The sequence below is a fragment of the Variovorax sp. YR752 genome, from assembly GCF_943372545.1.
Genome location: NZ_CALRZC010000037.1, coordinates 1 through 48,504 on the forward strand (window position 1 = coordinate 1; position 48,504 = coordinate 48,504).

At 70.3% G+C, this 48,504-nt stretch carries 60 protein-coding genes; 38 read left to right on the plus strand and 22 right to left on the minus strand.

Annotated features, from left to right (window positions below):
* From AAG801_RS11470 to AAG801_RS11495, 6 genes are all read right to left on the minus strand, one after another.
* Positions 1-1,237: ABC transporter substrate-binding protein (locus AAG801_RS11470; RefSeq protein WP_341888476.1), on the minus strand; the 1,237-nt coding region annotated here is incomplete at its 3' end.
* 139 nt (positions 1,238-1,376) lie between these two features.
* Positions 1,377-1,709, minus strand: a complete 333-nt coding sequence (gene fdxA / locus AAG801_RS11475; RefSeq protein WP_341888477.1) for a ferredoxin FdxA — start codon at positions 1,707-1,709, stop codon at positions 1,377-1,379.
* Positions 1,706-2,671: a HEAT repeat domain-containing protein gene (locus AAG801_RS11480; RefSeq protein WP_341888478.1), complete on the minus strand. Its 966-nt coding sequence runs from the start codon at positions 2,669-2,671 to the stop codon at positions 1,706-1,708. Before AAG801_RS11480 ends, fdxA begins: the two co-directional genes overlap by 4 nt.
* Positions 2,672-2,684: 13 nt before the next feature.
* Complete coding sequence (locus AAG801_RS11485) at positions 2,685-2,918, minus strand: ferredoxin family protein (RefSeq protein ID WP_341888479.1); 234 nt, start codon at positions 2,916-2,918, stop codon at positions 2,685-2,687.
* Positions 2,919-2,934: 16 nt separating this feature from the next.
* Positions 2,935-4,665 carry a fumarate reductase/succinate dehydrogenase flavoprotein subunit gene (locus AAG801_RS11490; protein ID WP_341888480.1) on the minus strand — a complete coding sequence of 577 codons (1,731 nt, stop codon included), beginning with the start codon at positions 4,663-4,665 and terminating at the stop codon, positions 2,935-2,937.
* Between the two features lie 10 nt (positions 4,666-4,675).
* Positions 4,676-5,461 carry a GntR family transcriptional regulator gene (locus tag AAG801_RS11495; protein WP_341888481.1) on the minus strand — a complete coding sequence of 262 codons (786 nt, stop codon included), beginning with the start codon at positions 5,459-5,461 and terminating at the stop codon, positions 4,676-4,678.
* Positions 5,462-5,863: 402 nt separating this feature from the next.
* On the opposite strand from AAG801_RS11495, the gene AAG801_RS11500 reads away from it, so the two are divergent.
* The 11 genes from AAG801_RS11500 (at position 5,864) to AAG801_RS11550 (ending at position 15,602) form a co-directional block, all read left to right on the plus strand.
* Entirely contained in the window at positions 5,864-6,706 is an 843-nt protein-coding gene (locus AAG801_RS11500; protein ID WP_341888482.1) for a class I SAM-dependent methyltransferase, read from the plus strand.
* Positions 6,707-6,730: 24 nt separating this feature from the next.
* On the plus strand, positions 6,731-7,849 hold the full coding sequence (locus AAG801_RS11505) for a polyprenyl synthetase family protein (RefSeq protein WP_341888483.1): 1,119 nt from the start codon (positions 6,731-6,733) through the stop codon (positions 7,847-7,849).
* Positions 7,850-7,869: 20 nt separating this feature from the next.
* Complete coding sequence (locus AAG801_RS11510) at positions 7,870-8,895, plus strand: hypothetical protein (protein ID WP_341888484.1); 1,026 nt, start codon at positions 7,870-7,872, stop codon at positions 8,893-8,895.
* Positions 8,896-8,915: 20 nt separating this feature from the next.
* The gene (locus tag AAG801_RS11515; protein WP_341888485.1) at positions 8,916-9,950 is read left to right on the plus strand and encodes a hypothetical protein; all 1,035 of its coding nucleotides are present in this window, start codon (positions 8,916-8,918) and stop codon (positions 9,948-9,950) included.
* Entirely contained in the window at positions 9,947-10,522 is a 576-nt protein-coding gene (locus AAG801_RS11520; protein ID WP_341888486.1) for a hypothetical protein, read from the plus strand. The genes AAG801_RS11515 and AAG801_RS11520 overlap by 4 nt, the downstream gene beginning before the upstream one ends.
* A gap of 62 nt (positions 10,523-10,584) precedes the next feature.
* Positions 10,585-11,910: a 4-hydroxy-3-methylbut-2-enyl diphosphate reductase gene (gene ispH, locus AAG801_RS11525; RefSeq protein WP_341888487.1), complete on the plus strand. Its 1,326-nt coding sequence runs from the start codon at positions 10,585-10,587 to the stop codon at positions 11,908-11,910.
* On the plus strand, positions 11,877-12,263 hold the full coding sequence (locus AAG801_RS11530; protein WP_341888488.1) for a hypothetical protein: 387 nt from the start codon (positions 11,877-11,879) through the stop codon (positions 12,261-12,263). Before ispH ends, AAG801_RS11530 begins: the two co-directional genes overlap by 34 nt.
* 11 nt (positions 12,264-12,274) lie before the next feature.
* On the plus strand, positions 12,275-13,090 hold the full coding sequence (locus tag AAG801_RS11535; protein WP_341888489.1) for a hypothetical protein: 816 nt from the start codon (positions 12,275-12,277) through the stop codon (positions 13,088-13,090).
* Positions 13,091-13,112: 22 nt separating this feature from the next.
* A complete protein-coding gene (locus AAG801_RS11540) occupies positions 13,113-13,910 on the plus strand; it encodes a hypothetical protein (protein WP_341888490.1) in 798 nt (265 codons plus the stop codon).
* A 3-nt stretch (positions 13,911-13,913) separates the two neighbouring features.
* Complete coding sequence (locus AAG801_RS11545; RefSeq protein ID WP_341888491.1) at positions 13,914-14,528, plus strand: hypothetical protein; 615 nt, start codon at positions 13,914-13,916, stop codon at positions 14,526-14,528.
* 96 nt (positions 14,529-14,624) lie between these two features.
* A complete protein-coding gene (locus AAG801_RS11550; protein ID WP_341888492.1) occupies positions 14,625-15,602 on the plus strand; it encodes a cobalamin B12-binding domain-containing protein in 978 nt (325 codons plus the stop codon).
* Between the two features lie 15 nt (positions 15,603-15,617).
* Here the strand turns inward: AAG801_RS11550 and creD are convergent, their stop codons facing one another.
* The gene (gene creD / locus AAG801_RS11555; RefSeq protein WP_341888493.1) at positions 15,618-17,048 is read right to left on the minus strand and encodes a cell envelope integrity protein CreD; all 1,431 of its coding nucleotides are present in this window, start codon (positions 17,046-17,048) and stop codon (positions 15,618-15,620) included.
* A 251-nt stretch (positions 17,049-17,299) separates the two neighbouring features.
* Here creD and AAG801_RS11560 point away from each other — a divergent pair, with 251 nt between their 5' ends.
* Positions 17,300-17,968 (plus strand): methyltransferase domain-containing protein, encoded by a 669-nt coding sequence (locus AAG801_RS11560; RefSeq protein WP_341888494.1) that lies wholly within the window; start codon positions 17,300-17,302, stop codon positions 17,966-17,968.
* Between the two features lies 1 nt (position 17,969).
* On the opposite strand, the gene AAG801_RS11565 is transcribed toward AAG801_RS11560, so the two are convergent.
* Positions 17,970-18,761 carry an ADP-ribosylglycohydrolase family protein gene (locus AAG801_RS11565; protein WP_341888495.1) on the minus strand — a complete coding sequence of 264 codons (792 nt, stop codon included), beginning with the start codon at positions 18,759-18,761 and terminating at the stop codon, positions 17,970-17,972.
* Positions 18,762-18,922: 161 nt separating this feature from the next.
* On the opposite strand from AAG801_RS11565, the gene nifB reads away from it, so the two are divergent.
* Genes nifB through AAG801_RS11635 form a run of 14 tightly spaced genes read left to right on the plus strand, consistent with a single transcriptional unit; the run spans position 18,923 to position 27,366 of the window.
* Positions 18,923-20,503, plus strand: a complete 1,581-nt coding sequence (nifB, locus tag AAG801_RS11570) for a nitrogenase cofactor biosynthesis protein NifB (protein WP_341888496.1) — start codon at positions 18,923-18,925, stop codon at positions 20,501-20,503.
* 25 nt (positions 20,504-20,528) lie between these two features.
* Positions 20,529-20,723 carry a 4Fe-4S binding protein gene (locus tag AAG801_RS11575; protein WP_341888497.1) on the plus strand — a complete coding sequence of 65 codons (195 nt, stop codon included), beginning with the start codon at positions 20,529-20,531 and terminating at the stop codon, positions 20,721-20,723.
* A gap of 8 nt (positions 20,724-20,731) precedes the next feature.
* On the plus strand, positions 20,732-21,112 hold the full coding sequence (locus AAG801_RS11580; RefSeq protein ID WP_341888498.1) for an iron-sulfur cluster assembly accessory protein: 381 nt from the start codon (positions 20,732-20,734) through the stop codon (positions 21,110-21,112).
* Positions 21,113-21,126: 14 nt separating this feature from the next.
* Positions 21,127-21,696: a hypothetical protein gene (locus tag AAG801_RS11585; RefSeq protein WP_341888499.1), complete on the plus strand. Its 570-nt coding sequence runs from the start codon at positions 21,127-21,129 to the stop codon at positions 21,694-21,696.
* Positions 21,697-21,707: 11 nt separating this feature from the next.
* Positions 21,708-22,481 carry a 4Fe4S-binding leucine-rich repeat protein gene (locus tag AAG801_RS11590; RefSeq protein WP_341888500.1) on the plus strand — a complete coding sequence of 258 codons (774 nt, stop codon included), beginning with the start codon at positions 21,708-21,710 and terminating at the stop codon, positions 22,479-22,481.
* On the plus strand, positions 22,474-22,809 hold the full coding sequence (locus tag AAG801_RS11595; RefSeq protein WP_341888501.1) for a nitrogen fixation protein NifZ: 336 nt from the start codon (positions 22,474-22,476) through the stop codon (positions 22,807-22,809). The genes AAG801_RS11590 and AAG801_RS11595 overlap by 8 nt, the downstream gene beginning before the upstream one ends.
* A gap of 12 nt (positions 22,810-22,821) precedes the next feature.
* Positions 22,822-23,076, plus strand: coding sequence for a nitrogen fixation protein NifZ (locus tag AAG801_RS11600; protein ID WP_341888502.1), 255 nt, complete (start codon positions 22,822-22,824; stop codon positions 23,074-23,076).
* Between the two features lie 5 nt (positions 23,077-23,081).
* On the plus strand, positions 23,082-23,411 hold the full coding sequence (locus tag AAG801_RS11605; protein ID WP_341888503.1) for a hypothetical protein: 330 nt from the start codon (positions 23,082-23,084) through the stop codon (positions 23,409-23,411).
* Entirely contained in the window at positions 23,408-24,559 is a 1,152-nt protein-coding gene (locus AAG801_RS11610; RefSeq protein WP_341888504.1) for a cysteine desulfurase family protein, read from the plus strand. Before AAG801_RS11605 ends, AAG801_RS11610 begins: the two co-directional genes overlap by 4 nt.
* A 16-nt stretch (positions 24,560-24,575) precedes the next feature.
* Positions 24,576-24,788, plus strand: coding sequence for a putative nitrogen fixation protein NifT (gene nifT / locus AAG801_RS11615; RefSeq protein ID WP_341888505.1), 213 nt, complete (start codon positions 24,576-24,578; stop codon positions 24,786-24,788).
* 1 nt (position 24,789) lies between these two features.
* Positions 24,790-25,047 carry a hypothetical protein gene (locus AAG801_RS11620; protein WP_341888506.1) on the plus strand — a complete coding sequence of 86 codons (258 nt, stop codon included), beginning with the start codon at positions 24,790-24,792 and terminating at the stop codon, positions 25,045-25,047.
* 3 nt (positions 25,048-25,050) lie between these two features.
* Positions 25,051-26,211 (plus strand): DegT/DnrJ/EryC1/StrS family aminotransferase, encoded by a 1,161-nt coding sequence (locus tag AAG801_RS11625; protein ID WP_341888507.1) that lies wholly within the window; start codon positions 25,051-25,053, stop codon positions 26,209-26,211.
* 10 nt (positions 26,212-26,221) lie between these two features.
* Positions 26,222-27,040, plus strand: a complete 819-nt coding sequence (locus AAG801_RS11630; RefSeq protein ID WP_341888508.1) for an SIR2 family protein — start codon at positions 26,222-26,224, stop codon at positions 27,038-27,040.
* 20 nt (positions 27,041-27,060) lie between these two features.
* Positions 27,061-27,366, plus strand: coding sequence for a 2Fe-2S iron-sulfur cluster-binding protein (locus AAG801_RS11635; protein ID WP_341888509.1), 306 nt, complete (start codon positions 27,061-27,063; stop codon positions 27,364-27,366).
* A 20-nt stretch (positions 27,367-27,386) separates the two neighbouring features.
* Here AAG801_RS11635 and AAG801_RS11640 read toward each other — a convergent pair whose 3' ends face one another.
* The 5 genes from AAG801_RS11640 to AAG801_RS11660 are packed head-to-tail and all read right to left on the minus strand — an operon-like array spanning position 27,387 to position 30,457.
* Positions 27,387-27,620 carry a zinc ribbon domain-containing protein gene (locus AAG801_RS11640; protein WP_341888510.1) on the minus strand — a complete coding sequence of 78 codons (234 nt, stop codon included), beginning with the start codon at positions 27,618-27,620 and terminating at the stop codon, positions 27,387-27,389.
* Between the two features lie 10 nt (positions 27,621-27,630).
* Entirely contained in the window at positions 27,631-28,593 is a 963-nt protein-coding gene (gene draG, locus AAG801_RS11645) for an ADP-ribosyl-[dinitrogen reductase] hydrolase (RefSeq protein ID WP_341888511.1), read from the minus strand.
* Positions 28,586-29,416: an NAD(+)--dinitrogen-reductase ADP-D-ribosyltransferase gene (locus AAG801_RS11650; protein ID WP_341888512.1), complete on the minus strand. Its 831-nt coding sequence runs from the start codon at positions 29,414-29,416 to the stop codon at positions 28,586-28,588. Before AAG801_RS11650 ends, draG begins: the two co-directional genes overlap by 8 nt.
* A 7-nt stretch (positions 29,417-29,423) precedes the next feature.
* The gene (locus AAG801_RS11655; protein WP_341888513.1) at positions 29,424-30,032 is read right to left on the minus strand and encodes a hypothetical protein; all 609 of its coding nucleotides are present in this window, start codon (positions 30,030-30,032) and stop codon (positions 29,424-29,426) included.
* A complete protein-coding gene (locus AAG801_RS11660) occupies positions 30,032-30,457 on the minus strand; it encodes a group II truncated hemoglobin (protein WP_341888514.1) in 426 nt (141 codons plus the stop codon). Before AAG801_RS11660 ends, AAG801_RS11655 begins: the two co-directional genes overlap by 1 nt.
* A gap of 356 nt (positions 30,458-30,813) precedes the next feature.
* Here AAG801_RS11660 and nifH point away from each other — a divergent pair, with 356 nt between their 5' ends.
* Genes nifH through AAG801_RS11680 form a run of 4 tightly spaced genes read left to right on the plus strand, consistent with a single transcriptional unit; the run spans position 30,814 to position 35,137 of the window.
* A complete protein-coding gene (gene nifH, locus AAG801_RS11665) occupies positions 30,814-31,710 on the plus strand; it encodes a nitrogenase iron protein (RefSeq protein WP_341888515.1) in 897 nt (298 codons plus the stop codon).
* Between the two features lie 20 nt (positions 31,711-31,730).
* Positions 31,731-33,194, plus strand: coding sequence for a nitrogenase molybdenum-iron protein alpha chain (gene nifD, locus AAG801_RS11670; RefSeq protein ID WP_341888516.1), 1,464 nt, complete (start codon positions 31,731-31,733; stop codon positions 33,192-33,194).
* A gap of 27 nt (positions 33,195-33,221) precedes the next feature.
* A complete protein-coding gene (gene nifK / locus AAG801_RS11675; RefSeq protein WP_341888517.1) occupies positions 33,222-34,781 on the plus strand; it encodes a nitrogenase molybdenum-iron protein subunit beta in 1,560 nt (519 codons plus the stop codon).
* Positions 34,782-34,789: 8 nt separating this feature from the next.
* Entirely contained in the window at positions 34,790-35,137 is a 348-nt protein-coding gene (locus AAG801_RS11680; RefSeq protein ID WP_341888518.1) for a 2Fe-2S iron-sulfur cluster-binding protein, read from the plus strand.
* Between the two features lie 32 nt (positions 35,138-35,169).
* Here the strand turns inward: AAG801_RS11680 and AAG801_RS11685 are convergent, their stop codons facing one another.
* On the minus strand, positions 35,170-36,483 hold the full coding sequence (locus tag AAG801_RS11685; RefSeq protein WP_341888519.1) for a hypothetical protein: 1,314 nt from the start codon (positions 36,481-36,483) through the stop codon (positions 35,170-35,172).
* A gap of 242 nt (positions 36,484-36,725) precedes the next feature.
* On the opposite strand from AAG801_RS11685, the gene zwf reads away from it, so the two are divergent.
* The 3 genes from zwf to AAG801_RS11700 all read left to right on the plus strand — a co-directional run bounded on the left by zwf (position 36,726) and on the right by AAG801_RS11700 (position 38,893).
* Positions 36,726-38,189, plus strand: coding sequence for a glucose-6-phosphate dehydrogenase (gene zwf, locus AAG801_RS11690; protein ID WP_341888520.1), 1,464 nt, complete (start codon positions 36,726-36,728; stop codon positions 38,187-38,189).
* A gap of 107 nt (positions 38,190-38,296) precedes the next feature.
* Entirely contained in the window at positions 38,297-38,620 is a 324-nt protein-coding gene (locus AAG801_RS11695; RefSeq protein ID WP_341888521.1) for a hypothetical protein, read from the plus strand.
* Positions 38,621-38,626: 6 nt separating this feature from the next.
* Positions 38,627-38,893, plus strand: a complete 267-nt coding sequence (locus AAG801_RS11700; RefSeq protein WP_341888522.1) for a hypothetical protein — start codon at positions 38,627-38,629, stop codon at positions 38,891-38,893.
* A 116-nt stretch (positions 38,894-39,009) separates the two neighbouring features.
* Here AAG801_RS11700 and AAG801_RS11705 read toward each other — a convergent pair whose 3' ends face one another.
* On the minus strand, positions 39,010-39,384 hold the full coding sequence (locus AAG801_RS11705) for a hypothetical protein (RefSeq protein WP_341888523.1): 375 nt from the start codon (positions 39,382-39,384) through the stop codon (positions 39,010-39,012).
* 37 nt (positions 39,385-39,421) lie between these two features.
* Entirely contained in the window at positions 39,422-40,108 is a 687-nt protein-coding gene (locus tag AAG801_RS11710; protein ID WP_341888524.1) for a hypothetical protein, read from the minus strand.
* A gap of 259 nt (positions 40,109-40,367) precedes the next feature.
* Here AAG801_RS11710 and AAG801_RS11715 point away from each other — a divergent pair, with 259 nt between their 5' ends.
* Positions 40,368-41,063, plus strand: a complete 696-nt coding sequence (locus AAG801_RS11715; protein ID WP_341888525.1) for a dienelactone hydrolase family protein — start codon at positions 40,368-40,370, stop codon at positions 41,061-41,063.
* Here AAG801_RS11715 and AAG801_RS11720 read toward each other — a convergent pair whose 3' ends face one another.
* Positions 41,064-41,264 (minus strand): hypothetical protein, encoded by a 201-nt coding sequence (locus tag AAG801_RS11720; RefSeq protein WP_341888526.1) that lies wholly within the window; start codon positions 41,262-41,264, stop codon positions 41,064-41,066.
* Between AAG801_RS11720 and AAG801_RS11725 the strand changes: the two genes are divergently transcribed.
* From AAG801_RS11725 to AAG801_RS11740, 4 genes are all read left to right on the plus strand, one after another.
* Positions 41,263-41,484 (plus strand): hypothetical protein, encoded by a 222-nt coding sequence (locus tag AAG801_RS11725; protein ID WP_341888527.1) that lies wholly within the window; start codon positions 41,263-41,265, stop codon positions 41,482-41,484. The genes AAG801_RS11720 and AAG801_RS11725 overlap by 2 nt on opposite strands.
* Before the next feature lie 72 nt (positions 41,485-41,556).
* Positions 41,557-42,780: a helix-turn-helix domain-containing protein gene (locus AAG801_RS11730; RefSeq protein ID WP_341888528.1), complete on the plus strand. Its 1,224-nt coding sequence runs from the start codon at positions 41,557-41,559 to the stop codon at positions 42,778-42,780.
* 57 nt (positions 42,781-42,837) lie between these two features.
* Positions 42,838-43,302: an SRPBCC domain-containing protein gene (locus AAG801_RS11735; RefSeq protein WP_341888529.1), complete on the plus strand. Its 465-nt coding sequence runs from the start codon at positions 42,838-42,840 to the stop codon at positions 43,300-43,302.
* An 8-nt stretch (positions 43,303-43,310) separates the two neighbouring features.
* Positions 43,311-43,976 carry a hypothetical protein gene (locus tag AAG801_RS11740; RefSeq protein WP_341888530.1) on the plus strand — a complete coding sequence of 222 codons (666 nt, stop codon included), beginning with the start codon at positions 43,311-43,313 and terminating at the stop codon, positions 43,974-43,976.
* Between the two features lie 18 nt (positions 43,977-43,994).
* Here the strand turns inward: AAG801_RS11740 and AAG801_RS11745 are convergent, their stop codons facing one another.
* The 5 genes from AAG801_RS11745 to AAG801_RS11765 all read right to left on the minus strand — a co-directional run.
* Complete coding sequence (locus AAG801_RS11745) at positions 43,995-45,317, minus strand: DEAD/DEAH box helicase (RefSeq protein WP_341888531.1); 1,323 nt, start codon at positions 45,315-45,317, stop codon at positions 43,995-43,997.
* Complete coding sequence (gene dbpA, locus AAG801_RS11750; protein WP_341888532.1) at positions 45,314-46,744, minus strand: ATP-dependent RNA helicase DbpA; 1,431 nt, start codon at positions 46,742-46,744, stop codon at positions 45,314-45,316. Before dbpA ends, AAG801_RS11745 begins: the two co-directional genes overlap by 4 nt.
* Positions 46,745-46,769: 25 nt before the next feature.
* Positions 46,770-47,069 carry a hypothetical protein gene (locus tag AAG801_RS11755; protein WP_341888533.1) on the minus strand — a complete coding sequence of 100 codons (300 nt, stop codon included), beginning with the start codon at positions 47,067-47,069 and terminating at the stop codon, positions 46,770-46,772.
* A gap of 10 nt (positions 47,070-47,079) precedes the next feature.
* Positions 47,080-47,601 carry a hypothetical protein gene (locus AAG801_RS11760; RefSeq protein WP_341888534.1) on the minus strand — a complete coding sequence of 174 codons (522 nt, stop codon included), beginning with the start codon at positions 47,599-47,601 and terminating at the stop codon, positions 47,080-47,082.
* Positions 47,602-48,227: 626 nt separating this feature from the next.
* Positions 48,228-48,504, minus strand: a 277-nt coding sequence (locus tag AAG801_RS11765) for a transposase (protein WP_341888535.1), incomplete at its 5' end; no start/stop codon positions are given.

Consider the following 48,504-nt stretch of genomic DNA (forward strand, 5'->3'; position numbering starts at 1 on the left):
TGTCGTAGACGTAGGCGACGCGCACCTTCCTGCCGGCGTCCTGCGCCTTGCGCACCGCGGCCAGCGTGCACAGCGGCGAGGCGTGCGCTGCGATCGGGCTGCCGTCGACCCACACCTCGCCGGCCTCGCGGGGCCGCGTGATGGGCTGCTTGCACAGCGCGTCGGTGCCGCCGATGTCGTAGTTGGCGAGCGTCTGCTTCTGCGCGTCGTAGTCGAGCTTGAGCTCGGCGAAGGCCTGACGCACGTAGGTCTCGTCGACCCAGGCGTTGATGTCCAGCGGCTTGACGCGGTTCAGGCGCGTGAGCACCTCGTGCCCGGTCTTGATGGTGTCGAGCCAGCGCGGCTTGATGGTCGGGTCCAGCGTGTGGATGCCGCCGGGGCCGAGGTAGAGGTAGGCGACCTCCTTCTCGATCTTGGTCCACTCCTCGATCCGGGCGGCGGCCGCCGTCGGGTTGGCGCGCACCCAGGCGTTGGCTTCCATCAGCGCCTTGATGTAGGCGACCACGACCTCGGGGTACTCCTTGGCGAAGTCCTTGCGCACCACCACGCCGTGGAAGGTGGGCACCTTGGTCTCGGCGCCGTCGAAGATCTTGCGTGCGAAGCCGCGGTAGGGCAGCAGGTCGGCGAAGGGCACGAAGTTGGCGTGCCCGTCGATCTTCTTCTCCTGCAGGTTGGTGGTGCCGACCTCGGGGCTCTGGCTCGAGAGGTTCCAGAAGTTCTCGCCCCAGCCGCGCGTCTGCATCGCCTGCAGCAGCATGCCGTGCGCCGCCGAGCCGAAGGGCACCGAGACGCTCTTGCCCTTCAGGTCGGACAGCTCGTAGTACGGCGAGTCCTTGTGCACCACCAGGCCGTTGCCGGAGCCGTGCGCGTTGTAGGCAATGATGGCCACCAGCGCCGTCTCGTTGCCGCTCTGCGACTGGCCGATCGCGCCGTTCACCAGCAGCGGGTAGTCGCCCATCATGCCGATGTGCAGCTTCTTGGCCATCATGCCGTTGGTGACCGGCGGGCCCGAGGTGAAGTTCTGCCAGTCGAGCTTGAAGCTGATGTCCTTGTACTTGCCGGTCTTCGGCAGGTGCTTCTCGAGCAGCTTCAGCTCCTTGAGCACCACGCCGCCGGTCACCGTGTTGGTGGTGGTGTTCTGGGTGCCGATGCCGATGACCACTTCCTGTGCGGCCGGCGCAGTGCCCGCCCAGCCCAGCAGCAGCGCCGCGGCGCCGTACAAGACGACATGCTTCATGTGCGAATCTCCAGGTTGAGGATGGATTGCAGGACGGATGGCATGTCTCCCCCCTTCAGCAAGACAGGTGCCACCTGGGGTGGTCTGGGCCCGCGCGAAGCGGGGGTGTCGGGCTGGGGTCTCTTCATGGCGGCGGGCTTCAGGCCGCGTCGTGCTGCAGGTGCGGCAGCTTCTCGGGCACGCCGGCCCAGTGCTCGGCGTCGGGCAGCGGCTCGCGCGCCTGCGCGATCACCGGCCACTGCCTGGCCAGCCGCGCGTTGAGTGCGACGAAGTGCTGCTGCGCCGGCGGCACATCGGCATCGGCGGCGATCGCCGAGACCGGGCACTCGGGCACGCAGACGGCGCAGTCGATGCACTCGGCCGGGTCGATGACCAGGAAATTGGGCCCCTCGTGGAAGCAGTCCACCGGACACACGCTGACGCAGTCGGTGTACTTGCAGCGGATGCAGGCTTCGGTGACGACGAAGGTCATGCGCCTTCTCCCGCACGCGCCTTCTGCGCCAGGCCGATGGCGGTGAGCGCCAGGCGCGCGAGCTTGCGCACGTCGGGGTCGGGGTCGGCCAGCGCGCCTTCCAGCGGAGCGATGGCGCGCGTGTCGCCGATCTCGCCGAGCGCGATCGCGGCTTCCTTGCGCAGGTTGCTGATCGGGTGGGCCAGCGAGGCGACGAGCGCCGGCAGCCCGGCCTCGGCCTTGAGCAGGCCGAGGCTGCGCGCCGCCTTCACGCGCACCTGCCAGTAGTCGTCCTGCATCGCGCGCACCAGGTCGGGAATGGCCAGCGCCAGGCGCAGCTTGCCCAGCGTCTGCGCGGACTCGTCGCGCACCATCCACTGCGCGTCGGCCAGCCCGCGCGTCAGCGCGGGCAGCACGCTGACGCTGCTGGCATAACCGAGCGCACCGATGGCGATGCGGCGCACCTCGGCGTCGGGGTCGTTGGCGGCGACCTCGGCCAGCTCGCCGATCGCCGCCTCGTCCTTCAGGTAGCCGAGCACGCCGACGGCCTCGCGCCGCACCGCGGCATCCGGGTCGCGCAGCGATTGCATCGCCGGCGCGAAGGCGCCCGGCGAGCGCAGCGCACGCACCGCGCGGAAGGCCAGCGCACGCGCCTCGGCAGGCACATCGGCCGTCAGCAGCGGCAGCAGCGGCGCGGCCGACTCGCTCTCCTTCAGCTCGCCGAGCACCTCGCCGGCAGCCTTGCGCACCGCGGCGTCGGGGTCGAGCAGCATGGCGGCGAGCGCCTGCACCGCGTCGGCGGACTCCTGGCCCTCCAGCGCGCGCACGGCCTCGCTGCGCACGCTCGCGTCGCCGTCGTTCAGGCAGGGCAGCAGCAGCGGGACGATGTCGTCCTCGTCGCTGTAGGGCAGGTCGATGACGGCCAGGCGCCGCACGGCGGCGTCGGCGTCCTGCAGTCGTTCGGCAATCGTGGCGGTGCTCATGGTGGGCAGGCGCTCAGCGCAGCAGGTAGGGGATGTCGACGGTGACGGCGCCGGTCGGGCAGTCCTGCTCGCAGGGCAGGCAGTACCAGCACTCGTCGAACTTCATGAAGGCCTTGCCCTTGCTCAGGTCGATGGCCAGCACGTCGAGCGGGCAGACGTCGACGCAGACGGTGCAGCCCTTCTCGGCGATGCACTTGCTCTCGTCCACGCGCACGGGCACCTGGGTGGCGGTGAGGGCGATGGTCATGGCGGCTCCTTGCGATTCAGGCGGCTTGCGCGGTGGGGGCGACGCGCAGGCGCTGGTAGGCGCTGCGTTCCTCGTCGTCGACCGGCACGATGTAGGGCTCGATGGCCTTCTTGCGCAGCGTCATCGCGCCGTCGGCCCCCTTGCTCAGCAGCGAGTGGCAGAACCAGTTCGCGTCGTCGCGTTCGGGGTGGTCGACGTAGTGGTGGTACAGGCCCCAGCGGCTCTCGGTGCGGAACATCGAGGCGCGCGCGGCCATCTCGGCGCAGTCGAGGATGGAGTGCGCCTCCATCGCGCGCATCAGCTCGTGCGCATCGCCCGCCGACATGTGCTGCATGTCCTCGCGGATCTCGGCGAAGCGCGCCAGTCCGATCTCGTACTTGCGCGTGATCTTGGGCGGCTGCAGGTAGTCGTTGACGAGGCGGCGCGTCTTGTACTCGACCTGGTTCGGCTTCAGGCCCTCGCTGCGCGCCAGCGGCGCCAGGATGCGCTGCGCTTCGCGGGCCTGCGCGTCGGCGTCGTGCGCGGCCTGCGAGGTGTTCGCGCAATAGACGGCCGCGTTCTCGCCGCACAGCTTGCCGTAGACGAAGGCGCCGAGCATGTAGTTGTGCGGCACGCTGGCGCAGTCGCCGGCGGCGTACAGGCCCTTCACCGAGGTCTCGCCGCGCGCGTTGACGTGGATGCCCGAGGCGCTGTGGCCGCTGCAGAAGCCGATCTCCGAGATGTGCATCTCGATCATCTGGCTGCGGTAGTCGGTGCCGCGCTGGTCGTGGAAGCGGCCGCGGCTCGGCCGCTCGTTGCTGTGCAGGATGGTCTCGATCTCCTGGATCGTCTCTTCGGCCAGGTGGTCGAGCTTGAGGAACACCGGGCCGTTGCCGCTCATCAGCTCGTTGTGGAACTCCTGCATCATCTGGCCGCTCCAGTAGTCGCACTCGATGAAGCGCTGGCCCTTGGCGTTGGCGGTGTAGCCGCCGAGCGGGCCGGTCACGTAGGCGCAGGCCGGGCCGTTGTAGTCCTTGATCAGCGGGTTGATCTGGAAGCACTCGAGGTTGGCCAGGTCCGCACCCGCGTGGTAGGCCATCGCATGGCCGTCGCCGCTGTTGGTCGGGTTCTCGTAGGTGCCCATCAGGTAACCGGAGGCCGGCAGGCCCAGGCGCCCGGCCGCGCCGGTGCAGATCACCGCCGCCCTGGTGCGGATCAGGTACAGCTCGGCGGTGCGGCAGTCGAAGCCCATCACCGCGGCGACCTGGCCGTCGGGGCCGGTGAGGATGCGCGTGACCACGACGCGGTTGGTGATCTCCACGCGCGCACGCTTGAGCTGGCGGTAGAGGATGCGCTTCATGTGGTGCCCCTCGGGCATCGGCAGCACGTAGGCGCCCAGGTGATGCACCTTGCGCACGCTGTAGTCGCCGGTCTCGTCCTTCTCGAACTTGACGCCCCAGCGGTCGAGCTCCTGGATCATCTCGAAGCTGCCGGCGGCGTAGGCCATCACCGCTTCCTGGTCGACGATGCCGTCATTGGCGACGGTGATCTCCTTGACGTACTGCTCCGGCGTGGCGTGGCCGGGCACGACGGCGTTGTTCAGCCCGTCCATGCCCATGCTGATGGCGCCGCTGCGCTTCACGTTGGCCTTGTCGATGAGCAGCACGCGCAGCGCTTTGTTGGCCTCCTTGGCCTTCACGGCAGCCATCGGGCCGCCGGTGCCGCCGCCGATGACGACGAGGTCGAACTCGAGATCGATGGTCTTCATGGTGCGTGTCCTAGGTTCGGTCGATGCGCAGGCGGTACTGGAAGGCGTCGCCGCGGTAGTAGAGGAACTCGAAGTCCACCGGCTGCTCGTCGGCGTGCGTGAGCCGTTCGATGCGCAGCAGCGGCGAGGCTTCGGCGGTGCGCAGGTGGCGCGCGAGCGTTTCGTCGGCGGAGATCGCCTCGATCTGCAGCTCGGCATGGGTCAGGTGCATGCCGTAGTCGTTCTCGAGGATCACGAAGATGTCGCGCGCCGGCAGGTCTTCGCGGGCGAGCCGTTCGCCCAGAGGCAGCCTGAAGTAGCTCACGTCCACCGAGATCGGCTCGCGGTTGAGGTGGCGCAGGCGCTGGATCTCGAACACCGTGCTGCCGGGCTTGAGCTGCAGCCGCCGCGCGACCACCTCGCTGGCCTTCACGCGCCGGGCGCTGAGCACCTGCGAGAAGGTCTCGTAGCCGGCCGAGGACATCGCCTCGCCGAAGCCCTGCAGCCGCGACAGGCTCTGGAAAGCCTTGGGCTTGGCGACGAAGCTGCCCTTGCCCGCCACCTTGAAGATGAGGCCCTCGCGCTGCAGGTCGGCCAGCGCCTGCCGCACGGTGATGCGGCTGACGCCGAAGGCCTCCATCATCTGGCTCTCGGAGGGCACCTGCGAGTGCGGCGCGTAGGTGCCGTCGAGCACCTGGCGCCGGATGATCTCGCGGATCTGCGAGTACATCGGCACCGAGGACAAGGGCGTCACGTTGCTCGACGTGTCGACGGGTGCACGCGCCTGCTGCGCCGTGCTGGACCGGGATCGCTTCATGCTCGCTCGGCTCAACCTGTTATGACAGGTCAATATGAGCAAGCGCCATGCCAATTGCAGTCGGCTGCGCCGGCGCTGCGGGCCGGCACGCAGCAAGCACCTTGCTGCACGAGGGCAGCAGGGTTCGTGGCGGGGGCCGGCGCGTCCGCGCGCGGCGAGCCGCGGCGGCGCGGGTGCCGCCGCCGTTTGGTGCGGCGCGGCTCAAATACGTGCGATCGGGATCGCAAGGGGTGCGCCAGATCAAGGTCGGTTCAGATTGACCATCGACCCACCCCTGGATCGCGCACGCCGCGGCCGTCGACGAACCGGCGCATGCGCGCGCTGCCTTTCGCAGGCTGTTTGCCGCTGGCCGGCGGTTTCCCTATGATGGCCCGCCCGCATCGCTCCCCGTGGAGGTCGAGAATGACGGAACGCTTCGATGTGCAGCGGCACGTGCTCGGCCCGCTGCTGACTTACGGGCTGTGGTCCTGGAGCGCCAACGTGTTCAAGCCGGCGCTGGTGATGAAGAGCCTCGGGCTGTACCGGCCGAACACGCTCGGCCAGCCGCCCGCGCCGCGCAAGCTCGACGGCGGCGGGCCCTCGCTGTCGAAGACGCTCGCCGAACCGCTGCTGCTCGAGCAGCAGCCCGGCCACTACGACTCGGTGGTCGAGTTCGACCATTGCTCCGACGACTACGAGGCCGCCGTCAAGCCTTTCTCGCAGCCGGTGTTCGACGAGCTGCTCGGCCTGATGCTGAACCATCTGGTGCCGACCGCCCGCATCCTCGATCCGAGTTGCGGCCCGGGCATCGAGGCCATCGCCCTGGCACGGCTGGTGCCCGACGGCGAGGTCGTCGCCGCCGACCTGTCGCGCGGCATGGTCGAGACCGCCTGGCGCAACGCGCGCGAGGCCGGCCTCGCCAACATGGCCTTCGTGCAGTCGGACGTCGGCAATCCGCCGGCCATCTTCGACGGCTACTTCGACGCCATCTCCTGCTGCCTGGCCTTCCACCACTACCCCGACGGGCTGGCCGCGGTGCGTGCGTTCCGCCGCGTGCTGCGCCCGGGCGGCATGGCCTTCATCGCCGACCCGGGGCCGAAGTGGTTCAACGACATGAGCCAGCCATGGGCCAAGCTGGCCGACCCGGGCTTCGTGCAGCACCGCACCGGGGCCGACTTCCAGACCCTGTTCCGCCAGGCCGGCTTCGCCGACGTGTACTGGGTCGAGGCGCTGCCGGGCATCGGCATCACGGTCGCGTCGAGCTGACATCCGCACCGAGGTGTCGAGCCGATGACCGCCGACCCCGCGGAATCGCCGCACTACGACCGCGCGGTCGTCAACGATGCGCTGTCCTGCGTGCGTGCCGCCATCGCCGGCAAGATCGGCCACTACCTCGACGCGCGCGCGGCCGAGCCCGGCGCCTACGCGGGGCTGTACCGGCTGCTGCGCGACTACCCGTTCCGCCAGGGCAAGATGCTGCGCCCGGCGATGTGCATCGCCACCGCGCGTGCGCTGGGTGCGCCCGGGCATGCGGCGTTGACGGTGGCCACGGCGCTCGAGCTCTATCACAACGCCTTCCTGATCCACGACGACATCGAGGACGGCTCCGAGTCGCGGCGCGGCGCGGCCACGCTGCACCGGCAGGTCGGCGTCGCGCGGGCGATCAACGCCGGCGACGCCACCAACGTGATGTCGGTCGGGCTGCTGCTGGAGAACCTGTCGGTGGTCGGCGTGGCCAAGGCGCTGCAGCTGCTGCACGAGATCGAGCTGATGGCACGCCAGAGTGCCGAGGGCCAGGCGATGGAGCTCGACTGGGTGAACGACAACGTGGCCTCGCTGTCCGACGCCGACTATGTGGCGATGTGCACGAAGAAGACCTGCTGGTACTCCTTCATCACGCCGCTGCGTGCCGGGCTGATCGTCGGTTGGCAGGTCGGCGCGCGCGAGGAGATCGGCCCGGCCATCGAGGCGATCACGCGCTTCGGCCTGGCCATCGGCATCGCCTTCCAGGTGCAGGACGACCTGCTCAACCTGAAGGGCGAGGCGCAGGCCTACGGCAAGGAGATCGGCGGCGACCTCTACGAGGGCAAGCGAACGCTGATGCTCAACCATGTGCTGCGCGAGAGCCCGCGCCGCGACGAACTGCTGGCGGTGCTGGCCACGCCGCGCGAGCGCAAGACGCCGGAGCAGATCGGCGCGCTGCTGGCCGAGATGGAGCGCTGCGGCAGCATTGCGCACGGCTGGCAGGTGGCACGCGCGCATGCCGACCTGGCGGCGCAACTGCTGGCGCGGCTCGACTTCCTCGCGCCGCGCACGCCGCTGGCCGCCGACGAGGCCTGGCCCTGCGAGGTGGTCGACGCCCGCTTTCTTCGCGAGTTGGTCAATTACGTGATCTACCGTAATCTCTGAGCCCCGCCGCCCCTCGTGCCATGGCCAACGCCCCCCGCGCCGATCTCGAAGCCCGCCCCGGCATGGTGGTCGCGCTGCGCCTGGCGCTGCGCAACCGCATGATGGCCGCCGCGCTGGTGCGGCCGACGGTGGACGACTGGGTCGCCAGCGACGGCGACATCCTGCCCGCGTCGGCGCGTGTCGAGCCGGCCTATGCCTACCTGCTGCAGGGCGCCGAGGTGCGCCAGACGGTCACGCTGCGCGTGCCGGCGCACTTGCCCGCAGGCACGCTGCTGACCACCGCGCTGCGCTTCCCGGGCATCGGCGAGGCGGCGGTGCCGATCGCGGTGACGCTGCTGCCGGCTGCCGAAGCCGGCGTGCCGGTGCCGGCGCTCGAGGTGACGCTGGAGCTGGCGCTGCCGATCGGCGACGACCCGGTGGCCGACGGCGGCGACGAGTTCGGCTCGGTGGCGCAGGCGAGTTACAGCCTGGTCGCCGGCCTCGCCGGCCTGGACATGCTGCCGGCGCGCTGGCTGGTGGCCGAGGTGCTGACGGCGGTGTGCCGCATCGGCGAAGACCAGCTCGCCACCGAGGCCGGCGCCGCGCGGCTGGAGCGGCTCGGCCGCACGCGCTTCTTCAAGAACGGCGTGGTCTCGTTCGCGTCGGCGCAGCTGCCGCGCTGGGTGATGTCGGGGCTGTCGGCCACCTCGGGGCTGTCGGCGGCGCTCGGTGGCTCGCAGGGCCAGGGCCAGCTGCTGACGATCTGGGAACGCTGGCTGCTCGGCCTGGCCGATGCCGACATCGAGATCGGCGGCCCGCGCACCGAGGTGCGGCTGCCCGACGCGCAGCTGCAGGCCTTCGCCGCCACCCTGGGCACGCATGCCGACCGCTGGTTCGCCACCCTGCTGCTCGGCCTGGCCGCGCTGGCGCCGCGCATCGACGCAGCGCTGGCGCAGATCGAGGCACGCGCGCCCGAGCCGCCGCCGAAGGAGGACGGCGGTGGCGGCGGCGCAGGGGCGGCCGGCGGCGACGACGTGCTCGGCGAGGGCGGCTCGCTCGGCCGCTGACACATCCAGCGGGAACGGCGATGGCGCTGTCGGAAGCCGATCTGGTCGAGCGCATCGAGGCGCTTCGGGTGCCGGCGCAACCGTCGGCCGCGGCGCACGACTGGAAGGACTGGGCCCATCTGGTGCTGCTGCATCCGCAGCGTGGCTGGCGCGCCATCGCCAACGTCAACCTCGCCGGCGGCGGCATCGACGCCGAGCTGCAGTGGACGCTGGTCGTGCACCTGCCCGATGGTCGGATGGCCGGCGCGAGCCGCTCTCAGCCATGGCGCGACGGCATGGTGCGCCAGCGCCCGCTGGCGGTGGAGGGTGACGAGGCCCGTTTCGGGTTCGACGGCCGCTCGCTCACGCTGCGCATCGCCCCGCGCGACCTGGATCTGCGGCTGGATCTCAGTGCCACGCCGGCGGCCACGCCGCTGCTCGTCACCGAGGGCGCGCCGTTCGGCAGCGGCTTCATCGGCTGGGGGCTGCTGCCGGGCCTTCGTGCGGCCGGCACGCTGGCCGCCTGCGGCACGGAGACGCCGGTGGACGACGGCTGGTTCGTCTACCACGACCGCAACTTCGGCCGCTTCCGCTGGGGCGACGACGTCGGCTGGGAGTGGATGGTCGCGCACACCCGAGACGCCGAAGGCGCCGCGCTGACGGTGGTGGTCGACTGGCGCACCGACCGGCGCCACGCGGCGGGCGGGCTGCCCTACCTGTTCGTGCTCGTCGGCGGGCGGCTGCGCAAGCTGTTCCTCGGCCCGGCGATGCGGCTGCGCTGGCACTGGCACGACGCGCCGACGCTGCCCACCCGCCTGCCCGGCGCGATGGCCACGCTGCTCGCCGACCGACCCGCGCGCCGCCCGCGCGCGGTGACGCTGGAGGCCGCCGACGAGCAAGACCGCATCGCGCTGACCCTCGACGTCGATGCGCACCTCGAGATCGTCGCCCCCGACAACCGCTCGAGCGCCATGGCGCGCATCGGCGAGGCCAGCGGGCCGGTGGCCATCGAGTTGCGCCTGGGCGAGGAGCGTCTCGCCGGCCGCGGTCTCGCCTACGCGGAGTACACGCAATGAGGCCGCTCTCGCCCGCCGAGCGCCAGCTGGCCGGCTGGCTCGACCGGCTGGTCGCGCTGCTGCTGGGCAGCAGCGGCGCGGTGGCGCGGCGGCTGGTGGCCACCGTGGCCGGGCGCGGCGCGCTGCTGGTGCTCGACGACGCGCGGCTGCAGGTCGAGGCCGAGCTCGATGCAGCGGTGGGCCTGCAGCTTCGCCTGACGGCGGGCGGGGACGACGCCGCAGCCCGCGTGCTGACCACGGCAGCTGCGCTGCGTGCGGTGATCGACGGCCGCCGCCTGCTCGACGCCGCCGTGGCCGACGGCTCGATCGATCTGCGCGCGCCGCTGCCCGAGCTGCTGGCCTTCGACGAGCTGGTGCGCATGGCGCTCGCACTCGGCCCGCGCCACGCCGGCCTGCGCGCGCTGTGGGCCGAGTTCGAGGCGCAATGGCCGCGCGGCGAACTGCACTGCCCGACGCTGGGGGAGCAGGCGGCGCGCCACGGCGCCCTGTGCGAGTTCGTTCCGCCGGTGGTGCGCCACGCCCTCAGCCCGCTGCTGGACGGCGACAACGCCTGGACACGCTCGCCGGCTTGACGCTCATGGCCACCCCGCCCAGAATCGATCGCGTCACGCTGCCCCCTGGCCGGGAGGAACGTATGGGCTCGTTCCGCCGTACCTCGTTCGGACTGAAGCAAGCCGTGCGACCGGAGATCGAAAAGGTCTTCGCCAGCCGACTCGTCGATCACATCCGCGAGCACGACTTCGGGCTCGATCTGGGCCCGGTGCAGTTGCGCCTGCCGCGCAGCTTCGGCCTGTGCCATGGCGTCGAGCGGGCGATCCAGCTCGCCCACGAGACGCGTCTGCGCTGGCCCGAGGCCCGCCTGTTCCTCACCGACGAGATCGTGCACAACCCGGCGGTGAACCGCCGCCTGCAGGCGCTCGGCTACCGCTACCTGGGCGGCCGCTACGCCGACGGCGCCACGCTCGATCAGCTCGGCCCGGCCGACGTCGTCGTGCTGCCAGCCTTCGGCGTCGAGACGACGCTGCTCGAGGCGCTGCGCGAGCGCGGCGTGCAGCTCGTCGACACCACCTGCGGCGAGGTGATGGCGGTGTGGAAGCGTGTGCGCGAATATGCCCGCGAGGGCTGCACCACGGTCATCCACGGCGCGCCGCGCCACCAGGAAACCCGCGCCACGGTCAGCCGCGCCGACCACGACGACCCGTTCCTGCCGCAGCCGCTCGGGCGCGCCGGTGCCTGGATGGTCGTGCGCGACCTCGACGACGCCAAGGCGCTGGCCCGCTTCGTGGCCGGCCGCTTCGATGACGATGGATTCCGCGCCTACTTCGACGGCTGCCTGTCGCCCGGCTTCGACCCGGCGGTGGACCTGCAGCGCATCGGCATCGCCAACCAGACGACCATGCTCGCGCGCGAGACGCTGCAGGTGCAGGAGATCCTGCGCCTGGCCTATGTGGCGCGCTATGGCGAGCTCGAGGCCGCCGCGCGCGTGCGCCTGGCCGACACGGTGTGCTCGGCCACGCAGGACCGCCAGGATGCGCTGCGCGAACTGCTCGACGAGCCGCTCGACCTGCTGCTCGTCGTCGGCGGCTACAACAGCGCCAACACCACGCACCTGGTCGAACTCGCGCACGCGCAGGGCCTGGCGGCCTTCCACATCGAGGGCGTCGAATGCCTGGGCGATCGCCGCACGCTGCGCCACTGGGACGCGCAGGCGCGCGGCGAGGTGCCGGCGCAGGACTGGTGGCCGGCGCGCTCGCCGGCGCGCATCGGCATCGCCGCCGGCGCCTCGACGCCGGACGCGCGCATCGGCGAGGTCGTGCTGCGGCTGGCCGAGCTGGCCGGCATCGTTGTGCAGGATCTGCCTTCCGCCACAGCGCGGACGGCAGCGTCTCACGAGGCCTTGCGCCTCACCATCCGCGAGGAGCATTCATGGGCAAGGGCATCCCGGACAAGTTCACGCTGACGCTGGCCGGCGCGGCCGACCTCGACCTCGACGAGATCCGCATCAAGGAGATCCCGCAGATCAACGCGGCGATCAAGGAGGTGCCGCAGATCAACAGCGCCATCAAGGAGATCGCGCCGATCAGCATGGCGATCACGCAGCTGCCGACCATCAAGCTCGATCTGGCGGTCAAGGAGCTGCCGAAGATCGACATGGACATCGGACTGAAACCGACGCGCGTGTCGATGCCGATGAACACGCATGTGTGCCTGAAGGTGCTCGGCCTGAAGCTGCTCGACCTCTCGCTGTGCGGCGAGAACATGGTCATCCTCGAGCCCTACGTGCCGCGCCGGGCCGAGCTCGGCTGCCGCTGACGGAGGCGACCATGGCACTCGCCCAAGTCACTCCCTTGCCGCGCCTGGCGGTCGGCGCCGCGCGGCTGGTGCTGATCGGCCGTCCGCCCGCGCTGTCCGGCATGCTGCAGCTGGCCAATGCCGGGGCCGACAAGATCAAGCTGAAGTCGGCCTCGCTGCGGCTGAAGGATTCGCAGTGGGGCGACCCGCACGTGGCGTTGCGCCTGGACGTCTCGGCGCGCGTGGCCGGCGGCACCGCGGTGCAGGTGCCGGTGACGCTGACGGTCGACCCGCGCATGCCGCCCGGCGACTACCGCGCCGAGGTGCGCTTCGACGGCCATGACGACAAGCCGCGCGAAGCGGTGCTGAAAGTGCTCGAGCACCGGGCGGTCGCCGTCACGCCCGAGACCTTCGAGCTGTACGGCGCGGCCGGCGCGACGGTGGTGATGCCGGTGGTGATCAGCAACCTCGGCAACGTGCCGTTCGTGCTGCCCAAGGTCGCGCTGGTCGCGCTCGGCGAGGACGCGGCGGTGACGCAGTTGTTCCACGTCGCGATGGCGCGCAAGGGCGCCGAAGGGCACCAGGCCGCACTCGACGCCTACGCGCAGCTCGTTGCGGCGAGCGAGGTCGATGCGGCCAAGGCCGTGATCGGCGCCGGCGCCGGCGCGGCGGTGGCCCCGGGCGAAAGCCGCGAGACCACGCTCGCCTTCGAGCTGCCCGCCCGCCTGTCGCGGCACCGCAGCTACCACGGCACGTTCTCGATCGGCAAGGTGCAGTGCGGCGTCGAGCTCGAGGTGGCGGACGCGCCCGCGCCTGCGCCGACACGCCCGACCACGGCGCGCAAGTGACGAACCCAGCGAAGGAGCTTCCATGAGCCAAGCCCATGTCCGCGACCTGAGTGGCAGCAAGGCCGAACAAGGCCTCGATGCGCTGCTCGACGACCTGCCCGGCCTGCTGTCCTCGGCCGCCAGCCAGTACGTGAAGCTGCTGCGCCGCGGCTCGAAGCTGGTCGGCGATCTGCTGCCGATCGACCAGCTGGCCAGCAGCAACGACTGCTGCAGCGTGCCGACGCAGGAGTGCCCGCCGCGCTGCATCGCCGAGATCTGCTGGGAGGGCTGCGCCTGCGAGGTGCAGCGCGCCACCGTGACGGTGAAGAACAGCGGCGCGCAGACGCGCGCCTTCAGCTTCACCGCGGGCAACCTGGGGCCGGCCAAGGTCGAGGTGGCGCCGCCGGCGGCGACGCTCGCGCCCGGCCAGGCGGTCACGCTGCAGGTCGCGGTGCCGGCCAGCCAGGGGCTGAAGGACGGCGAGACCTACACCGGCGAGTTGCTGATTCGCGGTGCCTACGAACAGTGCGTCAGGCTGCGCCTGCGGGTCGGCCCGGCCGCCGTGCCGCACCTAGACGTGTGCCAGGGCGAGGTGCCGCAGAAGATCACCGAGCTGAACTGGTACCGGCACTGGCAGTGCACCGACCCCTGCGTGAGCGAACGCACGCCGAACGAGCAACCGGGCGCGGTGCTGGCCGGCACCCATGTGCCCGCCGCGGCGCCGGCGACGGTGAATCCGGCGCCGGCCGCTGCCGCGCCGGCGCAGGGCAGCCTGTCGCTGCTGCGCGGCGCGGCAGCGAAGAAGAAGACCGCGCGCGGCGCGGCGAAGAAGAGGGGCTGAGCGGTGGCGACGATCGGTGACGAGCTGAAGACCCTGTTCGACCGCAACCTGCAGTCGAACATGAAGCTGCTGGCGCGCGCCGGCGGCGTGCTGCGCGAGGCCGGGCGCGCCGCGCGCGACCCGCAGCGGCTGCGCGGCACCGACGCGCGCACGCTCGTCTCCGATCTGCTGCAACTGCAGTTCGACTACTACCGCAACCTCTCCGAGCAGAGTGTGCAGTACCTGAACGCGGTCGTCTCGCTGGCCGAGGGCGCGGTCGCTGCACCTCCGGCCGTGCCCGACACGGCGGCCAGCGCGACCGTGCTGTCGGGCCGGCCGGGCGAGACGCTCGCCTTCCAGTTCGCGCTCGACAACCCGAACGACCAGCCGGTGAACGCTGCGATCGAGAGCCGCGACTGGCTCGGCCGCGACGGTTCGCAGGTGGGTGCCGACACGATGAGCTTCGAGCCGGCGGCCACGGTGATCGAACCGAGGACGACGAAGACGATCTCCGGGCGCATCCACATCGACGGCCGGTTCAAGCCGGGTGGGAGCTACGACACGCAGATCCGCGTCGCCGGCTTCCCGGGCCGCGAGGTGACGCTGACGCTGACGGTGGCCGGCGACGAGCCTGGCTGAGTGTCCGGGCGCGCGCGCCGTTTCATCCGGCGGAATTCCGGCGGGCGCGCACCCTGAGGCTTTCACCTACTGGAGAAACCCTCGGCGCGGGTTAGCGTGGCAGCACTCGAAGTGCCCTGCAGCGAGCAGGTGCCCCAGCCGTACGAGGACGAAGACGCCGTGACTCTCCACCCGCTTGCATCGCCGGTCGCCCACATGCTCACGCTGGGGCGCGCACTCCGCGGATGGGCGCTGTCGTCCATGTTCGAGCCGCGCAAGTCGTCGCGCGAAGACCCCGTGCAGGATGACGCCAGCAACGACGGCGACGGCGAAGACGACTGCCGCCGCTCGATGCGCTCGGTGCTCGAGACGCAGATCATTCCGCGCCTGGTCATGGCGCACCGGGAGGGCGCCAACCGGGCCATGCCCAGCCTGCTGCCGCAGCCGCAGCGCGAGGACATCGCGAGTTTCGCGCGCCTGTGTGCGGCCGGAGACCGCGCCGGTGCGGCGCGGATCATCGACGGCCTGCGCGCGAAGGGGCTCGAGCAGGAGAGCGTGCTGGTCGACCTGATCGCCCCCGCCGCGCGCGACCTGGGGCAGCAGTGGGAAGACGATCGCGCGAGTTTCACCGACGTCACGCTCGGGCTCGTGCTGATGCACGAGATGATCCATTCGATGGGCTACGAGTACCACGACGGGCCGCAGGAAGCCGGTGTGGTGCGGCGCGTGATGCTGGCGTCGGCGCCGGGGTCGCAGCATGTGCTGGGGCTGTCGATCGTCTCCGAGTTCTTCCGCAAGGCGGGCTGGCAGGTGGTGCTCGAGGTGTCGCCGAGCAGCGCCGAACTGTGCCGCGCGGTGAAGAACGAGTGGTTCGATCTGGTCGGGCTGTCGGTGGCACTCGATGGCCAGTTGCCGGCCCTGACCGACCTGGTGGCCCGCATGAAGGCCGCCTCGCGCAACCCGGCCACGCCGGTGCTGCTGGGCGGGCCGGTGTTCTCGCTGCGCGAGCACCGCGCCGAGAGCTACGGCGCGCAGGCGATCTGCCTGGATGCGCGGGCTTCCGTGAAGGTCGCGCTGTCCCTGCTCCCCGCCTGACGGGCACGCCGCGCCTCAGGCCCGCGGCGCCGGCTGCGCGGCCCGCGCCTCGCTGCGCAGGCGTGAGGCCAGCGCGTACCAGTCGATGCGGCGCGTCACCACCATCACCGCGGCCAGCACCGTGAACAGCAGCACCGAGCCGAGCACCAGGGCGGACTGCTCGCTGCGCAGCAGCAGGTACAGCAGCGCGTAGAGCGCGCCGATGCCGGCGGCGAACGCCAGCCCGGGGCGCCAGCCGTGCAGCACGTGCGCACCGTAGTAGCCCAGCAGCAGCGTGCAGGCCGTGGCCGCGACCGCGTAGGCCCGCGCGAAGGCGATGTGCTCGCTCAGGCTGACCAGCAGCAGGAAGAACGAGGCCAGCGCGCTGCCGACCAGCGCGTACTGCACCGGGTGCACGCGCAGCCGCCGCATCACCTCCACCAGCACGACGGCGACGAAGGTCAGCACGATGAACAGCAGCCCGTACTTGGTGGCGCGGTCGCTGAGCACGTAGGTGCTCACCGGGTCGATGAAGGCGACGCCGAAGCGCTCGATGCAGGCTCGGGCGGGCTGGCCGGCCGCCGCCGGCATCTGCATCTGCATTTGAAGCGGTAGCGGCTCGGCGGCGGCACACAGGCCGTGGCCGGCGAGCAGCTCCTGGCCGCTGCGGCTGGCCAGTGCGCTCAGCCGCCATTCGGCCTCGAAGCCCTTCTCGGTGACGCTGCGCTGCGCCGGCAGGAAGCGGCCGTTGAACGACGGGTGCGGCCAGTCCGACGACAGCTTGAAACTCGACTGTTCGCCGATCGGCGCGAAGGCCAGGTCCTCGGTGCCCACCAGCTCCAGGCTGACGACGGCACTCATGGCCGCGCCGGCTTCCAGCGCGCGGCCGGCCGGCCAGCCGGCCTGGAAGCCCAGCGGCGCGTTCGGCGCCGGCGTGCCGGGCCGCACCGCGGCCTCCGTGCCGGCGAGCGTGACCGTCGCGCTGCGGATGCCGCGCGGGTCGGCCACCGCGACCCACAGCACCGGGTCGCCGCAGGTCTGCTGCACGCCGGAGCGCGGCGGCGCCGGCTGCAGCGCCTGCAAGTCGCTCCAGTCGGCCTGCAGGCTGGCCTTCACGGCGTAGCCGTTGATGCGGAAGATGCCGCGGATGCGCGGCTCGATGCGCGAAGCCGCATCGACGGCGAGGCGGCTGGGCAGCGCAGCGAGCGTGAAGTCGCGTTGTTGTTCGACCCATTGGCGGTCCTTGCCTTCGCCCTGCTCGACCTTCCAGCGCTCGCTGCACTGGCGCTGCAGCACCGGGCCGGCCAGCGTCTGCGCACCGGCCAGGCTGTCGGCGATGCCGCGCTGGGCCTCGCGCAGCCGGCCCTCGCGTTCGGCGACCACGTCGCTCACCAGGGCCAGCGCCCACAGCAGGCCCAGCATCACGCCGGCCAGCGCCAGCAACTTGCCGATGATCGGAAATCTCATGGCTGCTCCCTTGCCTCCTGTTCGAGAAGCAGCGGACTCTGGCGGGCTTCGGTGAACCCGGTGAGCGGTGCGTGAACTTCGTGTGAAGTGCCATGGCCTCGCGCGACTACACTGCCCCACGCCAGGCGCCGGCCCCCGAGCCCGCCCGCCCCCATCGTCGTGTCCTGCGCGAACGCCGCGCCGCATGCCGCCCTGCCACTCGGCCACGCCCTCGTCACAGCGGCATGGCCGGCTCTCCGCAAGGCCGCCGCATGCCGGGATACCAGACCCGCGAGGAGCGCGTCGACATCGTCGGCGCGGACAGCCTGCTCATCCGCTCGCTGCTCGACCGCCAGCAGTTCGCCGACCCGCACGGCCATGCCGCGGACGTCGGCATCTCCAGCGCCGCCTGGCCGCTGTTCGGCTGCCTGTGGCCGGCGGCGCTGCATCTGGCGGCGCAGATGGCCCGCCGGCCGCTGGTCGCGCAGGAGCGCATCCTCGAGGTCGGCTGCGGGCTGGCGCTGGCGAGCCTGGTGGCGCACCGCCGCGGCGCCGACGTGACCGCCTCCGATTGCCATCCGCTGGCCGCCGGCTTCCTGCTCGAGAACGTCCGCCTCAACGGCCTGCCGCCGCTGACCTATCGGCATGGCGACTGGGCGGCCGCACCGCTGGGCCCGCCGGTGCAGGGCGAGGCGATCGTCGAAGGCCGCTTCGACCTGATCATCGGCAGCGACGTGCTCTACGAGCGCGACGATCTCGGCCAGCTCGCGGCCTTCGTCGAGCGCCATGCACAGCCCGCCGCCGAGGTGCTGATCGTCGATCCGAACCGTGGCAACCGCGCGGCCTTTCATCGGCGCATGGCGACCGCGGGCTTCGTGATGACCGAGTCGCTGCTTGGTGCCGGTGCCTCGCGTGCCCGGCTGCTGAGCTACCGGCGCTGAACTACCGCAGCCACGGCATGCGGATGCCGTGCTGCCCGCAGAAGCGCAGCGTGACCTCGCGCAGCGGCGCATCGAGCCGCTGCCAGACCGGCCCGGCGATGTGCTCGGGCACGCCGCCAAAATGCGCTTCGGCGATGGCGCCGGCGATGCAGGCCAGCGTGTCCGAGTCGCCGCCGATCGAGATGGCGTTGCGCAGCGCGTCTTCGCAGTCCTCGGCCTCGAGGAAGGCGCGAACCGCGTGCGGCACCGTGCCCGCGCAGGACAGGTCGAAGGCGTAGCCGGGGCGCACGAGGTCCAGCGGTACCGAGAGGTCGTAGCCGAAGTTTGATTCGACGTAGAAGCGGATCTCGCCTTTCGTCGCGCCCTGGCGTGCCAGGAACACCGCAGCGGCCACGGCCTGCGCGCCCTTCACGCCATCCGGATGGTCGTGCGTGACGACCGTGAAACGCTCGGCCGCGGCGAGCACCTCGTCCAGCGTGTCGAAGGCCCAGGCCACCGGGCTGATGCGCATGGCGGCGCCGTTGCTCGAACTGCGCGGTGCGGGTGCGTCGTCGCCGCCATCGATCCAGGCGCGGAAGGTCGGGCCGAAGCCGGCACCCGGATAGAGCCCGTGCAGCTCGCGCATCGCCCGGCCCGGCGCCTCGCCGCTGAGCAGCGCGCGGGCCACCGCCACCGTCAGCACGGTGTCGTCGGTGACGCGGCTGGCCGCATCGAACAGCGGGAAGCTCTTGGACTTGACGTTGTTCCGCTCGAACACGGAACCGATCACGTCGCCGGCGATGGCACCGAACATGGTGCCGATGATAGGCCGCACGGCTGTCCGGTTTGTCGCAAAGAACACAGCACCACCGCGCGGGGCGAACGCGCTAAGTCCCTGATTCACAAGGGTTTGGGGATTGGCACGGCTCTCGCAATGGAGGCTGCGCCACCACCCTAGCGACGAAGGCCCGCGCCATGAGCAACACAGCGTTCGTATCGATAGTCGATCTCAAGCGCGGCCGCCAGGCTCTGAGCCCGGTCGCCCAGATCCTCGAGACCGCGGCCTCGGGCGGATGCTCGACCAGCGGCGGCGAAGGCAAGGCGAGCTGCGGATCCTCTGGCGGGCCCGACGACATGCCGGCGGAGATCTGGGAGAAGGTCAAGAACCACCCCTGCTACTCCGAAGAGGCGCATCACCACTACGCGCGCATGCACGTGGCCGTCGCGCCGGCCTGCAACATCCAGTGCAACTACTGCAATCGCAAGTACGACTGCAGCAACGAATCGCGCCCCGGCGTGGTCAGCCAGAAGCTCACGCCCGACCAGGCGGTGAAGAAGGTCGTCGCGGTGGCCAGCGAGATCCCGCAGATGACGGTGCTGGGCATCGCCGGCCCGGGTGATGCGCTGGCCAATCCGAAGAAGACCTTCGACACCTTCCGCATGCTGCAGGAGCAGGCACCGGACATCAAGCTGTGCCTGTCGACCAACGGCCTGGCGCTGCCGCAGATGGTCGACGAGATCTGCAAGTACAACATCGACCACGTCACCATCACCATCAACATGGTGGACCCGGCGGTGGGCGAGAAGATCTACCCGTGGATCTTCTGGGAGCACCGCCGCGTGACCGGCCGCGAGGCCGCCGAGATCCTGCACCGCCAGCAGATGCTCGGGCTGGAGATGCTCACTGCGCGCGGCGTGCTCACCAAGATCAACTCGGTGCTGATCCCGGGCATCAACGACGAGCACCTCTACGAGGTCAACCGCGAGGTGAAGAAGCGCGGTGCCTTCCTGCACAACATCATGCCGCTGATCAGCGAGGCCGAGCACGGCACGGTGTTCGGGCTGACCGGCCAGCGCGGGCCCACGGCGCAGGAGCTGAAGGCGGTGCAGGACGCCTGCATGGGCGGCGCGAACCTGATGCGCCATTGCCGGCAATGCCGCGCCGATGCGGTCGGCCTGCTCGGCGAGGACCGCAGCGACGAGTTCACGCTCGACAAGATCGACCAGATGGACGTGGTCTACGACCTCGACAAGCGCCGCGCCTATCAGGAGCGCGTCGAGGCGGAGCGGCAGGCGCAGCACGAGGCGAAGCTCGCGGCGCTCGATGCGGCCAGCGCCGACGACGGTGTCGATGCCGACATGAAGGTGCTGGTGGCCGTCGCCACCGAAGGCCACGGCAAGGTTAACCAGCACTTCGGCCATGCGACCGAGTTCCAGATCTTCGAGGTGAGCAAGGCTGAGGCGCTGTTCGTCGGCCACCGCCGCGTCGACCTTTACTGCCAGGGCGGCTACGGCGAGGACGAGCAGCTGCCTTCCATCGTCGGCGCCATCAACGACTGCCACGCGGTGCTGGTCTCGAAGATCGGCGCCTGCCCGCGCGACGAGTTGACCGCCGCCGGCATCGAGCCGGTCGACGAGTACGCCCACGAGTTCATCGAGAAGGCCGCGCTGTCGTGGTTCGCGGCCTACCGCGAGCGCATCGCGCGCGGCGAGATCGTTCACCAGCCACGTGGCGACGCGCGCATCCGCCAGGGCGCGTTCACCGCCGCCGCCTGAGTTCCGTCAGTCAAAGGAGACCGTCATGGCCCTGAAGATCATTGCCTCCATGTGCACCGGCTGCTCGGCCTGCGAGCCCGAATGCCCCAACGTCGCCATCCGCGAGAAGGGCGGCACCTTCATCATCGACCCGGCCAAGTGCACCGAGTGCGAAGGCCACTTCGACGCGCCGCAGTGCATCGCGGTGTGCCCGGTCGACGGCTGCATCAAGAAGGTATGAACGCCGCCATGATCCAGCCGAACGTCACCGTCACTGCTGCGGCCGAGAAGTTCATGCGCCGCATGGTGCGCTTCTCCGAACATCCGTCTGGCGGCTTCCGCCTCAGCGTCGCGCCGGGCGGCTGTTCGGGCTACAGCGCCGAGTTCACGGTCGAGTCGGCACCCAAGGGCGGCGACAGCGAACTCATGGTCAACGGCCTGCGGATCTTCCTGCCCGCCGAGAGCCGCCTGCTGCTCGACGGCGTGACGGTGGACTTCACCGAGACCGCCACCAGCGCCGGCCTGAGCTTCGTGAACCCGAACGCCGAGGCCTGCGGCTGCTCGACGGCCGGGGACAGCAAGCCGCCGGCGCAGGCCAGCGTCTCGCTGTCGTCGATCAAGCGGCTCTGAAGGACCCACAGGCCATGGACGCCGACTTCGACGCCGCCGTGCTCGGCCTGGCCTTGCCGCCGATGGTCGAGGCGGCGCTGGCCGAGGCCGGTGCGCAGCGCGGCGACCCGGTGCGCGCGATGGCGGCGCTGATGCGCGCGCAGTCGCTCGCGCCCGAGCACCCCGCGGTGCTGATCGCGTTCTACCGCCACCATTTCTACGGCCACCGGCTGATGATGGCGCGCGACGTGGCGCGCCGCGCGCTGCGGGTCGGCGCTCGCGCTCTCGGCCTGCCCGGCGTCTGGCGCGAGGTGCCGGAGGCGCCGCTGGCCGGCGCCCGCCACGATGCGGCGACACGCTTCTATCTGTTCGTGCTGAAGGGTTACGCCTACCTCAGCCTGCGGCTGGATGATGCGGTGGAGGCGCGTGATGCGCTGGCGCTGCTGCGTGCGCTCGACCCGGACGACTGCGTCGGCGCGGCGCTGCTCGAGGCGGTTCGCCAGCGTTCGCTGGCCGGTCTCGGCGGTGACGAGGACGGCGACGACACGGTCTACGTGCAGGCCACCGGCGCCGCCGCCTGGGCGCAGCTGCCGGTGGCGGCCTGAAGGACGCGGCGATGCACGCGGCCGACGCCAACGACATCCCGGCGATGGACTGGCACGGCGCAGCGATCGACGCGAGCACCTGCAGCGCCTGCGAACACGCCGCGCTGCGCGCCGACGGTGGCTGCGAGCCCGGCCGCTGCTGCATGCACGACGTCTACGCGCGCCGCATCGACCGCTTCTTCCGCACCCATCCGCAACTCGCCAACCAGCACCTCGCGCACGAGTACTTCGAGGTGCGCGCCATCGCGGCACGCTACGCCGACGTGTTCCGCCTCGGCGCCATGCTTGCCGACCCCGACGAGACGGTGCGCCTGCAGGTGGCGCTGCGGGTGCCGCAGCGGCTGCTGCTGAAGTTGCGCGACGACCCGCACCGCGAGGTGCGCATCCGCGTCGCGCTGCGCATCGAACTGCCGCAGATCACCTCGCTGCTGCACGACCCCGACTACCAGGTGCGCTGCATCGTCGCCAGGCGTGCACCCGAAGGCCTGCTGCCGCTGCTGATGCACGACAGCGACCTGCAGGTGCGCCAGGAAGTCGCGCGCCGTGTTCCCATGCCAGCGCTGTGGCGCATGGCCGCCGATGCGGCACCCGAGGTGCGGCGCATCGTCGCCGAGCGGCTGCCGGTGTCGCTGCTCGATGCGCTGGCCGCCGACACCGACTGGACGGTGCGCTGGGAGGCCGCCGGCCGCGCCGTCGGCGCCGCGCTCGATCGGCTGTGCGAGGACGAAGAGCCCGAGGTGCGTGAACGCGCCCGCGAACGGCTGATGGAGCCGGTCCATGGCTGACATCGCCCGCGACGACGACGTCATCGAGATCGCCCACCCGCCGCGCTTCGAGATGGGCGAGCGGGTCATCAGCCGCAGCGTGGTGCGCAACGACGGCACCTACAACGGCAAGGACATCGGCGAGGTGCTGGTGCACAAGGGCGAGGTCGGCTTCGTGCGCTCGATCGGCACCTTCCTGCAGCAGTTCTACATCTACGCCGTCGAGTTCACCGACAGCGGCCACCGCGTCGGCATGCGCGCCAAGGAGCTGTGCACGCTGGACCACCTGCCCGACGAGGTGATCGCGCAGCTCGGCGAACGCGCGGCGCAGCTCGATGCCATCCGCTGAAGGAGAACGACCATGATCGAGCCGCGCGAACCGAAATACCAGTGGGGCCAGCCGGTGGTGGCGGCCATCGATCTCTACAACGACGGCAGCCTGCCCGATGCACCGGCGGAAGACATCCTGCTCGTCGTCGCCGGGGGGCCCGGCGAGATCGTGCAGATCGGCCACCACGGTGAGGCCAACGTGCCGGTCTACCTGGTCGACTTCGGTGTGGCCGTGCTCGGTTGCCTGGAGGAAGAGATCGCGCCGATGGCGGAGGCGCTGGCGTGAACGCCATGTTGCAGAGTGCTCCGCAGGTGCTGGCGCTCGATCGCGCCCGCATCGCGCGGGCCCTCGGCCAGCGCGAACGCTACAAGTACGTGCGCCCGCGCGTGGAGCGTGAGGGCATGGGCTGGAAGGTGATCAGCCCGAACTGCTCGCGCAACGTCGACCCCGCCGGCGGCGAGATCGAGATCGCCTGGCTGGTGCCGGCCAGCAACGGCCAGTGGCTTCTGCATGCCCGCGACCATGGCGCCGGCTGCTGGGTGCTGAAGGCGGCGGGCCTGCGCATGGATGAGGCACTGCAGCGCCTGTGCAGCGATCCGCAGCGGGAGTTCTGGCGATGACTTCCGGCATCTACCTGGACCACAACGCGACGACGCAGCCGGCGCCGCAGGTGGTGGCCGAGATGTTCGACGCGCTGCAGCTCGCCTGGGCCAATCCGTCCTCGACGCATGCCCCTGGCCAGGCGGCGCGCCGCCTGCTTGCCGATGCGCGGGCACGGGTCGCCGCCTTCCTCGGCTGCCAGGGTGCCGAACTGGTCTTCACCAGCGGTGCCACCGAGGCCAACCACATGGCGGTGCTCGGCGCGCTGGCCGCGGCGCAGGGCCGGCGGCGCTGGGTGCTGTCGGCCGTCGAGCACCCGGGCCTGCTCACGCTCGCCCAGCGCCTCGCCGACGAGGGCGTGCCGGTGGACCGCATCGGCGTCGATGCGCAAGGCCGGCTCGACCTCGCCCAGGCCCGCACGCTGATCACCGACGACGTGGCCCTGGTCAGCCTGATGGGCGCCAACAACGAGACCGGCGTGCTGATGCCGCTGCGCGAAGTCGCCGAGCTGGCGCATGCGCGCGGCGCGCTGCTGCACGTCGACGCGACGCAGCTCGCCGGCAAGGCAGCGCTGTCCTTCGCCACGAGCGGTGCCGACCTGATGTCGGTCTCGGCGCACAAGATCGCAGGACCCAAGGGCACCGGCGCGCTACTGGTCCGCAAGGGCCTGGTGCTGCCGCCGCTGCTGTCCGGCCGCCAGGAGCGGCACCGCCGTGGCGGCACCGAGAACATTCCCGGCATCGCCGGTTTCGCCGCGGCCTGCGATCTCGCCGCGGCCACGCTCAGCGACGACATCGCCCGCCTGCTGGCGCTGCGCGAGCTGCTCGAAGCCGGTCTGGCGGCGATCGAGGGTGTGCAGATCTACGGCCGCGACGCCGCTCGGCTGCCCAACACGACCTGCCTGCGCTTCGGCGAGCTCGATGCCGAGCAGGTGCTGTCGCGGCTCGAGCGTGCCGGCATCGTCGCCAGCTCCGGCGCGGCCTGCAGTGCGGGCGGCACGCAGCCTTCGCATGTGCTGCTGGCGATGGGCGCGAGCGCAGCGCAGGCCAGGGCCGGCATCCGCTTCTCGCTCGGCCGTGACAGCCGCGCCGGCGACATCGCCGCCACGCTCGCCGCTGTGCAGCGCGTCATCGTTCCCCTGCTCGAACCCCAGCCCCTGGCCGCCTGATGCCGAAGGAAACCCCATGAAGGTGATGATCCGCAAGACCTCGACCGGCGCGCTGTCGGCCTACGTGCCGAAGAAGGACCTGGAGGAGCCCATCGTCGCGCAGGAGCGCGCCGAGCTGTGGGGCGGCACGGTCACACTGGGCAACGGCTGGACGCTGGCGCTGCCGGAGATGGCGCCGGGCACCGCGCTGCCGATCACCGTCGAGGCGCGGCGCCTCTCTGGTGATTGAGATGGACGCCGCCGTCCTCTCCGAAGCCATGACGATCGCGGACGCCGCGACTGGCGTGCGCGAAGCCGCCGCGGCCTTGCGCGCGCGCTTTGCCGGCCTGCGCGTGGTCGTGGTCGATGCCTTCGACATGCGCAGCGAAACGCCCACTGCGATCGGCGAGAAGCGCCAGCTCTACCTCGGCGCGAGCGACGGCCACTGCTGGTCGGTCACCACCGACGCCGGCCAGGCCGTCGGCTTCTTCATCGCCGAGAAGAGCTGAGCGATGTCCGATCAACTGCCCGACGACTGGCTGCTGCTTGCCGAGCCCGACAGCAGCGAACTCGAAGCCCAGCTGGTGCAGGCCGCGCTGGCCTCGCCGCGCTGGTCGGCCGGGCGCATGGTCGAGCGTTTCGAGGCCGGCTTCGCGCGCGAGATCGGCCGCGCGCATGCGGTGGCGGTGGCCAGCGGCACGGTGGGCACCTGGCTGGCGCTGCGTGCACTCGGCATCGGCCCCGGCGACGAGGTGATCGCCTCGTCCTATGGCTGGCACCAGGTCGCGCATGCGGTCACGCTGACCGGCGCGAAGCCGGTCTTCGCCGACATCGACTACTGGTCGGGCTGTCTTGATGCCACACGCGCCGCCGCGCAGATCACCCCGGCCACACGCGCGATCCTGGCCGGCAACGTCAACGGCCATCCGGCGGCCTGGGCGACGCTGCGTGAACTGGCCGATGCCCGCGGCCTCGCGCTGATCGAGGACTCGACCGAGGCGATCGGCTCGGTCTACCGCGGCCGGCCGGTCGGCAGCTTCGGCGATGTGTCGGTGTTCGACCTCTCGCAGCCCTCGCCGCTGTGCTGCGGCGAAGGCGGCATGCTGGTCACCGACGACGACCGCCTGGCCTCCGAGCTGCGCTACCTGCGCTCGCGCTCGCTGGTGGACCGCCGCTCGGTCTCGGTCGGCTCGCGCGTTCCGCTGCAGGCTTCCATGAGCGAGTTCACCGCGGCGCTCGGCGTCGCGCAACTGTCGCGGCTGGAAGAGATCCTCGCGCGGCGCAAGGCCGTCGAAGCGAGCTACCTTGCGCAGATGCTCAGCTTCGAGGGCATCAAGCCGCCCTACGTGGCACCGGGGGTCGATGCGGTGCACTGGATGCTCTACATCGTCCACCTCGGCAAGCGCTTCACCGCCAGTGCCTGCGCCGAGATCGTCGAGGACCTGGCCACCGAGTGCATCGAGTCCGTCATGTACTGCCAGCCGATGCACCAGCAGCACCACTACATGCAGCAGGGCTGGAAGCGCGGCGCGCTGCCGCTGACCGAGCGCATCGCCGACCGTGCGCTGGCACTGCCGCTGCACGGGTCGCTGACGCCCGAGCACATCGAGTTCATCGTCAAGACGCTGAAGGACTCGTCGATCAACGTCGGCGCCGGCGCCGCCATCTATTGAAAGCCACGCCATGAATCTGTCCGACATCGCCGCCGGCCTCGAGCGCGGCACGCTGGCCCCCTACCTCGGCCCGGGCCTGCTGTCGCTGTGCAGCGGCGCCACGCCGCCGGCCGACCCGCTGGCGCTGGCCGCGGTGCTGACCGCCAAGGTCTCGGTGCCGGGCAAGATCAAGAACCGGCTCACTGCCGCGGCGCAGTTCATCGAGAACTTCAAGCACCGCCAGACGCTGGTGAAGGGCATGAACGAGGCCTGCGCCATCCAGGCCACGCCCTCGCCGCTGCACCGTTGGCTGGCCGCGCTGAACACGCCGCTGATCGTCGACACCTGGTACGACGACACGATGCGCAGCGCACTCGCGCCACGCAGCGACTGGGCGGAGGTGCAGGGCCTGAGCCAGAGCGAGCATTTCGGCACCTGGACCGGCTGGTACGACGCTGCCGGCGCCCCGCTGCCGGACGCGGCGGACACCACCACCGTGCTCTACAAACCCTGGGGCGGCCACGCGCCGGCCGGCAACTACCTGGTCTCGGACAGCGACTTCGTCGAGGTGCTCACCGAGATCGACATCCAGACGCCGATCCCCGCGCTCGTGCAGCAGCGCCGCGCGGCGCTGGGTTTCGTCTTCCTCGGCTGCCGCTTCAACGACCAGCTGCCGCGTGCCTTCGCGCGGCAGGTGATGAAGCGCTCGGCCGGTCCGCACTTCGCCGTGCTGCCCGACGAGCCGACGCGCATGGAAGCGCGCTTCCTCGCCGAGCAGGGCATCACGCGCATCGACCTTTCCCTGGCCGACGTGGCGGCCGCGCTGTGCGGCGCGGCGCTGCCGGCCTGAACCACCCCTGGAGGACCATCGTGAGCACGCTGACCATCAACCCCGGCGCCTTGACGGCCGACATCACTTCCGGCAGCAACCTGCTGCAGGCCATCCTCGCCGCCGGCGGCAAGCTCGTCAGCCAATGCGGCGGCGACGCCAAGTGCGGCGCCTGCCACGTCTTCGTCACCGAAGGCCGCAAGGGCCTGAGCCGGCTCACCCCGGCGGAGAACGCCAAGCTCGACACCCTCGTCGGTGTCGGCAGCCAATCGCGCCTGGCCTGCCAGGCAACGCTGCTGGGCACCGAGGCGGTGACGGTGGAGCTGCTGGGGGCGCTGTCGGGCTGACGGCGCGAGAGGCGCCTGGGCTACTTCAGCTTGGCCCGCTCCGCGCGGCTGTAGTTCGAGAAATGCCCCTCGCGCGCCGCCGCGCGCCGGCCGGAGGCGATGATCGCCTGGCTCGTGCCCTGCGGCGCGGTGAGCGAGACCAGCTTGTCGAGCGCGGTGCTCGCGCAATGCGGGCAGGCGGGCACGCTGCTGCTGCGCACCAGCAGTTCGAACTGCTGGCCGCAGGCGTTGCAGCGGAAGTCGTGGATCGGCATGGAGGGCTCCTCAGTTGATGGTGGCCACGGCCTGGCGTTCGAGGGCGATCGCCACCAGCGCGCTGGCCTGGTCGGTGATGCGCTGCACCACCTCGCGATTCACGCGGCCGAGCCAGCGCTGCGGCAGGGCGCGCGCGCCGCAGCGTGCGCCGGCCAGCATGCCGACCAGGGCGCCGCTGGTGTCGGCGTCTTCGCCGAAGTTGACGGCGGTGGTCACCGCCGCCTCGAAGTCGTCATGCAGCAAGATGCAATGCAGCACCGTCTGCACGGTGTCGACCACGTAGCCGCTGGCGCGGCCGGGGTAGGGCTGGAAGCGGAAGGCCGGCTGTGCGTCGACGAGAGCCGCGACGTGGCGCGCCAAGGCTTGCCCATCGGCGCCGGCGAGCAGCGCGCGCAGCAGGCGGCCCATGCCGAGCACCGCGGCATCCGACAGCGGGTGGTGGTGGGTGATGCGCGCCTGCGCGAGCGACACACGCTCGAAGGTGTCGTCGTCGCCCAGCGTGGCCAGCACGGCCGGCAGGTTGCGCATCAGCGCGCCGTTGCCGGCGTCACCTTCGTTGGGCGGCCCGCTCAGGCTGCCGTCGCGCAGGAAGCGCTGGATGCCGCGCCGGCAGGTGTTGCCGCAATCCACCGGCTTGCCGCGCCACCAGGCCAGGTAGGCCTCGGCGATGAGCTGCGTGTCGAAGCGGCGGCCGAGCCGTTCGCCGCGCAGCAGCGCATCACCCAGCGCCAGGCTCATCGTCGTGTCGTCGGTGACCTGCCCGGGCGGCAGCTTCAGCCAGCCGCTGCCGATGATGTGCCGGTGCACCCCGCCCTGCGCGGCGAAGCGATGGGCGATCTCGCGCGGCGTCATGAACTCGACGGTGGCGCCGAGCGCGTCGCCGATGGCCAGGCCGAGGTAGGCGCCCAAGGCGCGATCGAAGATCGTGCCCACCGAGCCTTCGCTGGTCAGCAGCGTGCCGACTTCAGTCATAGCGGGCCTCGACTTCGTAGTTGCCGCCGATCGCCAGCACCTCGGCCTCACCGTGCAGCGAGGTGGTGTTCAGGAGCCCCGGCACCAGCAGCAGCTTGGCCATCGGCACGCGGGCCTCGAAGACCCAGTCGCCAAAGCACTGCGCCTGCTCGGCCGTGGTGCTGAACGAGACGAGGTTGTTCAGCCGCACGGTGCAGCGCCGCTCGCGCAGCGAACCGTCGACGATCTGTTCCTCGCAGCGCGTGCTGCCGCGCCACAACGTGACGTGGGCGCCGCTGCCCAGCAACGCGAAGCGCGCCAGCATCCACTGGCAGAACTCGAACAGCAGGTCGAGCTGCTGGAAGATGCTGTTGTTGTGATAGCGGCTGGCCGCTTTCTGTTCGAGGTAGGCGATCCATGCCGGCGAGGGGAAGCGCGCCAGCGGCACTGCGTGGAAGGCCGGCACGAGGCCGAAGCGGCTTTCCACCCAGCCCTTGAGCACCGCCCCGGCCGCGCTGTTCGAGTCCAGCCCCCAGCCCTGCAGCAGCTTGAGGTAGCTTGAGCGCCAACGTCGCCGTTCGTTCGGCCCGTCGCCTTCGCCGGGTTCGGGCCGGGCCAGGCCGAAGGCCAGGCTCATGTAGTGCGCGAACACGTCGCGGGCCTCGTCTGCACTCCCGCATCGCGCCAGCAGCGCGAACAGGCCACTGTTCGTCTCGCGCGTGCCGGCGATGTGCAGTGACTGCGGGTGCGCGTTGAAGGCCGAGCTCGCCAGCAGCGGCGCGGGCACGCCGACCAGGTTGGTCGTGTACCAGCGCCGGGGATCGGCTTCACCAGCGGCCTCCAAGCGAGACTCACACAGGCCGGTTCTCGTTCGGGTTGCGCACCGGGCCCATCAGCTTCAGGCCCTCGTCGTAGGTGATGGTGTCGAAGGTGATGTCGAACTTCAGCGCGGCGTCGGCCACGCGGTCGGTCTTGCCGGCGGTGTCGAGCTTCTTCAGCTCGGTCTTCTCCAGGTACAGCAGTTCGAGCAGCTCGTTGTAGACCGTGGCCTCGTCGATCGGCAGCACATAGAACATGGCGCCGCGCAAAGGCACCTGGTACTTCTTGCTCAGGTCGATGTTGTTGCAGAAGAGGAAGTACTTGCCACCGGCCGACAGCGTGTCGCCCAGCGTCTCGGCCACGTCCTTCAGGTGCTCGAAGCTGAGCAGGTAGCCGGCGAAGAAGGCGAGCTTGGGGTCACCGACCTGCGCCACCGCGATGACCTGGTCGCAGGTCAGCTCGGGCGGGCGCGCTTCGTCGGCCAGCTTGGCAGCGAAGCGCAGCGCCAGTTCGCCGCGGAAGCCGAAGCGCCCCGGCTTCTTCGTCGGCGCCTTCAGCACCGGGTTGAGCAGGCGGCCCTCGGACTCGAGGCGGGCGAAGGCGGTGTCGGCAAGGCCGGGTTCGGCGAGGGTGGTGCTCATCAATGGCTCCGGTGGGTGGATGGGGCTTTCGCGAGGTGATCGGCGACCTTGCCGAAGGCGGCGAGCAGTTCGCTGCGCAGCGCCTCGTCGGCACAGGTTTGTTGAAGCGCGTCTTGCATGCAGGCCATCCAGGCATTGCGCGCGGCGGCATCGAGGCCGAAGGGCGCATGCACGCGGCCGAGCCGCGGCGGGCCGCGTTCAGGCGAGTACAGCTTCGGGCCGCCCAGCCATTCGCTCAGGTACAGGCGCAGCACGGCCTTGGTGTGCGACAGGTCGGCGGCATGCATCGCGCGGATGTCGCGCGCGTCTTCGCGCTGGTCCATCGCGGCATAGAAGGCATCGACCAGCTGCGCGACCGCAGCCTCGCCACCGAGCCGCCGGTAGTGCGGGTTCGAAGCGGCGGCGACGATGGGCAGGGCGCTCATGGACCAGCACAGAGCAACCGGCGTACCACCACGCACACGATGACAGCGACGCCCGGTGGCGCGTGCAACCCGACGCGCAACGAACGTCACGCGGCCTTCGCCATTGTCGTGTTTCGAACAATCGCACAAGCCCTCACGCAGCACCCTCGAACCGCGTGTTTCCCTCGTGAAAACAAGCACTTGAGTCAAGACGGGCAGGGTGGCACGCGCATTGCGATGAAGAGCCTGCGCGGACCCCCTATCAGGCCCCGAGGGACCTTCCAAGAAGACCCATAGAGGCACCGAAGGCTGCATAGAGATCGCGACGACCGTACCCGCATCGTCAACTTCTCAACGGAACACACAGGAGCACTGAAATGGCAAAACTTCGGCAGATCGCCTTCTACGGCAAGGGTGGCATCGGCAAGTCCACCACCTCGCAGAACACGCTGGCCGCCCTCTCCGAGATGGGCCAGAAGATCCTCATCGTCGGCTGCGACCCCAAGGCCGACTCGACCCGCCTGATCCTGCACGCCAAGGCGCAGGACACCATCCTCTCGCTGGCCGCGGAAGCGGGTTCGGTGGAGGACCTCGAGCTCGAGGACGTGATGAAGATCGGCTACCGCGACATCCGTTGCGTCGAGTCCGGCGGCCCGGAGCCGGGTGTGGGCTGCGCCGGCCGCGGCGTCATCACCTCGATCAACTTCCTCGAAGAGAACGGCGCCTACGACGGTGTCGACTACGTCTCCTACGACGTGCTCGGCGACGTGGTCTGCGGCGGCTTCGCGATGCCGATCCGCGAGAACAAGGCGCAGGAGATCTACATCGTCATGTCCGGCGAGATGATGGCCATGTACGCGGCCAACAACATCTCCAAGGGCATCCTGAAGTACGCCAACAGCGGCGGCGTGCGCCTGGGCGGCCTGGTCTGCAACGAGCGCCAGACCGACAAGGAACTCGAGCTGGCCGACTCGCTGGCCAAGATGCTGGGCAGCAAGCTGATCCACTTCGTGCCGCGCGACAACATCGTGCAGCACGCCGAGCTGCGCCGCATGACCGTGCTCGAGTACGCGCCGGATTCCAAGCAGGCGCAGGAGTACCGCGACCTGGCGACCAAGATCCACGCCAACGCGGGCAACGGCACCATCCCCACCCCCATCACGATGGACCAGCTGGAAGACCTGCTGATGGAGCACGGGATCATGAAGTCGGTCGACGAGTCGCTGGTCGGCAAGTCTGCCGCCGAGCTGGCCGCTGAGGCTGCGGCAGCCTGACACCCACGAAGGAGTGCACCATGTCCATGACGGTTGAAGAGCGCAAGGCCGCCAACAAGGCCTTGATCGACGAAGTCCTGAAGGCCTACCCCGACAAGATGGCCAAGCGCCGTGCCAAGCACATCGGCCAGTACGAGGAAGGCAAGCCGGACTGCGGCGTGAAGTCCAACATCAAGTCGCTGCCCGGCGTGATGACCATCCGCGGCTGCGCGTACGCCGGCTCGAAGGGCGTGGTCTGGGGCCCGATCAAGGACATGGTGCACATCTCGCACGGCCCGGTGGGCTGCGGCCAGTACAGCTGGGCGGCACGCCGCAACTACTACATCGGCACCACCGGCATCGACACCTTCGTGACGATGCAGTTCACCTCCGATTTCCAGGAGAAGGACATCGTCTTCGGCGGCGACAAGAAGCTCGACAAGATCATCGACGAGATCCAGGAGCTGTTCCCGCTGAACAAGGGCATCTCGATCCAGAGCGAATGCCCGATCGGCCTGATCGGCGACGACATCGAGGCGGTGTCGAAGAAGAAAAGCAAGGAACTCGACGGCCACACCATCGTGCCGGTGCGCTGCGAGGGCTTCCGCGGCGTCAGCCAGTCGCTCGGCCACCACCTGGCCAACGACGCGATCCGCGACTGGGTGTTCGACAAGATGGACGCCAACAAGCGCCCCGAGTTCGTCAGCACACCCTACGACGTCACCATCATCGGCGACTACAACATCGGCGGCGATGCCTGGTCGTCACGCATCCTGCTGGAAGAGATCGGCCTGCGCGTGATCGCGCAGTGGTCGGGCGACGGCACCATCGCCGAGCTGGAGAACACGCCCAAGGCCAAGCTCAACCTCATCCACTGCTACCGCTCGATGAACTACATCAGCCGGCACATGGAAGAGAAGTACGGCATCCCCTGGGTCGAGTACAACTTCTTCGGCCCGACCAAGATCGCGCAGAGTCTGCGCGAGATCGCCAGCCATTTCGACGACACCATCAAGGCCAACGCCGAGGCGGTGATCGCCAAGTACCAGCCGCTGGTCGACGCGGTGATCGCCAAGTACAAGCCGCGCCTGGAAGACAAGACGGTGATGCTGTACGTCGGCGGACTGCGCCCGCGGCACGTGATCGGCGCGTACGAGGACCTGGGCATGAAGGTGGTCGGCACCGGCTACGAGTTCGGGCACAACGACGACTACCAGCGCACCACGCACTACATCGGCGACGCGACGCTGATCTACGACGACGTGACCGGCTACGAGTTCGAGAAGTTCGTCGAGAAGATCCAGCCGGACCTGATCGGCTCGGGCATCAAGGAGAAGTACGTGTTCCAGAAGATGGGCGTGCCGTTCCGGCAGATGCACAGCTGGGACTACTCCGGCCCGTACCACGGCTACGACGGCTTCGCGATCTTCGCGCGCGACATGGACATGGCGATCAGCTCGCCGGTCTGGAAGCTCGCCAAGGCCCCGTGGAAGCAAGCGGCCTAAGTCATACCCCATCTCCCGGAGAACACTATGCCCCAATCAGCCGACAAGGTCATCGACCACGAACTGCTGTTCCGTGAGCCGGAGTACCAGAAGATCTTCGCCGACAAGAAGGCGAACTTCGAGTTCAACCATTCCGACGTGAAGATCGCAGAGATCCGCGACTGGACCAAGAGCAAGGACTACAAGGAGAAGAACTTCGCCCGCGAGGCGCTGACCGTCAACCCGGCCAAGGCCTGCCAGCCGCTGGGCGCGGTGTTCGTGGCCAACGGCTTCGCCAAGACGCTGTCTTTCGTGCACGGCTCGCAGGGCTGCGTGGCCTACTACCGCAGCCACTTCTCGCGCCACTTCAAGGAGCCGACGTCGTGCGTCAGCTCCTCGATGACCGAAGACGCGGCGGTGTTCGGCGGCCTTAACAACATGGTCGACGGCCTGTCCAATGCCTACAGCCTCTACAAGCCGGAGATGATCGCCGTCAGCACCACCTGCATGGCGGAGGTGATCGGCGACGACCTCAATGCCTTCATCAAGACCGCGAAGGAGAAGGGCAGCGTGCCGGCCGAGTTCGACGTGCCGTTCGCGCACACGCCGGCCTTCGTCGGCAGTCACGTGACCGGCTACGACAACGCGCTGCTCGGCGTGCTGCAGCACTTCTGGGACGGCAAGAGCAAGACCACCGAACCGCTGGTGCGCGTGCCCGACGACAGCATCAACTTCATCGGCGGCTTCGACGGCTTCGTGGTCGGCAACATGAAGGAGATCAAGCGCATCTTCTCGCTGTTCGGCGTGAAGGTGAACGTGATCTGCGATCCGTCGGAGGTGTGGAACACGCCCACCGACGGCGAGTTCCGCATGTACGAGGGCGGCACCACCAAGGCCGAGGTCGAGGCGGCGCTGCACGCCAAGGCGACCATCGTCTTCCAGGAGTTCTGCTGCGAGAAGACGAGCAAGTACATCGCCGAGAAGGGCCAGGAGGTGGTGGTGCTCAACGCGCCGGTGGGCGTGGCCGGCACCGACCGATTCATCATGGCGATCTCGCGCCTGACCGGCAAGCCGGTGCCCGCCGAGCTGGAGCGCGAGCGCGGCCAGCTGGTCGATGCGATGGCCGACAGCCAGGCCCACCTGCACGGCAAGCGCTACGCGTTGTACGGCGACCCCGACCAGATGATCGGCTACACCGAGTTCCTGCTCGAGCTGGGTGCCGAGCCGGCGCACGTGCTGGCCACCAACGGCAACGACGACTGGGCGGCCAAGCTGCAGAAGGTGTTCGACGCCTCGCCCTACGGCGCGAACTGCAAGGCCTACCCGAAGCGCGACCTGTGGCACCTGCGTTCGCTGCTGCACACCGAGCCGGTGGACTTCCTGATCGGCAACACCTACGGCAAGTACCTGGAGCGTGACACCGGCGTGCCGCTGATCCGCCTGGTGTTCCCGATCTTCGACCGCCACCACTACCACCGCTTCCCGACCTGGGGCTACAACGGTGCACTGTGGCTGCTGACGATGCTGCTCGACGAGTTCTTCGAGACCCTGGATGCCAACACGATCATCCCGGGCAAGACGGACTACAGCTACGACATCATCCGATAGGCGCTGCCATGGCCAACGTGACCTTCACCTCGCCGCGCCTGCAGCGCGACGTCACCGTCTACGCGGTGGCGGGCGACACCCACACGCTGCTGTCCGTCGCCAAGCAGCACAAGGTGCCGCTGAACTTCGAGTGCGAGAACGGCGAGTGCGGCTCCTGCCTGATCCAGGTCAGCGTGCTGTCGGGCAAGGCGCCGGTCGGCATGTCGCTGACCGAGAAGGAGAAGACGGTGCTGCGCTATGCCGGCAAGATCACGCAGGCGCAGATCGACGACGCCGAGACGAACGACCGGCCACCGCCCTGGCGGCTGGCCTGCCAGTTCATCGTGCGCCACGAGGACGTGCTGGTGACGTTCTGATCCGCCGTGCCGGCGTGGACCGCCGGCACGGCTCAAATCGCCATCGCGGCAGCGATGCTGTCGCGTGCGGCCTTGTTCATGCGGATGTGGTACGGCAGGAAGGTGAGCCGCTCCTCGACCGTCGGTGCGCCCGGCGTGGAGACGTAGTAGGAGCCGCCGAGCGCCGCACCGTCGCGGATCAGCGATCCGGTGTAGACGTTGCCGTTGAGCTGGAAGTAGATGCGGTGCTGCACCGTGCTGCTCAGCGTGGCCGACACCGGCCGCGGCGCCGTGGCCACCCAGACGGGTACGCCGTCCACCGTGCCCAGCGTGCCGTCGGCCAGGTGGTAGGTGGTGGCGTCGCTGTTCGAGACCAGGCCGGTGGTCAGCGCTGCCTCCAGCGTGGTGCCGCTCACGCAGGGCGTGATGTTCGTATCGGTGGTGGCACCGATGCAGTCGAACGCGGTGTAGCGGTCGCCGAGGTTCGTCGACGTGTACTTGACGTAGCCCGCGTCGGCCGCGTAGGTGGCGCCAGCCGTGAACACCGCGGGGTTGGCGAAGAAGGAGTTGAACCACTGCGCGAACTCGGCCGGCGTTGCGGACAGGTTCCCCGTCAGCGACACCGACGTGTAGTCGCTGCGGACCTGCGAATAGGCGACCGTGGTGTTGTCGGCGGCCAGCGCGTCAACGCGCACATCGCTGCCCACGTACGAGATGCGGTTGGAGGCCTGCAAGGTCGGCACCACCAGGATCGCACCGTTCTTCAGGATGCGCGTCGGACCGGCGCTGGTCAGCGCCAGGCTGCCGGCGAGGTTGGTCGGTGCCGACTGCGGATTGGTCTGCGGGCCGGCGGTCAACGGGGACTGCGCGAGCACCGAGAACTCGGAGTAGGCGTAGTTGTTGCCGCTGGTTTGCGGGCCAGACAGGTTCAGGTTCCAGCGCAACCGGTGGCTGCCGGCGGCTGGCGCCAGAGCCAGGCTCTCGAAGACCTGCTGGTTGGTGCTGGCCAGCAGGCTGAGCGTGGCCGCCGTGCTCGTCACGCTGCCGTCGGCGTTGCTGACGGTCACGCTGTACTGCGCGCCGTGATCGAGGTGGCTGGCCGCGGGCGTGGTGTAGGAGGAGGCTGTGGCGCCGGTGATCGCCGTGCCGTTGCGGCGCCACTGGTACGACAGGCCTGTGCCGGTGGCCGTCACCGAGAAGGTGGTGCTCGCGTCAGTCAGCACCGATTGAGCCGACGGATGCGCCGAGATCACCGGCGGGTTGGCCGGCGGCACCGCAGGATCCGAATCGCCTCCCCCGCCACAGGCCGCCAGCGCGCCCACCAGAATCCCAGCCAGCGCACACCGTGCGAATGCTCTCGCCACCATGTCGATCTCCCTCCCAGGGTATGTTGTATGGATACAGGTCGCCGCCCATGGGCGCGCGCCCGAGCGAGGACTCTAGGCAAGCCGCTGCGCTCCAGGCAACACCGGGCTTGCGCGGCTTGACTTCGCCACGCGAATCAGATGCCGGCCTGCCCCGACTCCTTGAAATCGCGTTCCCGGGGAGCGGCTTCGGTCCGATACTTGCTACCAGCCCTGCACGACGTGCTGTCCAGAGGAGTGGCTCAGTGGCAAAGATCCCGCCCGGCGTCGGGCCGCGCTTTCCGCAGGTGGTGGTGCTGTTCGGCGCCACCGGCGACCTGGCGCGGCGCAAGCTGCTGCCCGGGCTCTACCACCTGGCCAGCGCGGGTTTCATTCCCGGCTACCGCATCGTCGGCGTCTCGCTCGACGATCTGAATGCCGATGGCTTCCGCGACCTCGCCAAGGCATCCATGGCCGAGTTCTCCAGCCGCAAGCTGGTCGAGGCCGACTGGCAGGCCTTCGCGGCGAAGCTCGACTACGTGCCGCTCGGTGCCGGTGCGGCCACGCTGAAAGCGGCCGTCGAGCGCGCCGAGAAGGAGCTCGGCGTCGAGTGCCGTCGCCTGCACTACCTGAGCGTGCCGCCCAGCGCTGCGCTACCGGCCGTGCGTCTGATCGGCGAGGCGCAGCTCGTCGAGCGCTCGCGCATCGTGATGGAGAAGCCTTTCGGCACCGACCTGGCCAGCGCGGTGTCGCTCAACGCGAAACTGCATGAGGTGTTCGCCGAAGACCAGATCTTCCGCATCGACCACTTCCTCGGCAAGGAGCCGGCGCAGAACATCCTCGCCTTCCGCTTCGCCAACGGCCTGTTCGAGCCGATATGGAACCGCAACTTCATCGACCACGTGCAGATCGACGTGCCGGAGACGCTGGGCCTGGGCAAGCGCTCGGCCTTCTACGAGCAGACCGGCGCCTACCGCGACATGGTGGTGACGCACCTGTTCCAGATCCTCGCCTTCATGGCGATGGAGCCGCCCACCGCGCTGGAACCGGCGCCGATCAGCGAGGAGAAGAACAAGGTCTTCCGCAGCATGCTGCCGATCCAGCCGGGTGACGTGGTGCGAGGCCAGTACAACGGCTACCGTGACGAGGAGGGCGTCGACGCCGAGAGCGAGACCGAGACCTTCATCGCGCTGAAGTGCTTCATCGACAACTGGCGCTGGGCCGGCGTGCCCTTCTTCCTGCGCACCGGCAAGCGCATGGCCGAGGGCCAGCGCATCATCTCGATCGCCTTCCGCGAGCCGCCCAAGAGCATGTTCCCGCCGGGCTCGGGCGTCGGCGCGCAGGGGCCGGACCACCTGACCTTCGACCTTGCGGACGCGTCGAAGATGTCGCTGTCCTTCTACGGCAAGCGGCCGGGGCCGGGCATGCGGCTGGACAAGCTGAGCCTGCAGTTCGCGATGCACGACACCGGCCTGGCCGGCGAGGTGCTGGAAGCCTACGAGCGGCTGATCCTCGACGCGATGCGCGGCGACCGCACGCTGTTCACCACCGCGGAGGGCATCGAGCGGCTGTGGCAGGTGTCGACCCACCTGCTCGAGTCACCGCCACCGGTGCGGCTGTACCCGGCCGGCTCCTGGGGGCCGAAGTCGATCCACCAGCTGATCGCGCCGCATGCCTGGCGGCTGCCCTTCGAGCGCGCCTGGCGCAACCCGAACAAGCTCGGCGGCTGAGTCCCATCCGCTGGCATCAAAGCTGCATTGCAGAGGCAAAAGGCACTGCGCACGGACCTTCGTGTCGCAAAGCCGACAAGCCCTGCCACGTCGATTGCGAGGTGACCATGCATCCCGAGCCCATCCTGATCCGCACCACCCACGACGGCCGGCGCGTCGAGGTGATCGGCCGCCATCTCTGCCTCGACGGCCGGCCCGAAGCGGATGAACTCGTCGTGCTCGACGAGCACCCGAACCGGCAGGCCATCCTGAAGGCGGTGCCGCTGGCCACGCATGTCGCCGGCCGGCTGCCGCTGACGCTGCCCGAGGCCTCGGTGGCGCAGGCGGCGCTGCGCCGCGCGCAGGACGACTTCGACGGTTCGCCGCAGGCCGCGCGCGAGCGGCTGCGCCAGGTGGTGTGGCGCAAGTCGGTCGGCGACGGCGTGGAGTAGCCCTCGATGATCCACGTCCTCGAGATGCCCGAGGCGGCGCAGCCGCGGGTCTGGTTCGCCTTCGACGCCGACGACCTGCTGCGCAAGCTCGACGGCAGCGAAGCCGGCGCGCTGCACGCGCAGGGCCGCTGCCGTGTCTTCGCCGACGAATCGGCTGCGCTGGCCGCCTTCGAGCGTGCCGACGATCCGGCCTGGCAAGGTGAAGGCTGGCGCGCGCGCTGGGCGCTGCGCGAGCAGCTGGTCGCACTCGAGGTGCTGGCCGACGATCTCTGATACGCACTGGCGTTCACGGCCCTGTGCTGGACGTCTGGTGGCATGCCCGACGCTCAAAGGAGGCACGAAAGCCGATGCCCGCAGCCTTCAGCAAGGGGCCGCGGCCCGCCGGTCGCCTACTTGGGCAGCTCCGGCCGCCCCAGCCCGGCGAACGCGCTGTCGTCGATGATGTCGACGAAGCCCGAGGCAGCAAACGGCGCCGGCGCGGTGTTGCGCTCGCGAAGCTCCTTGCGTGCGAAGAACTTCGCCTGCGCGGCCGCCGGCAGGTCGGTGATGCGCAGCAGGCCCTTGGCCATCAACACCTCGAGCAGGTCCTCGAGCACGCGCACGGTGTCGGCGTCGAGCCGCTGGTAGGCATCGGCGTTGTCTTCGCGGCCGAGGAAGCGCTGCACCTCGTCGGCGGTCTGCGGCAGGTACTCGACGGCGTCCAGCGTCGGCGAGCGGTGCAGGCTCTCGATCTCGCCCTGGGCATTGCGATGGACATAGGGCACGGGGGTTCTCCTGCGCGGGGTGCGTGGCTGCGTTGGTTCAGTGCGTCTGCGCGTGCCAGCGTCCGAGCAGCTCGCGCCAGGGCCTGAGTTCGCTCCGCGCCGGCGGCAAGGGCTGCGCATCGACACGCGGCCAGAGCTGCTGCTCGTCGAAGCTGAACACCGGCACCAGGTCGTCGCGCTGCGAGAGCGGCACGATCAGCACGTTGATCGAGTCGAGCACCCATGGGTCCTCGAAGGGCTGGCGCGCCGTGGCCACCATGTGGACACGGCGCAGCGGCGGCGTCTCGAGCGGCCGGCGCCCGGTGTAGAGCAGCCGCAGCGCGGGCGTCGGCACGCCGCTGGCGCGCAGCAGGAAGAACTTGGCGATGGCCGAGTCCTCGCAGTCGCCGGCACCGCGGGCCAGCGTCTCGTAGGGGGTGGCCCAGGTGTCGCGGTCGGGGTCGTCGGGCTGCTGGTCGACGAGCTGGTTGACCCAGTCGTTGATGAAGGCCAGGCGCTCGTGCAGGCCCAGCCGCGCGGCGCTCGTCGCCAGGTCGTCGAACTCGTGCCGTGCGCGCTGCAGCGCCGGCGCCGTGATGCCCGATTCGCGCGGTGCGCACCAACTCGCCGAAGAGAGCGAACCCAGGCCGGTGGAGACGGCGAACACGCCGAACTCGCGCCGCCGCACGCACGACGCAGCGGCATCGGTGCGATCTCCCGCCTGGTTCGGAATCCACTGCTGCACAGCGCGCCCTTCCCGCAGGTGGTGGCCTCGTCGCCGAGGCCAGCATGAGTTTTCAGACTCTGCAGCCATGCTATGCCTCCGCTCGCGCGCGTGCCGCTTTTCCTCCGCCATCGCTGTGGCTTGTGCGTCATCCGGCGCCTGCGAGTGACGGGTGCGTTGCGACAGAGGCAGGCGCATGTCACTTCTGTTCAGCCGAGCGAAGACCTGCGCGACCCGCCCTGACATACTCGGCGCCTCTTCCCACAAGCAAGGAGACGACATGGCAGCACAGATCGACTTCAAGCGCCCGGACGGGCAGTCCGTGAAGGGCTGGCTGGCGCAGGCCGAGCAGCCGCTCGGCGCGGTGGTGGTGATCCAGGAATGGTGGGGCGTGAACGAGCAGATCCGTGGCGTGGCGCAACGCTTTGCCGATGCCGGCTTCACCGCGCTGGTGCCCGACCTCTACCGCGGCAAGAGCACGGTCGAGGCCGAGGAGGCGCACCACCTGATGACCGGCCTGGACTTCGCCGATGCCGCCTCGCAGGACGTGCGCGGCGCGGTGCAGTACCTGAAAGCGGCGAAGCTCGGCAACGGCAAGGTCGGCGTGACCGGCTACTGCATGGGCGGCGCGCTCACCGTGCTGGCCGCGACGATGGTGCCCGAGGCCGATGCCGCGGTGGTCTGGTACGGCCTGCCGCCGCTGGAGTACGTGGACGCCGGCAAGATCCGCATCCCGCTGCAGGCGCACTGGGCGACGCAGGACGGCGCCTTCCCGATCGCCAGCGTCGACGGCCTGGAGGCGAAGTTCACGGAAGCGAAGGTCTGCTACGAAGGCCACCGCTACCTGGCCCACCACGCCTTCGCCAACGAGAACGCGCAGGGCCGCAACCGCATCGCGATCACGCAGTACGACGCCGCCTGGGCGCAGATGGCCTGGGACCGCACGATGCGCTTCTTCGGCACCACGCTGGCGTGATCATCCGAGGCTGACCGGCACGAAGATCTGCTGCCCGTCGCGCAGCACCTCGCCGACCTGTTCGATGCGCCGCACCGGCCGGCCGAAGGGCTCGGCCTGCGCATCCGGGCCGGCGTCGTCGGAATCGTCCACGCCGATCTGGTGCAAGCCGGCCACCGTGACGCCCACCACCGCCGGCGTGGCAGTGAGCCTGCGGGACATGGAGGCTCCTTCGTTGGTGGCGCTGCGCGAGGGGCAGCGCATGGCTTGCCAGCGCTCGGGCGATGGCTTCGCGGTGGCGCTGGTCGACCTGGACCACTTCGAGCGCATCAACGACGCCGTCGATGCCTTGGTCGAACGCGCCGACCGAGCGATCTACCAGGCCAAGTCGCAGGGCCGCGACCGGGTGGTGACGCTGCCGGAAGCGGCGACGCCGGCCTGAAGCGATGGACCGTCGAGCGGTTCATGCCGGGGCCGTTCCGCCGCGCGTGGGCTGGCCTTAGTCTCTCCACCCATGGACTCCCTCATCGCCGCCGCCGGGCGCGCGCTGGCCGCGGGCGATGCGCTCAGCGCGCTCAAGCGTGTCGCGCTGCGCAACGACCCGCCGGCGCTGGCACTGCGCGGCATTGCGATGGCGCAGCTCGGCGAACTGGCGCGCTCGCGCGAGTTGCTGCGCCGCGCCGCGCGCGGCTTCGGCAGCCACGAGGCGCTGGCGCGTGCGCGCTGCGTGGTCGCCGAGGCCGAGGTGGCGCTGGCGCTGCGTGAACTCGGTGGCTCGCCGCGCACCCTCGCGGCCGCCGCGCAGGCGCTCGAGGTGCGCGCCGACCACGCCAACGCCACCCATGCGCGCCTGATCGCGGTGCGCCGGCTGCTGCTGCTCGGCCGCATCGGCGAGGCCGCTGCGGCACTCGCCGGGCTCGACATCCGCAGCCTCGCCTCGCCGTCGCTGGTGGCGTTGGCCGAGCTGGCCGTGGCCGAGGTGGCGCTGCGCACGCTGCGCACCGGGCCGGCCCGTGCGGCGCTGCAGCGCGCGCAGGCGGCGGCCGAGTCTGCTCGTGTGCCTGCGCTGCTGGCCGAAGTGGCCGAGGCCGCTGCCGTGCTCGAGCGCCCCGCCGCGCGGCGCTGGCAAGCGGGCGAATGCGCAATGCTGCGCCTGGCCGAGGTGGAAGCGCTGCTCGCCTCGGGCGCGCTGGTGGTCGATGCCTGCCGGCGCGGCCTGCGCAGCGGCAATGCCTGGTGGCCGCTCGGGCGCCGGCCGGTGCTGTTCACGCTGCTGCGCGCGCTCGCCGAAGGCTGGCCGGCCGACGTCGATCGCGATGCGCTGATCGCGCGGGCCTTCCGCATTCGCCGGACCGACGAGACGCATCGTGCGCGCCTGCGCGTCGAGATCGGCCGCCTGCGTGCGCTGGTCGCGCCGGTGGCGCGCATCGAGGCCAGCGAGCGCGGCTACGCGCTCGCGCCGCACGGCGAAGAGGAGGTGATCGTGCTCGTGCCGCCGATCGAGGGCGGCGAGGCCTCGCTGCAGGCGCTGCTGGCCGATGGCGCCGCCTGGTCGACGTCGGCACTCGCGCTCGCGCTGGGCGAGAGCCAGCGCACCGTGCAGCGGGCGCTGGCCGAGCTGGAAGCCGCGGGACAGGTACGCGCCATCGGCCGTGCGCGCTCGCAGCGCTGGGTCGCGCCGCCCCTGGCCGGATTCACGACGATCTTGTTACTCCCAGCTTCGCTGCCGCTTGCCTAGAGTGCCCTCACGGCGCCGATGCGGGCGCCGCAACCCTGACACCCGGAGCACAGCAGAATGGACATCGTTCACAGGATCGGCATCAAGGCCCCCGCGGCCCAGGTCTACGCGGCGCTCGCCACCATCGACGGGCTCGCCGGATGGTGGACCCGCGACACCACCGGCCACTCGCAGCCCGGCGGCCACGTCGCTTTCCGCTTCCACACCGCCACCGGCGACGAGATCGGCGGCTTTGGCATGGACGTGCTCGAGCTGGCGCCTGAGCAAAAGGTGCGTTGGCGAGTGCTGGACGGCCCGGCGGAGTGGCTGGGCACCGAGGTCGAGTTCACGCTCTCGCAGCAGGACGGCCAGACCATCGTGATGTTCGGCCACCGCCACTGGCGCGACGCGGGCCCGGGCGGCGAGTTCATGGCCCACTGCAGCACCAAGTGGGCGACCTTCCTGCTGAGCCTGCGCGATCTCGTCGAGACGGGCCAGGGCCAGCCGGCGCCGCATGACCTGAAGATCAGCAACTGGCACTAGGCTGCAGCATGGACACGAACACCTCCACCCCCATGCAGGCATCGCCAGCCGAGATCGTGCGCGAGTACGGCCCCTTTGCCGGCGCCGAAGTCATCCACGGCGTCACCCACGACGGCCAGCGGATCTGGGCCGCCACCGGTGCGAGGCTGCTCGCGATCGACCCCGCCAGCGGTGCCGTTTCGGGTTCGCTGGCGCTGGCCTGCGACGCGGGCAGCGCGTTCGACGGTACGCACCTCTACCAGATCGCCGAAGCGCGCATCGACAAGATCGATCCGGCCAGCGGCGAGGTGCTGGCGTCGATCCCCGCGCCCGGCCACGGTCGCGACTCGGGCCTGGCCTGGGCCGAAGGCAGCCTGTGGGTCGGCCAGTACCGCGACCGCAAAATCCACCGCATCGACCCGGCCACGGGTGCGATCCTGCGCACCATCGAGTCCAACCGCTTCGTCACCGGCGTGACCTGGGTCGACGGCGAACTGTGGCACGGCACCTGGGATGGCGATCAGAGCGACATCCGCCGCGTCGACCCCGACAGCGGCGCCGTGCTCGAGCGGCTGGAGATGCCCAGCGGTACGGGCGTCAGCGGCATGGAGTCGGACGGCGGCGACCTGTTCTATTGCGGCGGCGGGCCGAGCGGCAAGGTGCGGGCGGTGCGGCGGCCGAAGAAGCGGCGGTGAGCCGCCACGACCACGCCCTCAGCCCGTCGACGGCCCGCCCGCCGCGGCAGCTTCGCGCAGCTTGTCCTTGCGGCTCTTGCGCCGTCCCTTGATGCCGCCTTCGGGCGGAGACGCCGGCACGGCGAGCTCGCGCGGCTGGAAGCCCGCGATGCGTTCGCGCGGCACACGCTGCCCCTGGCGCTTCTCGATGAGGCGGAAATGCGCCTCGGTCGCCGCGCTGACGAAGCTCACCGCCAGGCCGGCGGCACCGGCGCGCGCGGTGCGGCCGATGCGATGGGTGTAGTCCACCGCCGAGCGCGGCAGGTCGTAGTTCACCACCACCGGCAGGCCGGGGATGTGCAGGCCGCGCGCCGCCATGTCGGTGGCCAGCATGATCCGCAGCTTGCCGCTGTTCAGCTCGGCCAGCACACGCTGGCGTGCACCCTGGCTGAGGTCGCCGTGGAAGGCTGCGGCCGCGAGGCCGGCGCGGCGCAGCTTCTCGGCCACGTGCTCGCTGGCGTAGCGCGTGGCGACGAAGACCAGCACACGCGGCCAGGCGGCTTTCTCGATGAGGTGGCGCAGCAGCGGCGTGCGCTGGGCGGCGTCCACCTCCACCGCGCGTTGGTCGATGGCGGGTACGCCGGCAATGGCGCTCGGGCTGGCCGTCTCGGGTGCTGCAGCGCGTGGCGCGTCCGGCGCATCGACGCGAACCGGCTCGCGCAGCAGCGCTTGCGCCAGATCCTGCACGGCCGGCGGAAAGGTGGCCGAAAAGAACAGGCTCTGCCGCCGCACCGGCAGCAGTGCGGTGAGGCGGGCGAGTTCGTCGGCAAAGCCCTCGTCGAGCAGGCGGTCGGCTTCGTCGAGCACCAGCACATCCACGCCATCGAGCGTGATCGCGTTGCGACCAGCGAGGTCGAGCAAGCGGCCTGGCGTGGCCACCACCACCTCGGCGCCACCGCGCAGGGCGAGCATCTGCGGGTTGAGGGCCACACCGCCGAAGATCACCGCCACCTTCAAGGGCTGCGTGAGATGGCGGCCGAGTCGGCGCAGGGTGTCGCCGACCTGCACGGCCAGTTCGCGCGTGGGCACCAGCACCAGCGCCTGGGTGCGGCGCCGCGTGGCGCGCACGGGCGCGCCCGTGGCCTGCCGTTCGAGCCGCTGCAGCAAGGCCAGCCCGAACGCGGCCGTCTTGCCCGAGCCGGTGTGGGCGCAGCCGATCACGTCGGCGCCCCGCAGGGCGGGTGGGATCGCCGCGGCCTGGATGGGCGTAGGCTGGTCATAACCTTGCTCGGCGGCCGCACGCTGCAACGCCGCAGAGAGGCCCAGCGCCTCGAACGGCGACTCGGTGGCCGGCGAGTTCAAAGCCGCCTCACCTTCACCGAGCGCCCCTTCACCTTGCCGGCGTTGAGCCCGCGCAGCGCCTTGTCGGCGCTGTCGCGCTGCACGGCCACGTAGGTGGAGAAGTCGTTGACGTCGATCTTGCCGATGGCGGCGGCGTCCAGGCCGATGTCCTTGGTCAGCGCGCCCAGCACGTCGCCGGCGCGGATCTTCTCCTTGCGCCCGCCGAGGATCTGCAGCGTCACCATCGGCGGGCGCAGCGGCTCGCGCGCCGCGCCGTCCGGCGCGATGGCCGCCTGCAGCTCGGCCAGCGGATGCCAGACGCTGGCGCTGCCCTGCATCTCGTCGATGCGGCCGACGCGACCCATCTCGTCCAGGCTGGCGAGGTTGAACACCTGGCCCGACTCGCCGGCGCGGCCGGTGCGGCCGACGCGGTGGGTGTGCACCTCCGGGTCGGGCGTGATGTCGACGTTGATGACGGCTTCGAGCCTGGTGATGTCCAGTCCGCGCGCGGCCACGTCGGTGGCCACCAGCACGCTGCAGCTGCGGTTGGCGAACTGCACCAGCACCTGGTCGCGCTCGCGCTGCTCGAGGTCGCCGTGCAGTTCCATCGCCACGATGCCCTGCGCCTGAAGCACGGCCACCAGGTCGCGGCATTGCTGCTTGGTGTTGCAGAAGGCCAGCGTGCTCTCCGGGCGGAAGTGGTTGAGCAGCAGGCCCACGGCGTGCAGCCGCTCGCTCTCCGCTACCTCGTAGAAGCGCTGGCGGATCTGGCTGGCGGCATGGCGTTCGGTGAGCTTCACCTCCTGCGGCTCGCGCAGGTAGCGCGCCGCCAGCGCGGCCACGTCGTCCGGGTAGGTGGCCGAGAACAGCAGCGTCTGGCGCTTCGAGGTCGGCGGACAGCGCTGCACGATGGCGGCGATGTCCTCGGCGAAGCCCATGTCGAGCATGCGGTCGGCCTCGTCGAGCACCAGGGTCTGCAGGCCATCGAGCACGAGCGATTCGCGCCCCAGGTGGTCGAGGATGCGCCCCGGCGTGCCCACCACCACGTGCGCGCCGTGCGCCAGGCTGGCCAGCTGCGGGCGCATGGTGGCGCCGCCGCACAGGGTGAGCACCTTGACGTTGTCCTCGGCGCGGGCGAGGCGGCGGATCTCCTGCGAGACCTGCTCGGCCAGTTCGCGCGTCGGGCACAGCACCAGCGCCTGCACTGCGAAGCGCCGCGCATCGAGCCTGGCCAGCAGCGGCAGCGCGAAGGCGGCGGTCTTGCCGCTGCCGGTCTTGGCCTGCGCGATCAGGTCGCGGCCGGCCAGCGCCAGCGGCAGGCTGGCGGCCTGGATCGGCGTCATGTGCTCGTAGCCGAGGCGCTGCAGGTTGGCCAGCACCTGGGGCGGCAGGGGAAGGGTGGAGAAGGCGGGGCCGCTCGAGGGCGCGCCGGCAGGGGATGCGGTCATGGGGGGATTGTCGGTGCCGCGGTGTTCACTCCAGCGTTTCGCCGAAAGTGGCGAGGAACTCGGCCACGAAGGGCGCCGATCCGGTCAGCGTCAGGGTGACGGCACACCAGCCGCCCTGCTCCACGGTCACCTGCAGGTCGTGGTCCCACAGGTTGCCGTCGTCGACCGGCCCGTGGCTGTGCGGGAACTGCCGCCACGCCCAGTCCAGCACCTGCTGAACCTCGGCCATCACCGTCGCATGCTGCGCGGCCGAGGTCGACGCCATTGCCTCCAGGGTGGTGAGGCCGTCGCCGCTCTCGCCGAGATCGAAGCTCAGGTATTGCAATGGAAGGCAGCTATCGAGTCAGTCGCAGCGCCAGCGGTTCGGCGATCTGCGTCGCGTAGCGTGCATGGCAGCCCTGGCAACTGGCCTTCACCCGCTGGCCCGCGGCATACAGGCTGCGCGGATCGTGACGGCGCGCCGCTGCGGCGCCGGCGGCCGCACCGTCGCGCATCGCTTCGGCCCATTGCAGCCAGTCGGCCCGGCCCCGGGACAGCACCGGATCGGCCAGCATGCCGCTGGTCTGGGCCAGCTGCGAGGCGGCGTCGACCACGGCCTGCCAGGCTTCGGCGGAGCGGGGTTCGAGGTCGGTGCGGGCAGGGGGATCGGCCGCGGCGAACAGCACGCCGGCGGCGGGATCGACGAGCATGTCCATGAGGTCGGGCAGGATCAGCACCAGTTCGTCGTCCAGCGATTCCGCCGCATGGGCCACTGGCGGCGCGGGAGCGATGGCCGGCGCCGAGGGTTGATTGCGTGAACAGCCCGCGAGTGCAAGCACGAGCAGCATGGCGCAGGCGCGCCGTGACAGTGGCCGCATCGTCGTCTCCTGGCGAGGCAGCGCGCGGGCGACGAAAGCGCCGCGTCGCACCGCGACCTTGTTGTAGATGCGAGGGTAGCGCCGATCGGGGCGCCGCGCGAGCCCTGCGGCGGCGCTCGGATGGGGAGTAGCGTCCAGGGTTGAAAGAACGGACTTGCCAGTAGAGGCCGTCTTCGGCCCTGAGCTGAAGTCTGTGTGTGTCTGCTTTCTGGCCTTCTTATGAGCATCGCGGCAGACGCTGCCCGCTGGTGGCTCATTCGGCGGCGGTCGACGCTGCGCGCCGACTCCACTGCGATGCTCGCGCCAGGGGGCAGGCCGCCCAACTCACTTCGTTCGCTGCGCTCACTGCGTTCAGACAAGCGGCGGCCAGTCAGATCACGAAGCGCGCTCACGCGCGCTGCCCCCTGACGCTGCGCTTCTCGTCACCGCCCAAATCGCCCCCAGCGGGCAGCGCCTGCCGCGAAGTCCACCACTGGGGTCCTGCGACCGGCATGCCACCGCTGGTTCAGCAAAGGCGCGTGCGGACAGGCTGGAGCGCGCCTCTGAGGCGCTGAGCAGCGCAGGGCTTGCGGCAGGCGCGCGGCAGCGCGCTTCGTAGACTGACTTGCCGCCGTCTGTTTGAGGTTCTATGTTTTCTCGCAAGCAGGAGACAGGCCGAGCATGCGAACGTCGAAGTTCTTCTCGCTGTTCCAAACTGCCCAGGCGATTCGCAGAAGCTTGCGCGCCAAGATGACCAGAGCCTGGGTTGGTGCAAAGCCCTTTGTCTTGATGGACTGGTACAGGGGCTTGAGCGCCTTGCTGTGACTGGCGGCGAACGCCACCAGGTACATCTGTCGTCGCAGCCACGCTGGCCCGCGCTTGGACAGGCGACGCTGGCCGCGGTGCTGGCCCGAGTCGCACGGC

What these genes read in the sequence shown, in the direction of transcription:
- fdxA (WP_341888477.1), bottom strand. Translation starts at nt 1,709, where the DNA reads ATGACCTTCGTCGTCACCGAAGCCTGCATCCGCTGCAAGTACACCGAC.
- AAG801_RS11480 (WP_341888478.1), bottom strand. Translation starts at nt 2,671, where the DNA reads ATGAGCACCGCCACGATTGCCGAACGACTGCAGGACGCCGACGCCGCC.
- AAG801_RS11485 (WP_341888479.1), bottom strand. Translation starts at nt 2,918, where the DNA reads ATGACCATCGCCCTCACCGCCACCCAGGTGCCCGTGCGCGTGGACGAG.
- AAG801_RS11490 (WP_341888480.1), bottom strand. Translation starts at nt 4,665, where the DNA reads ATGAAGACCATCGATCTCGAGTTCGACCTCGTCGTCATCGGCGGCGGC.
- AAG801_RS11495 (WP_341888481.1), bottom strand. Translation starts at nt 5,461, where the DNA reads ATGAAGCGATCCCGGTCCAGCACGGCGCAGCAGGCGCGTGCACCCGTC.
- AAG801_RS11500 (WP_341888482.1), top strand. Translation starts at nt 5,864, where the DNA reads ATGACGGAACGCTTCGATGTGCAGCGGCACGTGCTCGGCCCGCTGCTG.
- AAG801_RS11505 (WP_341888483.1), top strand. Translation starts at nt 6,731, where the DNA reads ATGACCGCCGACCCCGCGGAATCGCCGCACTACGACCGCGCGGTCGTC.
- AAG801_RS11510 (WP_341888484.1), top strand. Translation starts at nt 7,870, where the DNA reads ATGGCCAACGCCCCCCGCGCCGATCTCGAAGCCCGCCCCGGCATGGTG.
- AAG801_RS11515 (WP_341888485.1), top strand. Translation starts at nt 8,916, where the DNA reads ATGGCGCTGTCGGAAGCCGATCTGGTCGAGCGCATCGAGGCGCTTCGG.
- AAG801_RS11520 (WP_341888486.1), top strand. Translation starts at nt 9,947, where the DNA reads ATGAGGCCGCTCTCGCCCGCCGAGCGCCAGCTGGCCGGCTGGCTCGAC.
- ispH (WP_341888487.1), top strand. Translation starts at nt 10,585, where the DNA reads ATGGGCTCGTTCCGCCGTACCTCGTTCGGACTGAAGCAAGCCGTGCGA.
- AAG801_RS11530 (WP_341888488.1), top strand. Translation starts at nt 11,877, where the DNA reads ATGGGCAAGGGCATCCCGGACAAGTTCACGCTGACGCTGGCCGGCGCG.
- AAG801_RS11535 (WP_341888489.1), top strand. Translation starts at nt 12,275, where the DNA reads ATGGCACTCGCCCAAGTCACTCCCTTGCCGCGCCTGGCGGTCGGCGCC.
- AAG801_RS11540 (WP_341888490.1), top strand. Translation starts at nt 13,113, where the DNA reads ATGAGCCAAGCCCATGTCCGCGACCTGAGTGGCAGCAAGGCCGAACAA.
- creD (WP_341888493.1), bottom strand. Translation starts at nt 17,048, where the DNA reads ATGAGATTTCCGATCATCGGCAAGTTGCTGGCGCTGGCCGGCGTGATG.
- AAG801_RS11560 (WP_341888494.1), top strand. Translation starts at nt 17,300, where the DNA reads ATGCCGGGATACCAGACCCGCGAGGAGCGCGTCGACATCGTCGGCGCG.
- AAG801_RS11565 (WP_341888495.1), bottom strand. Translation starts at nt 18,761, where the DNA reads ATGTTCGGTGCCATCGCCGGCGACGTGATCGGTTCCGTGTTCGAGCGG.
- nifB (WP_341888496.1), top strand. Translation starts at nt 18,923, where the DNA reads ATGAGCAACACAGCGTTCGTATCGATAGTCGATCTCAAGCGCGGCCGC.
- AAG801_RS11575 (WP_341888497.1), top strand. Translation starts at nt 20,529, where the DNA reads ATGGCCCTGAAGATCATTGCCTCCATGTGCACCGGCTGCTCGGCCTGC.
- AAG801_RS11580 (WP_341888498.1), top strand. Translation starts at nt 20,732, where the DNA reads ATGATCCAGCCGAACGTCACCGTCACTGCTGCGGCCGAGAAGTTCATG.
- AAG801_RS11585 (WP_341888499.1), top strand. Translation starts at nt 21,127, where the DNA reads ATGGACGCCGACTTCGACGCCGCCGTGCTCGGCCTGGCCTTGCCGCCG.
- AAG801_RS11590 (WP_341888500.1), top strand. Translation starts at nt 21,708, where the DNA reads ATGCACGCGGCCGACGCCAACGACATCCCGGCGATGGACTGGCACGGC.
- AAG801_RS11595 (WP_341888501.1), top strand. Translation starts at nt 22,474, where the DNA reads ATGGCTGACATCGCCCGCGACGACGACGTCATCGAGATCGCCCACCCG.
- AAG801_RS11600 (WP_341888502.1), top strand. Translation starts at nt 22,822, where the DNA reads ATGATCGAGCCGCGCGAACCGAAATACCAGTGGGGCCAGCCGGTGGTG.
- AAG801_RS11605 (WP_341888503.1), top strand. Translation starts at nt 23,082, where the DNA reads ATGTTGCAGAGTGCTCCGCAGGTGCTGGCGCTCGATCGCGCCCGCATC.
- AAG801_RS11610 (WP_341888504.1), top strand. Translation starts at nt 23,408, where the DNA reads ATGACTTCCGGCATCTACCTGGACCACAACGCGACGACGCAGCCGGCG.
- nifT (WP_341888505.1), top strand. Translation starts at nt 24,576, where the DNA reads ATGAAGGTGATGATCCGCAAGACCTCGACCGGCGCGCTGTCGGCCTAC.
- AAG801_RS11620 (WP_341888506.1), top strand. Translation starts at nt 24,790, where the DNA reads ATGGACGCCGCCGTCCTCTCCGAAGCCATGACGATCGCGGACGCCGCG.
- AAG801_RS11625 (WP_341888507.1), top strand. Translation starts at nt 25,051, where the DNA reads ATGTCCGATCAACTGCCCGACGACTGGCTGCTGCTTGCCGAGCCCGAC.
- AAG801_RS11630 (WP_341888508.1), top strand. Translation starts at nt 26,222, where the DNA reads ATGAATCTGTCCGACATCGCCGCCGGCCTCGAGCGCGGCACGCTGGCC.
- AAG801_RS11640 (WP_341888510.1), bottom strand. Translation starts at nt 27,620, where the DNA reads ATGCCGATCCACGACTTCCGCTGCAACGCCTGCGGCCAGCAGTTCGAA.
- draG (WP_341888511.1), bottom strand. Translation starts at nt 28,593, where the DNA reads ATGACTGAAGTCGGCACGCTGCTGACCAGCGAAGGCTCGGTGGGCACG.
- AAG801_RS11655 (WP_341888513.1), bottom strand. Translation starts at nt 30,032, where the DNA reads ATGAGCACCACCCTCGCCGAACCCGGCCTTGCCGACACCGCCTTCGCC.
- AAG801_RS11660 (WP_341888514.1), bottom strand. Translation starts at nt 30,457, where the DNA reads ATGAGCGCCCTGCCCATCGTCGCCGCCGCTTCGAACCCGCACTACCGG.
- nifH (WP_341888515.1), top strand. Translation starts at nt 30,814, where the DNA reads ATGGCAAAACTTCGGCAGATCGCCTTCTACGGCAAGGGTGGCATCGGC.
- nifD (WP_341888516.1), top strand. Translation starts at nt 31,731, where the DNA reads ATGTCCATGACGGTTGAAGAGCGCAAGGCCGCCAACAAGGCCTTGATC.
- nifK (WP_341888517.1), top strand. Translation starts at nt 33,222, where the DNA reads ATGCCCCAATCAGCCGACAAGGTCATCGACCACGAACTGCTGTTCCGT.
- AAG801_RS11680 (WP_341888518.1), top strand. Translation starts at nt 34,790, where the DNA reads ATGGCCAACGTGACCTTCACCTCGCCGCGCCTGCAGCGCGACGTCACC.
- AAG801_RS11685 (WP_341888519.1), bottom strand. Translation starts at nt 36,483, where the DNA reads ATGGTGGCGAGAGCATTCGCACGGTGTGCGCTGGCTGGGATTCTGGTG.
- AAG801_RS11695 (WP_341888521.1), top strand. Translation starts at nt 38,297, where the DNA reads ATGCATCCCGAGCCCATCCTGATCCGCACCACCCACGACGGCCGGCGC.
- AAG801_RS11700 (WP_341888522.1), top strand. Translation starts at nt 38,627, where the DNA reads ATGATCCACGTCCTCGAGATGCCCGAGGCGGCGCAGCCGCGGGTCTGG.
- AAG801_RS11715 (WP_341888525.1), top strand. Translation starts at nt 40,368, where the DNA reads ATGGCAGCACAGATCGACTTCAAGCGCCCGGACGGGCAGTCCGTGAAG.
- AAG801_RS11725 (WP_341888527.1), top strand. Translation starts at nt 41,263, where the DNA reads ATGGAGGCTCCTTCGTTGGTGGCGCTGCGCGAGGGGCAGCGCATGGCT.
- AAG801_RS11720 (WP_341888526.1), bottom strand. Translation starts at nt 41,264, where the DNA reads ATGTCCCGCAGGCTCACTGCCACGCCGGCGGTGGTGGGCGTCACGGTG.
- AAG801_RS11730 (WP_341888528.1), top strand. Translation starts at nt 41,557, where the DNA reads ATGGACTCCCTCATCGCCGCCGCCGGGCGCGCGCTGGCCGCGGGCGAT.
- AAG801_RS11735 (WP_341888529.1), top strand. Translation starts at nt 42,838, where the DNA reads ATGGACATCGTTCACAGGATCGGCATCAAGGCCCCCGCGGCCCAGGTC.
- AAG801_RS11740 (WP_341888530.1), top strand. Translation starts at nt 43,311, where the DNA reads ATGGACACGAACACCTCCACCCCCATGCAGGCATCGCCAGCCGAGATC.
- dbpA (WP_341888532.1), bottom strand. Translation starts at nt 46,744, where the DNA reads ATGACCGCATCCCCTGCCGGCGCGCCCTCGAGCGGCCCCGCCTTCTCC.
- AAG801_RS11760 (WP_341888534.1), bottom strand. Translation starts at nt 47,601, where the DNA reads ATGCGGCCACTGTCACGGCGCGCCTGCGCCATGCTGCTCGTGCTTGCA.